The following is a 55,610-nucleotide window of genomic DNA, read 5'->3' on the forward strand; positions in this document are numbered from 1 at the left end:
CGCAAACAGTGGCCCACCTAACATTAGTGCGCAGACTATAGCATTAAAACAGCGTATCGCTACTTTACAGTCAGTCGCCGACACCCAACAGCCCCATATCCAAGACAACGATCTTAGCGTCGCCAACTCAACGCTTTCCTCGACACTTACCTCTATGGCGACCGATCTTTCTGGTGTCATGAAAGCCAAGAATGTCAAAACAAACGAAAAATCAGCAACGGGAGCAACCGAAAAAACCTACGCGGCATCACTGCAGAAAAAACTCGACGATTCGTATCAGCGCGGAACGCTCGATCGTACGTATGCGCCCCAAATGACCTATGAGCTCACTGTGCTACGCACCAAACTCAAACTCCTCCGCTCATCGAGTGGTGGCAGCAAAACAGTAACGTCGTTTTGCGATACATCACTTACCAATGTCGATGCAATCTTAAAAGCCTACGCCCGAAGCACAACACCTAGCAAATAGTACCTTACTCGGTCACAAGTCGATGGCTTAGACGTGCTAAGTCTTTAATTTCGTCACTGCTCAACTGCCCGCTACAGATTATAGTGATCCAGTGCTTTTTGTTCAGGTGGTAGCCTGGTAGCACCGTTTCATAGCGTTCGCGGAGCGTTTGCGCGAGCAGAGGATCACATTTTAAGCTAACACGGAGCGGACTGCTACCGTCAGCGATCAACGCAAACATTTTTTCTTCTTGGCCGGGCACATCCTTATGACCAACTTTGTACACGCTTGTGCCTTCGCCAAACGGAAAATCAAGCCAGGCACCGGGCAGGCTTAGCAAATAAATTTCAAGTTCTTTATGCGTCATCACGTATCATTATATCGTATAGCAAAAATGCCGTGCACTCCCCCTTTATGGTGTAAGAGTGCACGGCAGTGTTCCTATGGCATGTACCAGCTCGGCGGCGTGGGCGACTGACTGCCCTGGCGAGCGAGTGTGTCCCGCCACGGGTAGGCATGAGTACGCCAGTATTCTACCAGCGCTCCTCGCTCCCAGCCGCAATCGGCTGCCGATGCCATCCAGGGCAGTGGCGGGTGCTCGTCACCCGGGTAGGCGCGCACCACCACTGGGTTCTGGACGGTCCCTACCAGGTGTACCGTGAACCAAGAGGTTTTGGGAACCCAGCGCCGCTTCACGAAGGGCGAGAGCCCGCGCGACTTGGCGTGATGACCAGCGTGCTCGGCCCAGATGCGCTGCTCACGTGCGCGAGCTTCCACCACCGGCAAGTACAGCCGGTAGTCCATGGCCTCCGTGTCGAGCCGTACTGTCTCGACGATGTGCTGGTCGCCGTCCCACGGCTCAACGCCCTCCAGGACTTCCTGGACCAAAAGCGGCCAGCGGCCACCCGGCGCGAACAGCGGCGCAATATCGGCAAAGGGTGCCAACCCTACCGGCGCATTGCCAAGTTCCCACGGTGTCACACGAACCTCATTGAAGCGCGACATTGGTCGCCTCTTTCTCTTGTTGGAATAGGAACATTCTCGGTACCATTGTGCTGGCACAAAGTCTAACTTACATTATACAATAAATTCTTTATAAATCAATACTTACCTTTACCAAGATAGTAGTGCAGCTCCTCTATGCTGCCCCGTATATCTTCGAGTGCCCGATGCGCCTCGGGTTTAGCGAACTTTTTACCATATTTGCCTTCCATCACCACTTTCCAGGCACTGACATCGAGCATGCGGTAGTGCAGCCGCTTCGCAAACTTCGGCCACCACTGGTCTATAAACTTTCGGTCTTGGTGAATTGAATTGCCTGCTAGTAGCACTGGCCCTTCGCCACAGTGTTCATCGATAAATGCCAGTAGTTCTCGTTCCACAGCGGCTTTCGTTTTAGTGGTAGCTCTATTCTGGGTCATTAACTGCTCGCGCGAGGCTGGCGCTTCCTCATACCAAAATTTTTTGTTCAAATCAAACCGCGCCTGGACATGCTTAGAACACCAATGCACCGCACCTTCATAGGTCGCAACTTCTTTGAAATCCCAATCTGTCACCACAGCTGCGATTTCAAGCGGGTAGTCATTCACCGGGTCAAGCCCCGTCATTTCCATGTCCACCCATAGAATACGTGTCGGTTTAAAAGCAGTCTTCGTCATGGCACCAGTATAGCACCTCTCGCTATCTGTCTGCGAAACAGGTATAGTAGCTCCATGCTACGACCCGATATTTCCCAGCATCTAACGAATTTACTCGAGGCGTCCGACCATCTTAATGCTGTTGTCACGATCAGTGGACCAACAGCAGCCGGCAAGTCACTGCTCGCGCAAATGATTCACGATGATTTCGGGTGCAGCGTTGTTATCCATACTGACGATTACTACCGCAGCGATGAAACCATGCCTCCAGAAGTGTATGTTGGTGACGAAATTAACTACGACCACCCCCATGCCATTCAGCTCGGCCGCCTCGCTGGCGACTTAACATCCCTCACCGCTGGTTTGCCAGTGATTAAACCAACCTACGATATGAAGAAGGGTCAGCCTGGTGCCGCCGAAATAGTAGCGCCGCGCGAGCTCATTATCGTCGAAGGCTTAGTTGCTAACCACCCCACCATCCGCGCGCTCAGCAACTATGCCATCCTTGTCACTGCTCCCAAAGATATACGACTCGCACGACGCATTGAGCGCGATCTAAAACGCTACCGACGCCCAGCAAAACAAACGAAAGCTATTTTCAACGAGTTTACCCAGCCATCGTACTTTGCCTATCATGTTGCCAACGATGCGACGGCCAACCTTGTTGTTGACTCAAGTGAAGCGTAATCTCGCCTACAACACAATCAGCGCAGCATCGCGACGGCTTATTGCAAACAAATAGTAGTAACCACTCTTACCGTCTACGTGCGACCCGATGGGATTTAATCGACAGACGCTAAAGTCAGGATGGCTTTCCTGCCACCGGCGTAATATCAGCCACAGCTCATCCATGAGCGCATAGTAGCGATTACCCCACCCCGATGCAATCTCGGGCAATTCCTCATCGCCATTCGGTACGCGTTTATGCCAGAATGCTTCAAGCGGCAACGGCAAGCGAAAATTAATGACAACACTGTCATTGGGCGCAGTAGCGAGATCCAGCTCTTCGCCGCCAAGTGATTCCTCAAATTCACTCGGAGAATTGAGCGTCACGCGTGGTTCATGCCAAGCGCGTTTCACTAGCGAGGCGCCAATGTTCTTTGGAACTGGGTCTGGGTAATTCCGCTCCCCAAGCTTATCCAAAAAGCGCGCCGCGTAACCGACACGTAACTCGTCGGCCAACTCCTGGGCAGCACCAATCAATTCACTATCGTGTATCTCTCGCTCAAGCCGGTTCTTTCCTGTGCGATGATAGGTCGTATGGACGTCACCATCAACCCCGCTCGCATAAAGGATACGCGACTGGGGATGATGAAAAGGTAATTCTGTTGAAGGACGCTGTTTCATGTAATCTGTTCAATATATTAGCATAAAAGGAATAAAAAATCAAGAGGCCGCATAGCATTGCGGCCTCTGTGGGTAAACGATCTGAAACTTAGTCTTTTTTCTTGTCAGCGCGATCGAGTTTGAGTAAGTGGACGATAGCGTACACGACAAAAGCAACTGCCAGCAGACTGATGAGTGAGCTGACAAATGCGCCCCAAGTAAAGGTACCCATGCGATCACCCACCTTCACGGTGAATTCAGCAGCTTTTAGGCCCTCCTGTGAGCCAATCATCAGCTGGACAAGCGGATCAATGAATGCACCAACAAGCTGCTTCACTGTATCGCCAGCCGCAGTACCGATTGCTAGACCAACAGCCAACCCCACGACACCCTGCTCACGAATGAAGGTCATAAACCCGCCTGCGTGGCCTTTTACATTTGCCTTTACCATGATAATAACTCTCCCGTTATTGCTTAGTGATAGCTCGTATTATAAGAGCATACCGTAGCTAGTGACAAGCCCTACATACGCTCTGGCACGCTGATGCCGAGAATTCCAAGCCCATGTGCGAACACGTGGCTCACTTTTTCTAGCAAATCAAGCCGTGCCGACTTTTCTGCTTCACCAACTTCTTGAGTTGCGATCGGCGTCTGTTCGTAGTACCGGTTCATTTCGCGTGCCAGATTGTACAAATACGCAGCCACCCTATGCGGTTCAAGCTGCTCGGCAGCTATGCGTACAACTTGCGGGTAATCAAGAAGTTGAGCAACAATTGCCTTCTCGGGCTCATAGTCATATACGCCCATCGGCGTACGCTCAGGGTTGTCGCGTAACAATTTGTTTACTCGAACCGCAGCGTATTGTACGTAGGGACCGCTCTTTCCGCTGAGCGCGAAAATTGTGTGCCAGTCGAACAATATGTTAGTCCGACGATCGGCCACGAAGTCCGTGTACTTAACCGCACCAAGCGCGATCTTCTTGATATCATCAGCACCAACCTCACGATCAGCCGTTACCTCGCGCGCCTTTTGCTCAGCGACATCGAGCAGTTCTTCCATCAGCACCACACCTTTGCGGCTGCTCATTTTTTGGCGCACGCCGTCGTCGCCCATTTGATCAATCACCCCAAACCACAGATGGTACAGGTCAGTGGTAATACCGAGCTTTTTGGCCATCGCAAATAACTGTGAAAAATAAAATTGTTGTTCAGCGCCTACGCAATATACTACCTTGTCTGGGTGCCATTCGTTCTCGCGAAATAGTATCGTTGCCAAGTCAGTTGTGGCATAGAGCGCAGCACCATTGGACTTTTGTACTAGTAGCGGCACTTCAAAACCAGCATCTTCGAGTGGCACGATCACCGAACCGTCACTGTTTTGCGTCGCTACACCAGACGCTATCAGCTGCTCAACCGCTGCTTTACCCTTTGGCACAAAAAACGATTCACCATATTCGTAGTCAGTCGATAGCTCAAGCCGTTCCATCACGGCATGGATATGCTGCATCGAAATTGTTTTAAAGCGGTTGCTATACTGACGCGCTTCTGGGTCATCACGCTCGAGTCTGAGTAGCCATTCCTGAACCTCATCGGCCATCGCACGCCCACCTTGTTCGGCTTCTTCCTTGAGCGCGTTTTTTGTTTGTATGTACATTCTTCCAAGCTCGTACACACCATCTCTCTCTAGTGCTTCGTCACTGCTAAACCGCTGGAACCCCACTACCCATATGCCAAACGGCGCACCCGCATCACCAATATGGTTGTCGGTTATTACCCGCCATCCTGTTACCTCGAGTAATCGCTTAGCTGCCCACCCTTGATTACCTGGTCGCAGATGTCCGACACTATAGGGTTTGGCAACATTGGGGCTAGGAAACTCAACAACCGCCAGCCTACCCTCACCATCCTTAGAGCTGCCGTACTGGGCTGACCATTGGCTGGCGAGCGAGTCATACAGCTGGCGAGCCGAAACCCGCAAGTTGATAAATCCTGGTCCAGCGATTGTCACCTCATTGCACGTACCCGCCTGTGCTAGTGCTGCCCCTAGTTGCTCAGCGATCTCGCGCGGTGACTTGCCAAGCCTCCCAGCAATCTGTAACGCGATATTCGTCGCGTAGTCACCAAACTGCAAATCAGGACGCTCTAAACGAACAGTAGCCTCAATGCCATAGAGTTCTGTGATTGTGCGTTCGATCTGCTGCGCGAGTTGCTCCATACACCCCAGTATACACGACCTTAGCGAGGTGGTGACGCTACTTGGGCTATACGCGTCTATTGATCGATATCGTTATGATCGACAGGTGTCCCCTCGGCTTGCGGTGGCAGTGCGCCCTCACGCTGCATCATATCCCGCTGCATAGCGAGCCGATATCTTTGTAGCTGTTGTTGACGCATCTTGGTTTCCTCGTTCACGCGCCTTCCCTCTGGCGTATTCACGTCATCACAGCGCTTGATCAAATCGGCAACATCGTTCGACTTGTTAATACCCAAGACTTTCTCAAGCCGACTCAGTACTTCGATTGACCTTGCAACTTCTCCCGCCACAACCAACTGCTTAATACGCGAGGCGTCGGCTGGCATATCGCCGTTTGAACAATACACATAACCGCTCTCTTGCTTATATCCCGCTTCAGATAGTGCCTCCATAAGAACCGTAGAACTAGGTGCAACAGAGTACCGTCCCACATGGTCTACATATGTAGTTATGCCGTTATTTGTATTGAATGTACCTACCCTGCCCACGCGTTCACGTACAATCTGTACCTCAAATTGATGCTCAATACCGTAAACTTTGGTTTCGACACTAGGGCTATCACCTGTGAACACGCCGCAGTCGTCAATACGCACGCCAGCCATTATCGCAAGCTCTGGGGGTAGATCAATACGACCCAGATTCTTTTCGATCGCAACTTTGGCGCAGTCTACCATACTTGCAGTCACCTCACCAAGAGGCATAGCCTCGATTTCAGCCGTTACTAATTCAGCACCATGTAACTTCTCGTTACTCGAGACCGGTACCTCACTGTTATTCCAATCTCCCTGGGGTGTATCTTGTTGATGATCAAATACCTCTATATCTGCCATACGCGCTCCACTTTATGCTTATACTTATAATTGTATACTAGTGGGCCGAGCGTTGAAATAGACTATTCACTGTCGCCGATGTATTCGGACTGTCGATAAACTGATGCCGGGGTTGCGCCGCGCACGTGCTCGAGCACATATTGCAGCGCACTTGCATCGTCCATGGTAAATTCTTCGGTTGCTTCTGTGTTAATTTTTTCTTCTGCCATGATTTCATTATAGCATAATCATTACTAAATGTCAATCTTGCTTGACTTGCTCAGCTTGTACCCTTATAGTCTAGGCCATGCAAAAACCAGTTACTGTCAAGGCATATGGGTTTATACCGCTCACTAGGCAAACATACAGTATCATGCAAATAATTGTCTTGTTCGGAGCAGCCCCGCTACTTCTTGCCATATGTGCGCTTAACTACTACTTCTCGAACGACCAAAATCTATGGATGTGGTTAGGGCTGCTAACCGTTACGGCCATCGTCGGAGAAATTGTTGAAACCGCTGTCATGCTGCGTAAGTTTAAGCAAAAAGAGCGACAGCTAGTGTCTACACGCAGCGATCAACCCGACAAATAGTGGGTGCGCGCGAGTCGGACGGCTACGAAATTCCGGGTGTGCTTGAGTCGCAATAAAATAGTCGTTTTCGGGCGCTTCCACATATTCAACCAGCTTGCCATCTGGCGACATACCACTGAACACCAGGCCCCCGCGTTCAATTGCAGCTGCAAAGTGCTGGTTCACTTCGTAGCGGTGGCGATGCCGCTCAACGATATCCTGCTCTTTGTAGAGCCGATACGCCAATGAGTCGATTGTCAGGTGCGCCGGGTAGTCACCAAGACGTAGTGTACCGCCGGTGCTTTCTTTGCCCTGCTGGCCATCCATGATATACACCACATCATCCGTAGTATCTGGAGCAAATTCGGTACTGTTGGCGTGCTCGAGTCCGGCCTTACGTGCAGCGGCGATGACCGCTACCTGGAGCCCTAAGCAAATACCAAGATACGGCACGTTATGATCGAGTGCATAACGTGCCGCAGCGATTTTGCCCTCTATCCCACGCTTACCAAATCCACCCGGTACGAGCAAACCGTCAACTGTCGCAAAATCTGTCTCGCTGGCCGTTTCGGCATTGATCCATTTAACTACCAGCTCGACATCCTCGCGCCAAGCGGCACTTTTAAGCGCTTCGAGTACGCTAATATACGTGTCTTCATTATCAAGATACTTCGCCACCATGCCGATGGTGACCTTTTTGTTTTTCACAGCCTTCTGCCGTGTCACGAGGTCAGTCCATTTACTGAGGTCTGGCTTGTTATAGTTAGCGGTAAATTTATCAAGGATTGGCATCAAGCTGCTCGATGCAATCTTCTCAGGGATACGAAACACGCTGTCGACATTGGGCATCATCAGTACTGCTCGCTCATCGACACCACCAAACATGGCAATTTTCCGCGCAATAGATTCTGGCGCAGGCTCATCAGTGCGCACAATCACGACATCGGGCACGATACCAAACCCACGTAGATCATTCAGCGCGTTCTGTGCCGGTTTACTCTTGAACTCTTTACTGGTGCCGATGTACGGGACGTACACGACATGTACATAAAGTGCGTTTTCACGCCCCACTCGGCGCCCAAACTCACGTATCGCTTCGACAAAACTAAGGCCTTCATAGTCGCCCACCGTACCGCCAATCTCCACAAAGTGCACATCGCTTTCCTTGCTTGCTTCGACAATGGCAGACTGGATTGCACCCGTGAGGTGCGGCACCAGCTGAATGGTCTTGCCACCAAACTTTCCCGCTCGCTCATCAGCGATTAGGTTGCTCATCAGTCGGCCCTGCAAGGTGGCATTTTTTTGAGTTAGTTCAATGTCAAGAAAGCGCTCGTAGTGGCCAAGGTCAAGATCAGTCTCAGCGCCATCTTTCGTCACAAAGCACTCTCCGTGCTCAGCAGGATTAAGTAAACCCGCATCTACATTGAGATACGGGTCACATTTTTGAATTGAAACGGCGGCACCTTTAGCCTGCAACACTGCGCCGATGCTGGCCGCAGTTATGCCCTTTCCTACCCCGGAAAGAACTCCCCCCGTCACGAAAATATATTTTGTCTGTTTGCCCATCGATGATTGCTCTTCCATGGGATTTCATTATAGCATGACGCCGCTACGACACACTATATCTAGCGTAGGGTGTTGTTCATTCTACTCTACTGGTGGACAAAGGTCTTTAAAGCTGCGTACCTACCGTCGGTTGTGGGCACACTTACTGCTCGTTATTATTGCCCGCGAGCCAACAAAAATCAACTACCCAAGTCTGCTATACTAACGATATGAAGGCAAAGTATACTGTCGGTATCGTGGCTGCGGTCGCAGCAATTGGCGCAGCGATCATTCTCATCCAGCAGAGGCCAGCACAAGCTCCTCACAAGGTTCTCTCGCCATCGACGAACACCACTGTCACGCCTATAGCTACCACGACGCCCGCTCCCGGACGCTACACCGACTACTCACCAGAGGCAATGAGTGCGCCGAATTACACCGAGACCATCCTTTTCTTCCACGCACCTTGGTGTCCAGAGTGCCGCGCCTACAATAGCGTACTAACAACTACGCCGCCGCCGACAGGCGTCCAGATTCTCAAAGTTGACCATGACAGTTCTACTGATCTGCGCAAACAATATGGTGTTGTTGTACAAACAACGTTTGTCAGAATTACACCTGCCGGGGAAAAGATCTCCGTCTGGCCGGCATATGGGAAAGAAAAATCTATCCAGGCGATTTTGGATAATACATAGATGGTACTGTTTCTTGCCGCGCTGCTTGCGGGTGTGTTCTCTGCGCTTTCCCCCTGCGTCCTGCCGCTTATCCCCATGATGCTCGGTACGCAGACACAAGGCGGGGTGCGCCGCAGCCTCCGTGTGCTCGCCGGGCTTGGCTTGTCGGTCATTGTATTTAGTATTCTCCTCAAGTCCACGACGCTGTTTATCGATATCCCCCGTGAAGTCTGGCAGTTCATAGGTGGCGTGATAATTGGGTTATTTGGGGCATCACTGCTGTGGCCGAACGCGTGGGAGCAGCTAGTCCTCAAAACTGGGTTCGCCACTAAAGCCCAACAACTCATGTCGACCTCCTCCTCTGGGGCCGGCAATACCAAAGATTACCTGCTCGGCGCCAGTCTTGGTCCGCTTTTCAACGTCTGCAGCCCTACCTACGCGCTAATTGTGGCGACAATTTTGCCCGTCGAACCACTCCACGGGCTACTCCTGCTCGTTATTTACACTCTCGGACTAACCGCCACTCTTTACGCAGTTGCCGTCGGCGGCAGCCAGATTACCCATAGGCTCGGCTGGACACTCAACCCGCATGGCGCCTTCCGGCGCATAGTCGGCGCCCTACTCCTAGTAATCGGTATCGCCATCATATTCGGCTACGATAAACTATTCCAGACTGCGCTCGTATCGAGCGGCTTCTTCGACTGGCAGATCCTCGTCGAATCATTCCTCGCACGCTAGCCCTATACGACTGTCAGCCAGATCAATACCAGGTTGAGCAGCACTACCAGCGCGGTAATCGCACCGAGTATCATCGACACAAGGCGTGAGTTTGCCTGGTCGCCCATGACACTGCGCCTCGCCGAAACGATCGTCAGCGGCACCAATGCGAATGGCACCCCAAAACTCAGCGCAACCTGCGAAATAATCAGCAAGAACAGTGGGTCAAAACTAACTACGAGCAAAAATAACGCCGGTATCATGGTGATCAAGCGTCGTGCCCACAGTGGCACAGGCACCCGTATGAGGTCTTGCATCACCACACTCCCCGCCTGGCTACCAACCGCGGTGCTCGCAAGACCCGATACCAACAACCCGACAGCGAATAGCACCGCAACCAGCGGCCCAAGCCGCTCGCCAAGCGCAGTAAATATATCACCAAAGCTATCTGCACCGGTTCCACCAAGCACCGCCGCCGCTAAAAGTAACATAGATATGTTGACCGTACCAGCAATCGCCATCGCCAAACCCACATCTATCTTGGTTGCGTGTAGATACCGGCGTAGCTCCCGGGGCTTCACTTTGCCATGTCGATCACGCGCTAGCGCCGAATGCAGGTACACGACATGCGGCATGATAGTAGCACCGATCATTGCTGTCGCGAGCAACAGGGTTTCTTGTCCATCAAAGCGTGGCACCAGCCCACCGAGTGCGCCACCAAGGTCAGGCGGATGCTGTAATAGTCCCGCAAAGAATCCAATGGGGATAATGACCAGTAGTGCAACGATCACTCGCTCAAAATACGGTTGGCCTTTATGACTATAAACGTACAATAGCGCCATCGATACGATGCCGACGATAAGCCCGCCGAGCGGCAGCGGCAGCCCAAACAACAGATGGAGCGCTACCGCGCCACCAACAACTTCAGCGATATCGGTCGCAACTGCCACCAGTTCCGCCTGCGCCCAGTACAGCCGCCTGCCCCACCGCGGCAGCCGCTCGGCCACTAGCTCGGGCAGCGACTTGCCAGTGACAAGCCCTACCTTCGCGCTCGTATACTGCGCCAGCGCCGCCATAAGGTTGGCGAGCACCAGCACCCATAGCAGCAAAAACCCATATTTTGCGCCTGCGCCAAAATTGGCCGCAAAATTACCTGGGTCGACATAGGCCACCGCCGCCACAAACGCCGGGCCGAGTAGCCGTAGTATCCTTCGCCACTGTCGCCGCAATCTCATACCCCTATTCTACACGCATCGACCCCTATTAGGTAGTTGACTTTTTATAGCGTTTATGCTACGATAAAATAAATCAACCCAATTACAAAACAAACACTATGCCCACACCTGCTAGCATCGATCATACGCCCAAACAAAGTCTGAAGGACAAAATCAAGAAGCTGTTGGGCATGACTGCGTTATCTTTCCCTATTGAAACCCCCCCTGCCCCGACTGAAGCGACAGATACGCACACTCCTCCCATGGCTATAGAACAGCAGACGCCCGAGGCCGAAGAAAGGCGTACAGCAATTATCGCTCAAAACGACGCAGAAGCAACCTATGCGCCGCGCCGCGGTGCTAGCATTACTACCTATACTATAAGTGGTATACACGATTTCGACACGTCATCTTACCGTATCGATATTCTGCCTAGTAATGCAAAGCCAACTCCTGAGCAAATTGCCCTAGCCATGGAGCGTGAACATGTGGTCAAACATATACCGAAACTTCGCGAGCAGGCGCAAGATGAAAGTAGGACAAACCGCATCAGCTTTACGTTTTGGAACGAAACATACACAATGACTGAGGGCGAGGCACTGCGGCACACCGTTGATATGTTGCGCTACATTGTGGCCCATGGTCGAGGCTCTTACGAGCGCCGCAAGGCAAAGAGTTTCTTAGACGACATGTCATTTGTTGGACGGAAAGAATACCAAGAAGCTGCCCGTGGCATTGCCGCCTATTGGAGGAAACTCCTTGATGATGACCCCACATTAACACTTTATATCGTGGGAGATGGCATAAGTAACAATTATGCGGCAGTTAAAAGTGACCAATACCTCTTTAATACAATACTTGGTAACTTTAGTGACAGCCAGCTGGCAGAATATGCCGATCGCCTCGTTCAATATACCGATGAAACTAGAAGCGCTATAAAATCTGGCGACAACTACCGGGTAATTTTGCTTGACGATTGGATCATCAGCGGAAGCCAAATGAATGATGCTGCGCATTATATTATGAATCGTGTACCGCAGTGTGACGCCAGCCGTATTGAAATCCACAACGTCATCGCTACTCCGCAACGTGTTGCCATTGGGCTCCAGCCAGGGAATTACGAGTGGCGCGAGGGGCTACGCCCGATTGTTCGGTCATACTACCTGGCAAACGAGGTTGACACAGTGTATGCATCACGGAGTGGCGCGCATATATCTGGCGCACACTCAACTGTGGATTTTGACTTCCAAGACCCGCTCGATGATCTCATACAAAACACGTGGCTAAATAACTGTGACCGCAAACTCGAAGCACAGCGTTCACTGGCATTTCTCACCAAAGTCGTACGCGTTTACTACGACCCACACTTCCGCCTCAACAACATCAAGCGACTCCAAGCCATAAAAGCAGCAAATGTCTCTACGGGCAAATTACCCGCATATGAAGTTGTGTAGCTCGTACGAAGCTATTGACTTTCTATTATTTCTATGCTATAATGAAAAGGTCGATGTGTTGGGTAAGCGATCGATGTTTGGATCTGACGGAGACATTGTCTCTCCAGGGTCAGACCATTCCCAACGTAGCTCGGACGGGCAAGCCTGTACTGAGCGCTAAGGTCATTACCCTGCTGCCGCGTTCCTATCTCTGTGAAACTACTTGTCATATGCAGAGAGAACGCCCAGTGAACCGACCGACAAGTCGCCTCACCAGGTACGGGCGGTCGCCGCAAAGCGACAACAGACCTTGGCGTATTGCTGGTATCTGCCCGTGGGGGGCAGAAGGCCAGAAACGTCCATCCCCCGCAAGGGGCCAGTGCAGCCTTGCACCGGCCCCATTTTCTTTTTCTTCGATAGACATGGAAAAGGCGTACCGCTCCTGGTGGGAAACGGTACGCCATAGCAAGGGTCAGTGATAGTCGCGAGCTCGCACCGGGCCAGTGCCCGGCGTCCAGGCATGCCCGTTGAACTGGCGGTACGTCCCGGCGCGGAAGCCGTTGAACAGCCACCAGACCACTGGCACAGCCACTGCCGCAGCGGTAGCGGCGAACAGCAGGCTGTGCGTGAAGTACCACACCGCCGTTGCAATCACCGTGATGGTGAGCACCCTGTAGATCGGGCGACGAAAGAAGTTATACACGCGGGCATTCCACCGATAAGCCCGCATGCGCTTTTTGTAGTCATTTTTCACACCCTTGGCACCCCGTCCGTCACGGGTGTGAAAAAAGTCGAACTGACCTGGTTGCGACATAGCGCCTCCTTGAAAGAACATCCCAAACCCAATGTTCGGGAAGACTATTTGAAATTATATCATTTTTATGAGAATATACAATACTCTACTGCAACTGCTTCCCAAATACTTTGGGCACTGGGTCACCAAAGCGTACTTCGGGTACGTCAATCACCCCGCGTACTGTCATACGGGGGAACATGCGCTGGTAAATCACATCGGCACCGCCGAACACCACCGCGGCCCAATCAAAGCCAAGTAGGCCAGCGGTTTTTTTGACAGCTGCTTCTGATTCGCCCTCGATCTCGATATACGGGTTCATCCACGGCCACTCGTCGATCACCACTTCACACTCCCCTAGCTGCCAGGTTTCACGTTTGCTCTCTTGGTAAGTCTGCACCATAAGTCCGCAAGCTTTTAGAATTTCGAGCGCGGTATCAAAACCACTCACAGGTACTTCGTGCTCGCTCGCGCTGTGCGCTTGGTCGCCATGAAACTGCTTGTAGGTAAGCGTCACTTTATCGCCTTCGTCGCGCAGGCGCACAAAAGCATCATCGCGTGCCATCTGCTCGGTTTCTATGAGTACGCGGCGCATGAGGCGCATAGGTGCGGTGCACGAGGCGCCTGCCCTAGTCAGTCGCGCACGAACATCGTCTATGTCTATATCCATAAATTTCGCTTCAATTTCTGGCTTCATACTACCTAAGTATAAGCTACTCTTCAAAACTAGTGGGAAAGTCATTGAGACTACGATAGACAATCGGCCGGCCAGCTTTCTTGGCGTTGTCGATGCCATACCGCATGCCGCGGCTAATACCGCGGTCCATATACACCACGGTACGCTCGGCAAACATACCGATTGCCAGGCCAGCCTCAATCCCAATATGCCGTTCAATCGGCACCGTGTCATCAAGCATCTGCGTGTACAGCAAATGGCTAGCAAACGGCGCCTCGTGGTGACGCATGAGCGCGTCGCGCATCGCCGCCATCGCGTAGTCGTGGTTGGCCCGTAAGCCCTCTTCAGTATCGGCCGCAAACGGGCTTTCTAGTAGTACAAATGTTGGTGGCCGTTCCTGCTGCGCGCTCATTATTCTCCCCTGTGACGTCCACCCAAACCTATTTGTTTTGTATTGTACCACAATAAAATATGGCCGTGTGCGCTCCTTGCGGATACACACACGGCCGGGGGCACCCTACAGATCGTTGACGTTCGTCACCTCACCGCGGGGCAGTGAGATGACGTCACCATTGGCTCGTACGGTGACCATCCCTGGTAGCTGCTCGGCCTGTGCCTCGTTCATGACGCGAATGCGGAACACCCGGCCCACCATGAATGGCGGCGGGTCGTAGGCTTCCACCATCTGCACCTCGAAAGGCCGACTGGCGATGAGCGCGTCGAGTTCGGCGATGCGCGGATCGTCGTCGCCACACTCGGCGAGTGCCTCCAACCGCGCGGCGATGTCCGGGTCGAGCACCTCGAGCCCGCCCATCAGCCACAGGGTGTAGCTGGCAGTGACCAGGACGTAGTCGTCAACACGCGACAGACCGAAGTGGTCGTCCAGAGCGATGAGGGCTGCGAGCGTTGTCGCTGGCTCCTCGTCGAACCTGTTGGTGCCGACCTGTTCAGCCGCCGCACCCAGCGCGTCGACAAGCCCGTGGCCGAACACTAGGTCATTGGTTGATGCCATTGAAATACACCTGCCTTCTGAATTGTAGGGGGTACTAAAGCAGTATTATGACAAATTTACACGTATATGTCAACCTATAGCTGCAACGCGACGCGATACGCAGCCTCTTCAAGCAGCATCTCACGAGTTATTCTACCGTCAGTCACGAGTGGGTACGGGTCTTTCAGCTCACTGCCGTAGCGCTGCTGCATCATGACGCCAAAATCTGGATACACGGCTGGTACAAGCTCGGCAATTTCAGGTGGAAACTCCACGTCAACATCGAGCCCCATTTTGCGTACACCGCCCATCTGCTCGATAATCACGATCGAAAGCCCTCGAAATCCGAGCGCCTCGTGGAGCGTATCATTGCCACTCTCGATCGTCGCTAAATACTCACCTGCTGTAGCGCCAGCAATCTCATGTAGTTGAGCGTGGCGATTCAGTGCGCCACGGATTGTTTCATCGAGGCTGAGCGGCTGCTCATTAACTCCGCTTTTCGTTGTATAGCCCACAACATCAACTGAATGTCCGGCCCGCTCCATGGCATGCTGCAGCGCACCAAGCTTGATTGGGCTCTGGCTACTCACATGTAGGCGACGGTGATGACGCTCGGCCATCTCGCTATTTGTCGTCGTTTTCGGTTGGTTCTTCTTCGGTGCCGTCGGTCGTCGCTTTGAGCTTGGCTTCGGCGTTACCCGCGTTTACTTCGTAGCTGGTGTTGGTACTTTCGAAAAAGTTGACGAGTTCGTAGGTGTCATTCGCGGTTGCCATCCACTTAGCGGGATTGCTCACATTGTAGTGCGGCTCGAAACCCAACTCTTCCAGGCGTCGATCGGTCAGGTATTTTACGTACTGATTAATATAGTCGGCATTGAGGCCTAGAATACCGTTTGGTAGTAGCGCCTTGTTGTATTCTTCTTCCATAGCCACGCCGTCAAGAATCATTTGCTTAATCTCTTCGGCAAATGCTGGGTCCTGTAGGTCCTCGTTTTCTTCAATAACCGTAAGAATGAGATTGATGCCAAATTTGAGGTGTAGACTCTCGTCACGCACAATCCAGTCAATCAGACTACCAAAGTTTCGAAGCAGATTTCGTTGTCGGAACGACAATGCAACCATAAAGCCAGAGTAGAACCAAATACCTTCAAGGATGATATTGTAGGCGATGAGGTTGCGGATGAAGTCTTTTTTGCCCTCTGTTGTCGTGATATCCATCGTGTCTTCGGTCATACGCTTGATATATTTGGTCTCAAACTCTTCTTTGATGGCCATCACCTTTTCATCAACATGAGCGCTATAAGCTTTTTCGCGGTCAATTGGAAAGGTATCAAGTACGTACTCAAAGGCCATACAGTGGTTGGCCTCTTCCCACATTTGCTTTGCAAGGTATAGGTGACACTCGGCGGCATTGACGTAGGGGTAGACGCCAAATGCTAGTGCTTTGTTGACCAGCAGCTCGTTAGGGTTGAAATAGCTCATGAGGAACGTCACCGCGTGGCGCTCTTCTTCGGTCATCTTTTCCCAGTCTGCAAGGTCTTGTGCCAACTGAATCTCGTTGGGGAACCACGTGTTGGCAACCGCTTGGTCATACAAATCCATCGCCCATTGGTAGTGGATTGGCTTGAGTAACAAGCCGTCTTGGATACCAGCGCCTAGTATCTTTCCCATAGTATTCCTCCTTTATCAATTCGTATTAGTATCTCGATAGTACTATTATGTCATATTTATGGGACCCTTGGTAGTATGGTCCGCGTTTGCTAGCAAGCATGCTCGAGCGCATCCCCTGCCTCGGCATACCGGACATAGTGGAAGCCGAGGCGACGAAAGGCTTCTTTCAGTACCTCTTCGGTCGTTGGTTGGTCTTCCGGTGTTGCCACGATGTGCGTACCGTAGTCAGCGAAGGTATGGCCAGGATACTGCACTGCAAGCAGTGCCCGTTGTTCAGGAGTCATCCCTACACTCCCCCTACTGGCAACCGTCGCACATGGTCAGGTCGGCTGGATCGATCGGTGCTGCAACCTCGCCACGTGCAGTTGCCGCTTCATTGGCAGCTGTTTGAGCCTGCTCCATAGCATCGCTGATTGCCTGCAGTTTTTCTTCGAGTGTCATGGTGTCATTGATGATAGTAGATGCGTTCATATCCCCTCCTATACGCTTTGTTTCTTTGCGAAGCCAAACCCAGCCTTGCGGGCGCCGCCAGCGGCCAATGCTTCTGCTTTATTAACTTTTGTGGTACTCTGCTCCGCCTGATGACGTGGTTTCATATGTAGGTAATACGTGGTTTTGAGCCCGCGTAGCCACCCCTCCATATAGACCGTTTCCATGTCATCAATGCTGCGTGATTCAAGATACATATTGCGGCTGATTGCTTGGTCAACCCACTTCTGTGCCCGAGCCGCCACTTCGATAAAGGCAAACGGGCTAAGCTGGAAGCAAGTCTTGTAAACATCTTTCAAATGCTGGGGAATTTGCTCGATATTCGTCAGGTCGCCCTGCTCCACCAGCAAACGCTCTTTCACGTCATCCCATATGCCGAGTGCTTTTAGGTCGCGCACAAGGTTGGTGTTCACTTCAAGGAATTTACCATTCAGCGTGCTGCGGCTAAATATCTGGCCAAACTGTGGGTCAATCCCCGGAGTAGTGCCGGCCACGTGAGCGATATTGGCCGTTGGCGCAATCGCCATCAGCGTGGCGTTGCGCATACCCTTAGTCGTCTTCTTGCGTAGCAATTCCCAATCAAGGCGTTTTTTGCGCGTGAGCTTTACCTTCACTTTGCGGTCTTTTTCGTGCTTGTCGAGGCTATCGACAGGCAGTTCGCCCTTGCTCCAGCCGCTGCCTTTAAAGTCTGGGTAGGCACCGCGGGTTTTTGCAAGATTAGCCGACTCATCAATCGCATAGTAGCTAATGTATTCTGCCATCTGATCCATCAGGTCGTAGGCTTCTTCGGATTCATAGCTGTAGCCCATCTTTTCGACGACATCGGTGAAGCCCATAATGCCAAGGCCAAGGGCCCGTGTGGTCTTAATGCTATGAATCGCTTCTGGAATAGGCGTATCGGTAACATCGCACAGGTTATCGAGTTGGCGTATCGCACTGCGTGCCGCGAGTTCTAGCCGTTTCCAGTCCCACTCTTTTTTCTCCACGTCCAAAAACGCACTTAGGTTGATGCTCACAAGGTTGCACACCGATATATTGTCTTTGTCATTGGGCAGCGTAATCTCGGTACACAGGTTTGACGAGTGAATAGTGCTGACATTGTTGTTGAGTGCTCGCACGTTGATACTATCTTTCCAGGTAATCCACGGATGGCTACTCGCCTGCAGGCGAATGAGGATTTGCCGCCACTGCTGCCGCGCCGGTACTTTGTCGAACACGCGCAGCTTGCCCGCTTCGGCCAGTTTCACATACTCACTGTAGCGTGCACTAAAGGCTGCACCGTAGAGTTCGCTCAGGTCAGCTGTTTCAGCAGGATCAAACATATACCAGTCCTGCTCTTTTTGCACTCGTTTCATGAACTCGTCGCTGATATACACGGCGATGTTGGCAAATCTTGTGCGGTAGTACGGGTCACCGTTGTTTTCGCGCAAATCCATAAATGCCGGGAAATTAAGATGCCAGTTTTCCATGTAGATCGCGGCTGCGCCGGCTTTTTTGCCTTTGCGACTGACCGCAAACAGCGCGGTATCGATCATTTTCATGAACGGTAGCGGACCGGTACTCACCGTATTGGTGGTTTTGACCGGGCTACCAGCCGCACGGAGCTTGTTCATACTAATACCAATCCCACCGGTACCCTTGGCAATCCACATGGTGTCGCGAATGCTTTTAGCGATACTCTCCATATCGTCTTCGACATCAATTACAAAGCAGTTAGAAAGCTGCGGGAAGCTGCCGCCCGCGTTAACCCGCGTGCTGCCGCCAGGCAGGTAGTCTAGATTGCTCATGTGCTTGTAAAAATCGAGCGCTGCTTTGGTAGGGTTTTTCTCGTTGAAACTGAGCCCCATCGCAATCCGCATATGAGTAAACTGCGGCGTTTCGAGTGGTTCACCGTTTTGCTTACGCAGCGCATAGCGGTTTTTGTTGGTGATGACGCCGAGGTACTTGCTCAGCTTGTCTTTTTCGGGGTCGAGCGCGTCGCCAAGTGCTTTCAGGTCAAACAGCTTGCTGTCGGCCATCCGCTTGTCAAGCAAGCCATCCTTCACCGCCTGCTTAATATAGCGAGGAAAATGACTGGCGTGCAGCTTTTTCAGCTCAGCATCGTCGGTATAGTCGCCCAGAATATTCTTATAAATGTTTTTCAGCAGCAAACGCGCAGCAATGGTATCAAAGTCTGGGTCGTCTTTTACGTTTTGCAGCGCAGTGTGAATCACCGCTTCGTCGAGCTCTTCGCTCGTAATTCCGTCAAATAATGTCAGTTGCAACTCTGTCGCTACCTGCACTACTTTTTGTATTTGATCAGGCAAACCCTCGCTTGCTCGTACAAGCGCCAGGTTTATCTTGTTGGCGTCAAATGGTTCGCGGGTGCCATCGCGTTTCACCACTTGGATGTTTGTCATATGCCCTGTCCTTTATGTTATGTTAGTACCCTCGCTCGATAGCCACGTCCACCTCCCTCAAAGTGTCCTAGCACACCACAAGAATAGCTACCACTAGTGTGGTGAGCTAGCTCTACGATAATCTTGCGGTGGTGTCTATTTTGCTGAACTACTACATATGTAGTGTCTGTATAGAATAATATGCGCTATATATGGAGATTTCAAGTATTTTGGCTATGTTTTTTTCGCAACGCCTTACGCCAACACCTTATAGTGTCTATGGTAATTTTTACTACGCTATATGTAGCGTCTATGTCACTGAAAGAAATAACATATTTATACTTCACTGAGAATAGTATTGACTAACACTGAAAAAAATGTTAATATAAATTTTAGCACCCCGCCTGGGGAGTTCCTTCTACCAAGGAGTCCGCATGTTTCGTGTCGTTATCAACATCCTCATCAAAGCGACCGTCATCTTCGGCCTCAACACGTGGGGCTGGGTCCACTTCCGGTTCAACGGCGCGGAACTTACCACTCCCGGAGGCTACATTCTGTACGCGCTTGGGTTCGGTCTCATCTTCGCTCTTGTCGGAGCGGTGGTGCGGCTGGTCATGGGCTTCCTCACTGCCGGCATCGGTCTGGTGACCGCTGGCATCGGCGCCCTTCTGCTACTGCCCGTGCTGATGTTCGGTCTCAACGCCCTCACCCTGTGGATCTTCAGTGGCTGGCTCCCCTCTTGGGTGACCCTCGCCGGCTTCTGGCCGACAGTCGGCGCTGGCCTTCTGCTCGGACTGATGATCCCCGCCACCAAGCAGGGTTCCAGCAGCTCGCGCTACTGAACTCCCCGCACCGCCCCAGCCCGCACCCGCGGGCTGGGGCCTACTTTTTATGTGGTGGTACACTAGGGTATATGGACGACATTATTACAATCAAAAACTTCGCTATGCGATTTGGGGACACCGAGGTGATCAAAGACCTCAGTTTTACTGTCAAGCGCGGCGAAACGTTTGGGCTGCTTGGTAGCAACGGCAGCGGCAAGACAACCACTATCAGGGCGCTTCTAGGAATTTATATCCCCACAGCTGGCGAACTACTTATTGATGGCGCACCTTACTCGGTGAGCGAAGGGGTAAAGCTTGGCTATCTGCCGGAAGAGCGCGGACTATACAAGAAGGAGTCGGTTATCGACACAATGGTTTATTTTGGGCAACTCAAAGGCCTAAAGCGCGACGAAGCCAGACGCCAATCGATGGACTTCTTACAGCGCGTCAAACTAGAAGATAAGGCAAAGATACGTCTCGACAAACTGAGCGGTGGTCAGCAGCAAAAGATCCAGCTCGGCATCACCGTGCTCGGAAACCCTGAACTACTCATTCTCGACGAACCGACCAAAGGCTTCGACCCCGTCAACCGCCGGTTGCTTATGAGCATTATCGAAGATCATCAGAGAAAGGGCGCAACCGTCGTGATGATCACTCACCAGATGGAAGAGGTTGAACAGCTCTGTGATCGTATCTTACTACTCAAAGATGGAGTCGCCCGCGCCTATGGCACGGTGAGCGATGTCAAGAAGAAATTTGGTGGCAAATCACTTGACGACATATTTGTGCGAGTGTACGGCGACGAAAATGAGGAGGAGGTATAGTGATGCACAATCTACTCACCGTTATGCGGTTCGAAATAACACGAACTCTTAAGAAAAAATCATTCTGGGTTATGGCGCTCGGCTTCCCTGTCATGATCGCAGCTGTATTTGGCATTGTATTCATGTCAAATGTCTCAACTGAACAAGCCGCGAAAGACCTCGAGAAACAAAAATTTAGCCTGCAAATTACCGATACTTCCGGCCTCATCAAACCTGAGCTGGCTACTGCGTTCGGTGCAAAAATTGTCGACTCCAAAGGTGCTGCGATCGCAGCAGTCAAATCTGGCTCGCTTGACGCCTACTTTTACTACCCAGCTGACCTGTCAAAAAGTGAGATCGAGGTATATGCCAGAGATGTGGGTATTTTTGACAACGGCCGGTATTCGGGTGTCGCCAAGGCCCTACTCACGGCATCTGTCGAAAACTCAGTTGACGCCAACACGCGCGCCATTGTCAAAGATGCGACAAAGGGCAAAGTCACGACCTACCGCGACGGGGCAGAGTTCGACCCCGCCAAGCAGATGGTCCTCCCGGGCATATTTCTCGTACTGTTTTATCTGCTGATTGCATTCTTTGGCAACCAAATGCTAACCAGTACAACTGAGGAGAAAGAAAATCGCGTCATCGAAATGCTACTCACAACGGTGCAGGCACGCACACTGATCATTGGCAAGATCTATTCGCTGATCATTCTCGCAGTAGTACAAGGACTCATAATCCTTGTACCCGCCCTCACTGGTTATTTTGTATTCCGCGATAAGCTCCAGCTCCCCGACCTTGACCTTTCGTCGCTACCGGTTGACCCAGGCAGAATCGCCATCGGCGCCGTGATATTTATCGCGAGTTTCTTGCTCTTTACGGGGCTGATGGTGGCCATCGGTGCCGCCGTCCCTACCGCCAAAGAAGCTGGCGGCTTCATTGGCCTTATCATGATGCTGATTTTTGGACCGCTCTACGCTGTTTCTCTCTTCATTTCTGCTCCCGACAGCCCATTCGTACGTTTTCTCACACTCTTCCCATTCACCGCACCAATACCAATGCTGCTACGCAATGCGGTCGGCAACCTGGAGCCATGGGAGATTACAGTAGGAATTATGCTACTTGTTATCAGCGCGGCACTTACCATGTCAATCGCGGTACGGATATTTCGCTACGGCGCACTCGAGTATAGTCGCAAACTCAGCCTCCGTGAGATATTTAGTCGATCATAGATGTGCACACCGTCTCGTTAGCTGCATTAAAATCCCCCACGCGCGCGTGGCACATGGGGGTAGTGGGGCTAATCTGCCCACTTGATGGACTTGTCCTTAGCCGCTTCTCGCAGCCGATCTGAGATTTCTCGGGCGCGCCGCTCCGTAGCAGCCCTGTCCTCCACCCGCTGCTGCTCATCAAATTCCTTGGGTGACACACCACGAGAAAGGGCATCGTTCTTTGCCCTCATTCGTTCCGCAAACGCTTCAAGCGCGGCTTCTTTGTCGCCGCTATCGGTCGCATAAATCCCGTACCGACGGCGACCGGTCTCCCACGCCGACTCCTTGTCGGTGACAACCGACACCACCAGAAACGTCAGTGTTCTGATGAGCACGTACGCAGCGATCAGGAACACCACCAACCCAACAGGCCAGCTATGGAAGTAATCTCCAACTGCGCGCCCAGCAGCGACGCTCATGCCAAGGCATGCGCACAAGCCGATGAAATAAAGAAAAAGAACCATTGTACCCTGTCTCCTCTGTATCGACGGATAATCAAAGATGATGATAACCTATTTGTTATAATTTGTCAATGATAATGGCACGTCAGATGCTACAGACACGCCTGTATGTTTATGGTATAGTGTGCAACACACTTTCCCACAATCGAAAGGAACGGGAATGCACCTCACCAAAAACACCGTCGGGCGGCGCGTGCGCGCCTGGGTCATGGTAATCATGAGCCTTGCGCTCATTTTCAGTGGCGTCGAGATTGCCGTCGCCTCATCCGCCTCCGCCGTCACGACCACGCAGACTGTGGTTACCAAGTCGGCCAAGAAGGTCGTCAAGAAGAAGGCGAAGAAGAAGAAGAAGAAGGCGAAGAAGAAGACTGCAAAAAAGGCGACGCCCACATACGCGCCCATCGCTGGCATCGATACCAGGTGCCAGGTGCCGGGCATCGCACTGTGTGCGAGCAAGGCCGCGAACAAGTTGTTCGTTGTCGTCAACGGTCAGGTGGCCGGCGCCCTCGATACGCGCTTTGGCCGCCCCGGCATGAACACACCAAACGGCCTGTTCCATGTATACATGAAGAACGCCAACGCGTACTCGTACAAGTACGGCGCGCGCATGCCGTTCTCACTGTTTTTCCTCCGCGGCTACGCGATCCACTTCAGTGACGAATTCACGCAGTGGGGATGGTCCAGTCCGACCGGCGGCAGCCACGGCTGCGTCAACCTGCGCGACTGGGCAGGGGCGCAGTGGGTCTACAACAGCTCGCCCATCGGTACGCGCGTCGTCGTCTACTGACGCAATCACCGCCGCGCCCGTTCATTCGGGCCGGCGGTTTTAAATTACTCATGAATTTCATCATATCGACAGATAAGCATAGTTGACAAAATGGTTATGATTTGCTATAATAATATAAATGCTTCAAACAGAAAAACGCGTCGTTGTCGTTCACAACCCACTCAGTACTCGGGCCGCAAAGATACAGGCTGGCGTGTTTAATCAGCTCGATGCGGCCGGGGTGCACTATGAGCCATTCCTAACGAAATATCCTGATACAGAGGCCAACATCGATGATATGCGCAACACATTCCAAGATGGAGATATCATTCTTTCGGCAGGTGGTGATGGCACTGCGATGCAAATTTCAAATGCCGTACTGCGCGAAGGCCATACCAACACTCTGATTGGACCGCTAGGCTACGGCAATTTCCGTGACCTCGGCAAGGAGCAAAATCCTCTGCAACTGCTTGACTCGTCAGCACATGTTGTTGACGCTCATCCGATGACAATCGAGACGAATGGCCGCTACTTGCGCGATGCACCAGGCTATATGACACTTGGCTTCACAGCCATGGCAGCAAGTAGATTTGGTGCCTCAGCTTCACGCGAGCGAATGCGCAACCTACCCGAATGGACTAAGCTCGCAGCGAGTATTGGGCAGCTCGGTATGGACTATTTCGAGCTACGCGACCGCCTGCTGCCGGCCTTTCACACCAGTCAATCGCCCCTCGTGCAAAATGCCGTGACCGACATCCTAGCCATCAATAGCCGACAGGTTGGCCGTATTATTCGCTCTTCTACCGACTACCCCGCTGGTAGTACGTTTGGCTTCCGAACCAATAACGTTTCATCGATTATGCCAAATATTCCCTTTGGTCTCCGTGCACTCGCCGGGCGCGCACCCGCCCACCCCACCAATCACCTCACGGTCTATTTTGAGCAACCGTCGGTAGTTCCCTTCCAGACAGAGGGTGAATACGACGAGCTCCATGATGTTACCGAGCTATTTGTCTACAAAGACCCCGCAAAGGTGCTGCATCTCCTACGACCGGGCACTAGTCGTAGGCAAGAAAAATAGAGGCCAGATGGTCTCTATTTTTCTATGGCGGAGAGGATGGGATTTGAACCCACGGTACGAGTTGCCTCGCACACACGCTTTCCAAGCGTGCTCTTTCAACCACTCAGACACCTCTCCAATAGGCTTATTATAGCTCAATCGACAGTGTTAGATAAAAGTTGTATTTTTCACCTCACAATGTATGCCATTCCGCTTGCAGTGCACCTACCCCCTGCAACATACTAGGGACAGATGGCACAACCCGACTTGGCAACACCGGTCATTGAACTACGGGCTCTTACCAAACGGTATGGGCTAGGTGATGCATGCTTCAACGCACTTGACGAAGTCAGCCTCAAAATCGAGAAGGGCGAGTTTATCGCCATTATGGGGCCTAGTGGCTGCGGTAAAACCACGCTACTCAACGTGCTGGGCTTACTTGATAGTGCAGACGAGGGCGAATACCTACTTGACGGCAACGCCATCGATCGCCTGGGCAGTGCCAAACACGCCCGCGTCCGTAGCAACCAGATTGGCATGGTGTTCCAAAGCTTTAACCTGATTAATCGCTTGACGGTCCTTGAAAATGTGGCCCTCCCTCTCACCTACAAGGGCCTTGCGCGAACAAAACGACTAGAACGTGCCAGTGAGGTACTGAAGCAGTTCCATCTGCAAGAACGCGAGTACTACATGCCCTGGCAACTGAGCGGTGGTCAAATGCAGCGTGTTGCTATCGCGCGGGCGCTGGTCAACGAGCCAAGCATTATTCTCGCCGACGAACCAACGGGTAACCTCGACAGTCGTAGTAGCCATGTCATTATGGAAGAGCTGAGCGAGCTTCACAAAAAAGGCAATACTATCATCATGGTTACGCATAACCCTGGGCTTACTAGCTACGCTAGTCGAGTGATTAATATGCTCGATGGCCGTATTGCCAGCGATACTCGTATCAAAGTTGATACAAAAGACGCCTATACCGTCACCAAAATCCCGCTCAACCGTCGCACCAATTTGGCAAAGGCAACGCGCGCCAAGCAGTCTGCCGAGAAAGCAAAGAGCCCCGCCGTAAAGCGCACAACGAAAATAGCGACCACCCCGAAGCCAAAAACGGCAAAGAAAAAACGTGCCACCCACAGCAAGAAGGACAGTAAAACGTCATGATATTCGTTGATCACATCGAAAACGCCTATCACTCGCTAAGGCGTAACCGAGCACGCAGTGTTCTCACAACCCTCGGAATCGCCATAGGTATCGCCAGCATCACCTGTATCCTTGCCTTGAGCAGCGGTGTGTCGCGAATGATTAACCAACAGATCGAAGCCTATAGTGGTAACCTCGTTGTTGTGCGTCCAGGACTACAAACCCGCGACCCCAATGCCCTCACTAACCCCGTGGCCCAGCAATCGTTTAGCACGAGTAGCCTTACTGAAGCGGATGCAGGCGCTATAGCGGAGCTCCCTGGCATAGATACGGCTGTACCAGTGATGACTGTTGACGGCACATTAAAATCACAAACCGAAACCATCGAAAATGGTGTTGTTGTTGCTACAACATCTGGTTTTACCAAGGTTGCCAACATCACTATGAAGAGCGGCCAATTCCTCGATGAATCGACCGATGCCAACACTGCAGTGGTCGGCGAGCAGCTTGCGATCGACCTCTTCGGCACAGAACGTCCAATCAGTAGTACATTCACAATCCGCGGCTTACAGTTCACAGTGATCGGTGTGATTAAAAAATCGCAAAACCCCATCAATTACAACAATGTCGACCTCAACAATGCTGCGGTTGTCAGCCTTGCTCAGGGCAAGCAATTTCACCAATCCCGCGCTCAGATCCAGCAAATCAATGTGCTCGCTAAATCCGGCAGCAATATGCAGCAAATTGCCACTAGTGTGTCTAGTCGCCTCCTCCAAGCACATGGCGGCGAAAAAGATTTTTCCATCGCCGTCGGTCAAGATATCGGCAAGCCGACCAACCAGTTATTTGTGGCGCTCACCCAGGTAATGACCGCCATCGCCGCTATTTCACTGTTCGTCGGCGGCATTGGCATTATGAATATCATGCTGGTTGGCGTGGCCGAACGGACACGCGAAATTGGCATCCGTAAAGCTGTCGGCGCCAGCAATGCTAGTATCGTTTCACAGTTCCTGATTGAATCGTTGATGATGAGTCTCATCGGTGGACTGATTGGCTATTTCACTGGCTACGTACTCGCCTTCATTATCAGTACTCAGCTGTATTTTGCCCCTGCATTTACGTGGCAGGTTGCCGCAATTGCGCTGGTAATGGCGCTATGCGTCGGCCTTATATTCGGTATCTTCCCCGCCCTTAAAGCTGCTCGCAAAGATACGATTGAATCCCTGAGGCAATACCACTAGTACTCACGCGGCCCTAGCGAAATTCAGCTCACTCTATCGCTGAGCTATATTACCAAGACACAAACGGTGGGGGTCTTAGCTCAATTCTTTTTTGAACTTCTCAATCAAATCAACCTGTGTTGGGTCGACGCCATTTAAAATACCGACGTAAATACTAACGAAGTCTGCTAGCACACACCCCCAAAGAATCTGCTTCATCACCGTATCGCCAGCAAGCGACACTTCGTTGGCTTTAGGCCGCCGACCGCTGAGCAGTTTGTCGCTCAGGGCGAAACGCTTTAAAATCTGCGGGTGTTCAAACTCACTCACTAGGTCAAACACGACAAATGGCTTTTCTACCGGATGGCTGGTCCAGCCCAAAAATTCATTGTGGTTAAACTCGGGGTAATAGTTCCAAAACGCCACATTTTTGGCATTTTCATTCCAACTAATCTTCCACTTATACGCCACCGGTGCCATTAGGTTGCCAGCGTAGAACACAGGTGTTTTGCCAACAGCCGTCAGCGCCAGTTGCTTGGCATAGTTGTGTGTTGTCGGCATTTCTTTGGTCCATCCGTCGCTTTCGTGGTGCAGCCAGTCGGCAGCACTGTCCAGCTCGTCATATACATCGTGCGTAACCAAGCCATAAGCAATGAGGATCTTTAGCAGCACGCGCAAATTGTAGATCATTCCCATGCGCGGCTGGGTATCATGGGGTATTTTACCATACATAATACGGTGGGCAGCAGCCATTTCCTGCAAGGTACCGCCTGTCGAAATCACGGCGAGCTGCGGATTATGCCGATGCTCAATTGCTTCGGTGAAGCAACTGATTGTTTCTTCCGTATTGCCACTATGGCTACTCGCAATCACCAGTGTGTTGTGCTGCACGTACTTTGGAAGCGTATAGCTTTTTACGACATCAAACGGCACTTTTAATCTGTCACCGAGGAACGCTTTCACAACATCGGCTGCGAGCGCCGAACCGCCCATTCCTGCCACAACAACATCTTTTATTTCACGTCCGTCATGCTCAGCGTCTACTAGTTCGCAGTTGTAACTGACCTGCTCGTACAGCCGGGCTGCTACACCCAAAGCATCCTCGGGGTCCCGTTGTTTTAACACATTCACATCATCAAGCATCACCCACTCCTTGCGTATTCTTCTCTTCCTATGATACAGTATAGCTAAGCATAAGTATATTTTAATTTACAGGGGTGGGCATGGACATTCAACCGCAATCAACTCAACCGATCAGTGATGATCAAGAACTCGCGAAGGTTTTGGCCGGCGTGACTGCTGAAGGCGATGATGAAGAAACAACAGGTGCAGCAATGAGTGATATCGTCGCGCCAGTTGCTGCTGGTCCGCCCCCTGCTGCTACGCCTGTAGTTGACAGCTCTACTCTTCCTGCAGAGCCCCAGCTTCCGCCCGTATCAGCCCCTCTGCCAGCTCCTTCGCTCCCCACAGTAGGTGGCGATGACCTCGGTAGCGTCAAGTCAGATGCAATTAATGAGCTACGCCCACTTGTAGACAAGCTCAATCTTGCGCCCGAAGAAAAGTTCGACACCTACCTCCTGCTCATCCGTTCTACCGACGACAAATCACTGGTTGCGCCAGCACACGAAGCCGCCAAGCAAATCACCGATGAAGCCCGCAAAGCTCAGGCGCTGCTCGATATCATCAAAGAAATCGATTTTTTGTCCAACCCGCAGCAACAGCAATAGTCACCCCTTTATAGCAAAACATCCGCAACCCCCGCGGATGTTTTGCTTTATAGCTCAATTTGTGGTATCGTATAAAAAGGTATCCGCCCCCTACAGAAAGGCTGCTCATGGGCAAGCAACTTCGCATCGACACCCGTGGTCTCAAGCTGAAGAAGCTAGTGACACGATTGCTCAGGGGAGAAGTAGTACGGCTGCGTGTGCACGAGCGTAATAGCTGGCGCCACCGCAAAGTCACGCTTGCTGTCACCGAGGGCCGACCACGACTGGGTATGGTTCACCAGAGTTATCCGGTGACTATCGGCCGCGAGCAACGGCCCGGCCACCTGGAAGTGTGCATGGACCACAGCTGGGCTTACCTGACCTTCGACGACTAATTAGTCGTCAACTACCCCACGGTTCATTCCGTGGGGCGTTTCATAGCCATCACCTCTTGACTTTTTATTCCATTTATGCTTAACTAGAATCAAATGACCACTACTGTCATCGAAACAATTTCAAAAACAAAAAACGAATCTACTCCAGATCTAAGCTTCGAATTGTCCGAAGAGGCACTAGAGACCTTACGCCAGTTGCTGCGTTCGAACAGAAGTATGTTTGACGAACGTTTGGACGATATCACTTCCTCCTATCTTATGAAATACAACCCTGAGTTCGCCCTTAACATACAGCGAATGCGAATGGCCCGAGAGGAAAGTGCACAACTGGCAATCAAACATAGCCAGGAGCAGCTTGTCGCCGATACGCGCGCACGTATTGCCGAAAAATACGATTTGCCGACACTCAGCGAGTTCGAAGAATCAAAACAGAGAGTGTTACATGTGCTCAATGAAACTGGATGTCAGTCTGCACTTGAGGCACCGGTGCTAACTAAACTTGGCATTATCGTAAGCCAAAATAACAACCGCTGGCATCATTATCCCTATGGCAGTTTCCCTCGTACTGTCGACGAGGCTTGGTGCCGCTATCTCCGTGCTGCCGATGAACATGAAAAGTATGCGAGCCTATTAAAAAAAGGCCGAGGCGAGGGGCTGACAGCGCTTGTTATGGAAAAAGACCAGTCTCGTCGTTCTGCACATAATGCCGTTGCTACGCAGCTCTGCGACCTGCTTGGGTTAACCAATCTTCAGGATGCTCGGGAACTCGCAACCTCAATGCGCGATCACGCTCCTATCGCCCATGGTGCAAACGATACTAAACCTAACTCCCTTGCTCCTGGAATGACAATCGCACGTGCTATGCACCATCATCTCCTAGCTGATTATGATTCGCTCCCCGATCCGGAGCGGCCTCGTCATTTTTAATCTATAATCCTAAAACGCATATGAATGAAACAAAAACACTTCCATCCGCAAAAACCGAACAAGTACAGAGCACTCCCTACCTCGATGCATCGCGCACGATTGCGGAGTTAGTTGCGAGCGACATGTTTCAGCGCCTCAGGCTTAGGGGCATGTCGGTCGAGGCAACACTGTTCACCGCTGCATCAGCCCGGGCAAATCAGCTTGACCGTCAAGGCGATGCAACGACGCGCAAAGAAGCAGACTCACTGCGCATTGTAAGCCAACTCGGTGAGTTTACGCACGGGCTCGAGGCAATCCGCCATCACCACCATGTAGAACCCCTCACGAAGCGCGCACTGGAAGCCGCAAAACTGCGCACCGTGAAATTTAACCACGCGGTTCAAGACATGCTCATGCACGACCCAACAATTGAATTTGATGAGCTTGTTGGTTTCCTCAGCACTATGCATGGAGTACTTAATCGTCAGCGCTGGGGCGATGACCACGCTGGCTGGGCGAGTGAAGCCAATTGGTTTCATCATCAGCTCGAAATCACCATTCACGGTATGCAGCAAGAGATTTTTGGCGAACAGATCGCCCTTAGTCTCCCTGGGGTGACGGTTGAGCGGATAACCGACCCACACGAAGACCTGCGCGGCATTGACCGCTGGATCACAATGGACGATGTGCGCTTCCCTGTTGATTTTAAGGCTAGCTATGCCACCGCTCGCCATGCCCGCAGCAAAGCACGCCACCCAGAACAAGTAGTTTATACCGGTGTTGAAGGCCCACGCTTTCGCAAAGCCTTGCGGCTCGACACTAAAGATATCGCTCTACGCAGCGAGCAAATGAAGCGGAACCTCGAACTCGCCAAGCAAGCGTATATACGCCGGCAGCAACCGCTCGGGCATATTGCCACACTTGGATCGTAGCGCTATTGACTTTTTATACTATTTGTGCTTAAATGATTACATAGCAGTACGCAAAATAAAAAGGAACGCAAGAAATGCCAGAAACCCTATCACCACAGCCAGGTGAGCCAACGCCAATCTACGACCAGCTAGCGGCAGCGTCATTACATCCACAAGCGGCCCACGAGCTGCAAGAAAGAAGCGCAATGACCGCTGAGGCCGATGCGTTTGCTGCACAGATTGCAGCTGAAGTTGCTACCACAGGCAGCCTAGATGTTGCTACACCTACCGCCGACCCACGACCAACCGTAGCTGAGCAAGTAGCAGCACTTGATGCCGACGCTAGTGACAAAGTACCCGATGTTAGTGCTATGTCCGATGAAGAACTAAGAAAAGCGCTAGGAATGCAGTAATGGGAAAACCGCGTGGATATGACGTGCCGCCGCCGGCCGAGCCAAAGACGAAAATTGTAACTTCAGTTGAGGGCCGAGTGCTTGAATCTATCCCAAAGCGTTCTCGACGCGCAGCCGCTAAGGCCGCTGCCGCAGCACTCGACCAAAAGCCGTGGGACATAGCTCATCAATCCCCTGAAGCATTACGTCATCAAGCACATATGGCAGCTAATTCACGCGACCATAGTAAACCAACGCGTGCCTTAGAAAAACGTAGAGCAATCAGCGATTATTAGCACGCCTCTCGGGGGCGTTTTTGTATGCCCCCAGTCATAGTACAATAGAGTACGACATGAACATGCGGTTTGCGACGGAAGCAGAAATACAGCAGTGGGACACGATTGTCCCTGAGAACCCTGATGGCGGCAATGTGCTGCAGGGGTTCGTGTTTACCGACCTCAAGCGCGCGAGCGGCTGGACGATCCGCCATATTGTGTGCGACACAGCGGCGATGACAGCTATGGAGAAGCGAATCCCCTTGCTCGGTAAGGTGTGGTATGTCCCCAAAGGGCCAGGCGTCACGTCGGCGAAGGAACTACAGACAATTGTCGACGAGCTCCGACCATTTGCGAAGAAGCACGGGGCATTCACAGTGAAGATCGAGCCAGAGCTGCCGCTCGGCACCGACCTGTCGCCGCTAGGGCTTATAGCCACTCGGCCAATCCAATACAACTGCTCAACTGTGGTCGTTGACCTGCACGACGGCCTAGAAACCATCATGAAGAACTTGCCGCAAAAAGGCCGCCACGCCATAAAGCGTGCCGAGCGCGACGGTGTAGTAGTAAAAATGGTCGAAAGCACCCCTGAAAACTGCGATATAATGTACGAACTCTTTACGGAAACGGCCACTGGGGCTGGCTTTGTGATCCGCTCTCGCCAGTACTACCACGATTTTTACCAGCGCTACAGCGAGGCTGGGCAAGGCCAACTATTCTTCGCCTATTTTGACGGCAAGCTCATCGCCGGCGCCTACGCGCTGGTGTATGGCCAAAAAAGCACCTACAAAGACGGCGCCAGTGTCCGCGAAAAAGTGACCTACGGCGGTAGCCACTACTTACAATGGAAAGTTATCGAGTGGGCAAAATCGCGCGGTAGCGTAGTACACGACTTGTGCGGCACGCCGCCCGCGGCCGACATCGCCGACCCCAAGCACCCGTTTTACGGCCTCGGCCGCTTCAAAACCAGCTTTAATAAGCATGTCACCGACTACGTAGGTGCCTACGAACTACCGATCAGCGTCTGGAAAACCAAGCTGTGGGTAGTCTATGTCGAAAGGCTTGTCCGTCGCCTCCACTTCAAGCGTCACCACGAATCCTATTACTAAACGAAAGGCCTTTTTACCTAGTGATTAACCGCAAAGTTCTCATGTCCGATGCCCGCCATTTCAGCAACGAGCAGCCCATCAACCCCTATTACCATATTGAGTCGGTTGACCTGGCCGTCGCTCAGCAAGAGCACGACCATATTCGTGACATGATGCAGCAAGCCGGCATAGAGGTGGTGCAGGTGGCAGCACCAGCCGACAGCCAAGACGGTGTGTATACCGCCAACTGGGCGCTGGTACGCGGCAACAAAGCCGTACTGGCACGGCTACCAAATGCACGTAAGGCCGAGGAGCCCCACGCAAGGTACATGCTCGCTACACTTGGTATTGAAACATTCGAAGTACCCGACGGGCTCAAGTTTAGCGGCCAAGGCGATGCCCTTCCCTGCGGTGACTTACTATTCTGCGGTAGCACCTACCGTAGTGACGAAGCAGCGCTACTCTTTGCGGCCGAAACGCTAGGGTTCCGTCGTATTCAGCTGCGCACTGTCCCGCAGCAAGATGCCTTAGGAAATGATGTCATAAATACATCGTCTGGCTGGCCCGATAGCTTTTACTACGACATAGACCTGGCACTTTCGGTGCTGCGTGGCCCCGAAAATGGCCAGAAGGGCCTGATCGCCTACTGCCCGACAGCCTTTACGCCGGAAAGTCAGCGTATTCTCGAAGATCTAACAGAGGTAGATAAAATTATCGTCAGCGAGCATGAAGCCAAAGACGCCTTTGCCTGCAACCTTGTTTCTACCGGCAGCACGGTGATTATGAGTGCCCACGCCCCGCAGTTTGCCGCCGAACTACGCGCCCGCGGCTTCGCGCTACTTCACCCCGAAATTTGCGAACTCGTCAAAGGTGGCGGCTACATCCGCTGCACTACGTTGACGCTTGACTAGCGCGAATGGCAGTGCGCACTTCGGCCGCCTCGTCCCAGGGGTGTTCACCATCAGCTCGTTCAATCACTTTTTCGTGGCCCTTGCCCAGGAACACGACGGTATCGTCGGCAGTCTTTACCCTGCTCACGGCAAATTGAATCGCCTCACTGCGATCAAGGAGCTTGAACATCGTTTCAAATTCGACCTTACCGCTACGCCGTGCGCCCTCAGCGATCTGTTCTAGTATCGTTTCGCCGTCAACATCACGATCATCTTCTTCGGTGAGCACTACTTCGTCGGCGTATCTGCCGGCGATCTCACCCTGAATCGCCCGCTTACTTTCATCGCGCCGTCCTGCAGAGCCGAACAGAACGACAAGTTTACCAACAGTGTTATGTCGTAAATCTGACAACAACTTTTCAAACGAATCGGGCGTATGGGCAAAATCGATGACGGCTGCATACGGTTGGCCCTCGTCGATGGTATTCATACGACCGTCAACACTTTTCAGCGCCGCAATTCCCTGCTCTATCTGCTGTTTGCTAAGTCCAAGCTCTATACCAACCGCAACTGCCGCCAAGCTGTTATAAACATTAAACTCGCCTGGAATGTTACAGACAATGTCGTAAGTAACACCTTTGTAACTCACTTGGTAGGCGCTGTCCTGCGCTGTCATGTGAACGTGGTGTGGTACTAGCTCACCTTGGTGCAGGCCATAGCCTAGCGAGCGGGGTACGGCAGCCCGCCAGCGCGCAGCACTCGGATCATCGGCATTGTAAATACCAAACTTCCGGCCATGCTTGGCTGCAATACGGAACAGGCGCAACTTCGCCGCGAGGTAGCGCTCAAAGCTGCCATGGTAGTCGAGGTGTTCATGCGTGATATTCGTCATGACCCCTATTTCATACGGGATACCCCACACGCGGTACTGCGCCAGGGCATGACTGGTGGTTTCGAGTACCAGCCACTCGGCACCCTGCTGGCGGAACTCTGCAATACGCTTTTGGAGCAGTGGGGCCCCAGCCGTGGTCATATGCACCTGCGAAGCAACAATATCGTTGCCCACCCCAGAAGAGACAGTTGTCATAAGCGCAGTCGGGTAGTCAGCATCCACTAACATACGGTGAATCATGCTACTCGTTGTCGTTTTGCCATTGGTGCCAGTGACCCCAATAACATGCAGGCCGCGCGCCGGAAAGCCGCGGTACGCAGCCGCTGCGGCGGCTTCGAGTCGGTGATACTGCGGTTCGGCAGCGCGAAAAGCGGCACGAGGAATAGCCTTTTTGAGCAGCCGCTTCACCCTACTCACGACTACCGCCGATCACTCCCGCTATACGGGCGCTGCCTTCGTCGTCGTAGTCGGCATAGCGTCGTCCGACGAGCAGTACCAAATCGTCTTTTTTGGCACCACGCACCACAATGAACGCTGCTTCTTCGTGGTCGCGGGCAGCATCAGGATCGGCGCTATCGCCAACAACCACCACTCTGTCGGCCACTTTGCGTAGCGAGTCCAGTACCGTTGGCTGGGCAGCTGTATCGAGCGCTACGAGCAAACGACGCTTGGCGAGCTGCTTAGCGTTGTCAATGAGTCGCAGCAAGCTATCGTCAGCACCGCCCTGGTCAACAGCGATCAAAAACGGAGCGTTGTGGCGCAAATAGTCAAAGTTCCCTGCGATTCGCTCTACCCGGGCGATGCCGTCGGCAAACTTGGCGACATCGACACCCAGTACATACACCGCCGCCAGCGCCGTGGCAACATTGAGCCCATTCGCCTCACCAACAAGGTAAGACGCGACGTCGAGCTTGGTGTGCATATCGATGACGAGCGACACTTCCGTACCCTTGCGGTACAGTGCTTGCGACACAACACGCATATCGGCCTTTTCGTCAGTACCGAATGTAATGAGATTGTGGTGTTCAACACCAGCAGGGGGCGTGAGGCCATGGGGCAGCACTGCGTAGCGCACCCCAAGAGCGGTAACAGCTGCAAGCTCGGGTGAATCAGTAGTCGCGACAGCCATTTCTACGGTAAGAGTCGGCAAAGCGTAACTAGCGACAAGTGCCGCGTGCACTTCCATTACTACATAGTCGTAGCCCTGACGAGACGCATCTGCCAGGCGGCGGTGCAGCAAGAAGGGATCTGTTTCGAAGCTGTGGTCGGCATCAGCCGCCGCCATCACCTCGACTACCTTCGCTCCGCTCTCACGCAAAAGTTCCGCGATCAATCGTACAACAGTTGATTTGCCGTGGTTGCCCGTAACAAGGATCAGCTTCGCAGTATTTGATTTACTACCATAGCGAAGCGATGCGATTTTAACGCGCAGTTTTTTGTAACTGTTTGGCTTGCTCCCCCGCTTCATCATGCTTCTATTTTAGCACTAGAACCAGACTATGGAGACTAGTAGCTGCTACCACTACCGCTGGCGGCCGCGATAATCATCATAAGCAAGAAGAAACCAAACGAAAGTATTCCTAGCCCCGCCCAAACAAACGCGATAATCGCCATAATCTTAGCTGTATTTGCTTTACTTGTGGCATCGGGCACATTACCGGCACTTAGCGCCGAGCTTGCCATTGACGAGAAGACGACGGCTAAGATACCAAAGATACTGATACCGCTCAAGATAAGCGAAACGACGCTCATTGTCATGTGGCTATTGACTGGTTGTACACCAGGCGCTACCGGCTGAGCGGGTACGGGTGTTGGCACGGGCGGTACTGGTTGTTGTTCGTTCATTACATCTCCTATGAATTACTTGCTGAGTCTATAGTAGCAGATTTGCTTGTGCTAGCGAATATCGTTGGCACATGGTATGGTAACAGTAGTGAAAATTCTGGGAATTGAGAGTAGTTGTGACGAAACCGCAGCAGCGGTGGTTGAGGATGGGTTCTGCCTACTCAGTAATGTTGTCGTGTCGCAAATCGATATTCACAAGGCCTATGGGGGAGTAGTGCCAGAAGTCGCTGCACGCAGTCACATTGAAGCAATTGGGCCAGTGATTGATAAAGCTCTAGCCGATGCCGACTGTACCTGGAACGACATCGATGCCATTGCCGTCACCTACGCCCCAGGGCTGATTGGATCTTTACTGATCGGCACCCTGGCGGCACGTACCTTGGCGATAACAAAGCACAAACCACTCTACGCCATTCATCATGTAGAGGCCCATGTGTACGCCAATTTCATCACCAGTGCGCCTGGTCAACAATTGGCCCTCCCCGCCAAGCAACCCGCATTCCCCTGCCTAGCGCTCATCGTAAGTGGTGGCCACACCCAGTTAGTGCTCTTCCGTGATCATGGCGACTATAGCCTTCTTGGCCAAACGCAAGACGACGCTGTTGGAGAAGCATTCGACAAGGTCGCAAAAATTCTCGGCCTCTCCTACCCTGGTGGTCCATCAGTGGCTGCGGCTGCCGAGAATGGCGACCCTCATGCCTATGTATTTCCCAGGGCCAAACTTAAGGGCGAGTTTGATTTTTCGTTCTCAGGCCTCAAAACGGCCGTTCTAAGAGCCGTTCAGCGCGAAGCAGGCGTGGACATCACTTTTCCCTCACACGAGCTTGCAGAGCTTCTCACGAGCAAACAGCGGCATGATTTTGCTGCGAGCTTCCAGTACACGGCGGTCGCAACGCTTGTCGATAAGGCATTGGCGGCTTACGAAGCCTATCTACCCGCTTCAGTGGTGATTGCCGGTGGTGTGGCCGCTAGCCAAGAGCTGCGTCGGCAGCTCAGCGATCGTCTGCCGATTGCTATCGAATACGCACCGATGAACCTGTGCACCGACAACGCGGCAATGATCGCCACACTTGGCTATTTTGTCGCGCAGAAATGTGCCGCCACTGATCCCTATTCACTTGAGGTACAGCCCAGCCTTTCTATGTCTCAATCGGTTTGGCGACGCAGCTACTAGGCATTACACGCGCCGCTGTCATAGTGGATGTCGGAGATCCTATACCTTCCATCGTTTGCACCTAGTGGGCCATTGAGTTTAAACCATCGCCCCTCCGGGCCACCTGGCAGCCAGCGCCAGTATTGCCACCACACGGTTCCATCAAATGCTTGTTGGGTATCGAGCCTCATCCAGTAACAGCGCGGAACCCAGACCGCATCAACATCGTGATAAGTAGGCCACCCTGTCCAAGGCGCAGAAAATGTTCCCTTTGACCAACTCCCCTCGTATAGTATCCAGCGGTCGCTAGATGGCATGCGACTCCAGCCAGATACATAAGGAGTACTGTTGTAGTAACCCCATCCAGTGCCGGGATAGTTTGTCCCGTAGTAAGTATTGAGTAAGTTGCCGTTATAGTAGTAGAGCTTTCCCCCTAGCGCGTTGACTTTGTAGCTTGCACTTGCTTGTGGAGCGGATGGTGATAGGACGGCGCCGAGACAAGCAACCAGAAAGCCCGACAGCAACAGCCCCTTCCATGACCAAATATTGATAGATTGTGTCTTTCTCATACTCCCTCCACCTAGTGTATTAGACGACGCTATGTGCGTTCTGTGGCTAGCTTAAAACTACCTCGCTATTTATGCAATACCACTTACAATAGATCTTCTGGTCTGTTATATAATTAGTGTTGTTATTTGCGCAACGACTTAACACGCCGTACGAATTTTTTAGCGGTCGGCAGGCCCTTCGACCAGACCCAGTACAGGGGTGAGAGCGGGTAATCATAGGTACCGACTAGCTTGTCCTCATGGCTAGCAAAGCCCTGCTTGAAACTACTTACCCCGTCGTTTAGTAGGCCGTTCATGTCATAGCGGGCAAGCCCCCACTCTTTGCAAGTAGTAATAGCGTGCCACTTCAGGCCATAGTTAGCTCGTAGTTCTTGTCCCTCTTGGTTCATGCCACCATAAAGCTCAAATGCAGTGCGGCTGCTGATCGCCAACCACACAAACGCTATAGGTTTTTCACCTTTAAATGCCGCAAATATTACCGATGAATCACCAAGATAACGATGAACGTCATAATAATACTTGTCGGTATGAAGGTCGAAGCCGGCGCGTTCAGCAGTGTCGTGATAGATTGCGAGGCATTGGGCAATTTCTTCATCTGTTTTAACCTTCCGAAACACCAGCGCTTCCCTACTCGATTTGCGGATATATTGTCTGGTTTTTTTGCTCATAGCCGTTTCAAGATCAGCCAGTGAACTAGCGAGGTCGAGAATAATTGTACGCGGCAAAAGAATCGTGTTCGTCGTAGGGTGCCATGGGTGGTAGACATCCATCTCACTGTCGTCTGGTTCGATCGATAGCACAGTTCCCGGCAAGTGCTGCTTCGAGTACGCAACGAGCGCCTGGAGTACTTCCCTTTCTTTACCAACCCGCCACACCGGCCCTCGTGGTACATAGTCAAGGCGACGAAATGGCCCAGGCAGACGGCGCACAAGTATCTGTGCCGCACCTTGCACATGATCCTCGTCATCAACAAATAGCACACGGTGCGCCAGCCAGTTGTTTGCCGCTTTTAGCTCACCCCACCCCCATAGTTGCAGCGGGTGACCGCCCATATCATGAACAATTTCATCCCACAGTTCTCTCTCTTCACACACCTTCCCTATCGTCATGCTGCATATTATACACCTAATAGCCATAGGCAAATTTGCATAATTTCGCATGAAGTGTGCTATACTAAAGTAGAACATAAACACGTGGAAAAAATGGCGGTCTTATAGAGGTGTCAGGTATTGACAAATTTTAGAAATGTTTTCACGTGAAAACTTTCTCATTGATACCTATTGTTTTTATTTGCCTTTTTTCGCGTGAAACTAAATAGAACACTACGAGGTTGCATGAAGCTATCTAAAGCCTATACCCCAAATGACTACGAGCCGACAATTTACGCTCTATGGGAGCAGGCTGCGGTATTTGCGCCGAGCGGCAAGGGAGATCCCTATGCCGTCGTCATGCCACCGCCCAACGCCAACGGCAATCTGCACATCGGACACGCCTTAGGGACAGCTGTTCAGGATATTTTAGTCCGCTACCATCGGGCCAGGGGCTACGACGCCGTTTTCGTCCCAGGAGCCGATCATGCTGGATTTGAGACCTGGGTTGTGTACGAAAAAGAACTTGAGGCACTAGGGAGGTCGCGTTTTGAATACTCACGCGACCAACTTTACTCACAAGTATGGGATTTTGTTGACAAACATCGTGGCAATGTGGAGTTACAGCTACGGGCCCTTGGGGCAGGGGTGAGCTGGAACGATTTGGTGTTTACTCTCGACGCCAAAGTAATAGACACCGTTTACAATACGTTCAAGCGCATGTGGGATGACGGACTGGTATACAGGGGTGAGAAAATTGTCAGTTACTGTACCAAGCACCATACGAGCTTCGCGGATATTGAAGTTCAGCACAAAGACGAGAAATCGAAGCTGTGGAAAATTGCCTATCCAACTCTCGACAAAATCGGCGAGATTGTGGTTGCAACCACACGTCCCGAAACCATGCTGGGTGATGTTGCTGTCGCCGTTCACCCCGATGACGAGCGTTACAAGCACCTAGTGAGCACAAAAGTACAGCTACCTATCACTAATAAAGAAATTCCGGTTATCGCGGATAGCTACGTCGACCCCGCATATGGCACTGGCGCCGTGAAGATTACCCCTGCCCATGACCCCAATGACTATGAAATGGCCCAGCGGCATAATTTACCAGCGGTGCAGGTGATAGGTTTTGACGGTAAAATGACCAACGTCCCACAGCAGTATCTTGGCAAAACACCGGAAGAAGCTCGCAAGAGCATTCTCGCAGCATTAGAAGCCGAGGAACTACGTCGTGGCGAGGATGATATCGTGCATGCTGTGGCACATTGCTACAAGTGTGGTACGGTTATCGAACCACTTCTCAAAGAACAATGGTTTCTTAAAATGGAAACGTTAGCCGCACGTGCAATTGCAGCGATCGAGGCCGGTGAGGTTAGCTTTACGCCAAGCAACAAAGGAAGTGTGGTCATCAACTACCTCAAACAGCTGCGCGACTGGAACCTAAGCCGACAAATCCCGTGGGGGATACCGATTCCAGCGTTTCAGAGTACTACAAACCCCGATGATTGGATATTTGATCGGCGTGTCGATGAAAAACAAATTGTTGTCAATGGCACAACATATATCAGAGAAGAAGATACCTTTGACACCTGGTTTAGTAGTGGCCAGTGGCCGTTTATCACCACCGATTTCCTAACTGGCGGTCGCCTGGCAAAATTCTACCCCAACGCTGTTATGGAAACGGCGGGGGACATTTTGTTCGCCTGGGTGGCACGTATGATTATGCTTGGCCTCTATGTTACTGATACTGTGCCGTTCCGTCACGTCTATTTACATGGTCTGGTACTTGACGAGCGGGGCGTGAAGATGAGCAAAAGTAAGGGTAATGTTATCAACCCCATGGAAATCGTTAGTGAATATGGCAGCGATGCACTGCGCTTTGGTATTGTATCGGCCCGTAGCGCAGCCCAACCGCAAGCGTTTAGTGCTGGCAAGGTGGTTGCCGGGCGCAACCTCTGTAATAAGTTGTGGAATGTTGCACGGTTCATCGAAGCTAGCAGCGGTGAAGTGGTCGTAAAACCCCACCCTGAACCCCGTAGCCTTGCCGACCACTGGATTATCCATCGCCTTAACCTCGCCACCGAGCAGTTGCAGGCTCAGCTCGATGATTATCGATTTGCCGAAGCGGCCGAAACAGTCTACCACCTGATTTGGGATGATATCGCCGACTGGTATATTGAGGTCAGCAAAGTCGAAGCAAATGTCAGCATGAGCGCCTACGTGCTCGATACTGCTCTTAAACTGTCACATCCATTCATGCCGTTTGTTACCGAGACAATCTGGCAATCCCTCGATTGGCACGATGATCTACTCGCCGCGCAGCCGTGGCCACCGGTGACCGACTGTAATGAGCTTGCCGCCGCTGAATTTGGCCGGCTAAAGCGCCTCGTAACAGAGATACGCTATGTCACAAGCGAGCTACCTGGCAACATTAAATATTCAGTAATCTATGGTGACGATGCACTTGTCGCTGATAATGCCGAGCTAATACGCCGCTTAGCGAAATTGCAGTCCGTCGTTTATACCGATACACCGCGTGGACTGCGCCTTGCCGCCAGCGGTCGTGATGCCTGGCTCGACATCGATGCCGAGACACTATATGAACACCAAACAAACCTCGAACGTCGGCTGGCAGAAGCTAACCGCGAGGCTGACATGCTAACAACTCGACTGGCCAATGAACACTACGTTGCGAAGGCTCCTGCTAACCTAGTAGAAGAGACCAAACAGCAACTTACCAGCAAAAAAGCACTTATAGAGCGCCTTGAAGCCGAGCTGACAGTTATCGGTTCTAGTGACTAGTCAACAATCGGCAAATTTGCATTGTCGAAAGCGTGACGACCACCAAACTCAATCTGTTTGAGCACGTATTTGTGGTGCGCCTCACGACGGGGAGGCACTGTAGGACTCTGGTATGTAAAGCTGCTCATGAGGGAATTTCGCGCAGCATTGTGATCGGGGTGAGTGTGTGTATCTGATTCAATGACAGTACGAAATCGCTGGACCAGTTCATCGGTGGTACTAACCGCATCAAAAGGACGATGGAGAGCAGTTGTCGCAGCACGGTCGACGCGCCCGTCGTGCATAAACACCCCAAAGGCCGTCAGGAGGCTGACAGAGGTCATGACTTTATGTGCAATGGTGGTGAGTGTTTCCATATGTTTGTTTTGTTGGGTAACACTACCAAATGTAGCATAAACTTTTTGAATTGTCAATGTGATGTCATTTCATAGGTGGTGATAGGGGTGAGCGGTAGCTATACACTGTGCCCTATACAGCTGCTCAACAACTACCAGCCTCACTAGTTGATGAGGCAGCACCAGCGATGAAAGTGACAAGACTAAGTCAGCACGAGCCCGCAGCTCTTTATCAACTCCATAAGCACCCCCGATAACGAAAACAAGCTGTTTGCCGCGCACAAAATAATCTACGACCACATCGGACAGGGTAGAGGAGTCGAGCTGAGTGCCGCGTTCGTCAAGCAAAATAACCGTGTCGGTAGGCGCAAGGCGCTTACGTATGGTGTGAGACTCGTTGTCGCGGGCTCTAGTGCCTTCTTCAGCACTGTGTGGTAAAAGTACCCACTCGACATTCCACGGCGCTCTGAGACGCTTAGAGTAGCGTTCGATACCCTCCGCAACCCACGACTCATGCTTTTTACCGATGGTAATGATTTTAATCATCGAACCGTAGGATAGTCGCTAATTCAGCTAACTCATCTTGAGTCGGCGTGGGACTGTTGGCGTGCTTCCCCATGTATTCCCCATAGTTAAATGGCAGTACATGCACATGGGCATGCGGAACGTCAACACCCTTAACTGAAATGCCAATTCGATCTGTTTTTAGCTTCGCCTGATGGTTATTTGCTACTTTTTTTACGGCAGCCCATACCGCCTGATAGGTTTTATCGTCGAGGTGATTAAACTGATCAACCTGGACTTTTGGTACGACTAGCGTGTGGCCAATGACATTGGGTGAGATGTCCAGAAACGCGAGAATATCGGCGTTCTCGTACACTTTATGGCAGGGGATCTCACCCTTGATAATTTTCGTGAAAATTGAGTCTTTCATAAATCTTAGTATACTCCATGCTCTTTTTGCATTTTTGCATATTCGTGGTACAGTAATAGTAATTGCATGACATCCACCACTGAGGAGGTGACCCTGTGCTCGCAACGTTCTTTTCATCACTGTCGAGTAGTGGTGCGGTACAAGGCATCACTGGCCTCGTGGGCCTCGTTGCCTCGGCAGCACTGTACAAATTGTTCATCGACTTCATTCAGCCCTGGGAGCAGGGCATCCGCACACGGAACAACAAGCCCGACATGCGTCACCTTCCTATGGGATGGGCACGCAAGTCTACACTCTGGGCTTCGCTACTACTGCTCCTTGCCTTACTCGGCCTGGGGTTGTTCACTGAAATCCTCAGTGGTTGGTTGTTCCTGGCTGGCCTGATCACACTGGTCACTCTGCTTGTCCTGACGCTCACTTCCTGGCCTCGCGGCGAGAACTGGGCACATAGTGAGCCTGGGATTGTATGGAAGGTGCCGGGGTGGTTCAACTGGACCCACATCTCGTTGAAGCGTGAGATCAGGACCCCCGTCATGGAGAACGCCTCTGACGCAACCGGCCTGCCGGTCTACCTTCAGCTGGCCTACCAGTGGTCGCGCACCCCAGATCACCCAGGGGCGCAGTGGTTGTCCTGGAACGGCATCGAGAACCTCGAAGCCACCATGGACGCACTGGTTATGAGTGTCGCCCAGGCGGAACTCAAAGCAGTCGCCGGTGCCGCTGCTATGAGCCCGGCACAACAAGCGGCGTTTGTGGAGCGCATCCTTGTGGCGTGTGTCGACGAGTTCTCGGCCCACATGGGCACGATACTGTACTACGTGTCGGTCGCCGTGTTGGGCCTACCACCCCAGGTGGCTGGCTCGCGCATCATCGCCGAGGCGCTGTCGGCGCTGACGCCAGATGAGGCGGCAGAACAACGCGAAGTTCTGCGCGCTGCTGTTGTGGCACTTGATGCCACGCAGTCGAGCACATAGCTCGCTCGCCCTCCCTTGTCCGCTTGCGGATGGGGGAGGGCATTTTCATGCGCAGCCTGCTACAATTAGTGATGAGTAAGGAGAGGTGTCTGAGTGGTTGAAGGTGCCGCTCTCGAAAAGCGGTGTGCGGTTTTCCCGTACCGGGAGTTCGAATCTCCCCCTCTCCGCCAAAGTAATAGGATCCAGCACGGCGCTGGATCCTATTACTTTGGCGACCGAACTAGGTATCTTGAGACCGTAGCGACAAGCGACTAATCAATACGGTAGAAGTGCGTACGGATTAATGTTTTGTAAGGATCCCATATTTGCTTGGCTTTTTTATGAGTGAGCGTCGACATTTTGACCAAAATCACGAGCAGCATTGTGAGACCAGTACATAGAAGAGCGGCAAGCACGCGGTAAACCGCTCCGTCACCCGCATCGAGTAACATGACAAATGACAGTGTGACTGTGAAGAGTACCAACATAATCATCCATTCATTGCTAAAGACTCGGTTTGTCATTTGCATCGCAAAGTTTGTGCGGTTAAGTTCATTTGCAACAAGCTTTTCAAGAAATTGCCTTATCAAATCTTGATGCTCGCCTCGGTAGTCCACACAATAGCTAATGAGCTTTTCGTACCTTTCCTCGCCTTCACCTGCTTTACATTGTTTCGCAGATGCATTGACGTACTCATATAGCAACCTTTTTAGGTCAGCACGAATAGGGTCGGGGAACGACTTCAGTGTCAACATCATTGCGAATACCGCATTTGCCTCTTGGCGAACAATTTTATGGAGTTCTTCAATACGCAGTTTTTGTGAAGAAAGGATCGGGGCAATATAAAAGCCATAGAGAAAGGAGTTCACTGAAAAAAGTGTTAGTGCAGCACTGTCAAATTTCATCCTTGGCGCGAGAAAAACCACCGCGAAGAAAATGAGAAAAAAACCTAAAAAATAATGGGTAAGACGAATCTTAGTAAGCAAAAGTTGTTTCATAGTAATTAACACTATACCCGATAAACAAGAGTTCTATCAATACATAGTAACCACGGGTATAATAACCAACATACTACCCACGCATTTCTCAAACGAGAATAATCACGGGTGAACCCCTGATTTCTTCTTTTAATCCCACCGGTTACGCGTCACACATTCGGCATACTTAATCAGTGCGTTACCAAAGAAAATAGAGGTAACAATGACCTCTATTTTCTCTGGTACACCCGGTACGATTCGAACGTGCGACCTTTGGCTCCGCAAGCCAACGCTCTATCCAGCTGAGCTACGGGTGCATATGCTGGTAATTGTTACTGTACTGCATGTCGATACAGCTGGATAGAGCGTTTGGCGTGTCGTGTTCGCTGAAGGCTCTCCAGGCTGAGCCACGGGGCATATGCTGGTGGCGGTGTAGTGCATGCAACTGACAAATCATAGCACGTATCAGAGGTGAAGGCAAGCCCTACAACCTAAGTCGGGCGAGTAAGTTGTCAATCATATCTGGCTTAACCTCTTTCATAGGAAGGCGAGTTGCAAGCATATCTACGAGCGATTCGCCAACTTCTTCCGGAAAATAAATCGTGTGGCCAATCTGAAAACGACGGCGAGGCGTAAAGACAATCGCATGCTTATCGTCCTTACTCAGTACTCCAAATGATTTAAATTGATCGTAGGGAAATAGTTTATCGTCGACATGTAACCCCTTGCGGCTCAGCGTATAGTCATGAATTACCGCTGGACGTTTGACATACACCACGAGAGCGACTGCCATGATGGGAATAAGCACCATAAACGTGATCGATTTCATCAGGAAAAAGGCGATAGCCATCAGCGCCACTACGACTACACCTAGTCCTATAAACCATGGTCGCGATTGTTCTTGCTGTACGTATTCAGCCGCCTGCCAGCGCAGTACTGATGCGTCATCTTCATTTATCTCGTCAGTATCATCCACTATCATAACTTCGGGGTTGCTGGCATCTTCATCCGCTACAGACATATCGACTGGTTCGACTACCGTATCGTCTGGTGGCTGAGCCTCCAATTCAGTTGGAGCCGGTGGAACGGTGGTTTCGATGGGGGACGCCTGATACGGAGCCGCCGCGGGTGCCTGCGGTGGTTGCTGCCATGTTTGCTGTTCGTCCTGGGACTGTGGTTGCATACGATTAGTATAACATGAGCAATAAGCCTATGTTCAACCACTGTACCACACTGTTGTTTTGTGCTACAATACTGCGAGCCCATACATCTGTTAAGCATATAGCCTTAACTCTACGGAGGAGTACCCAAGTGGCTGAAGGGGACGGTTTGCTAAATCGTTAGTATGGGGAGACCTGTAGCGGGAGTTCGAATCTCCCCTCCTCCGCCAACTAAAATAGGGGTCTTTCGACCTCTATTTTAGTTGATGTAAGGCGCAGCACTATCTCTCGCCGATCCCGTAACAATGTTCACATTTTCACCCTAATACCAGTGTGAAGCGTGGTAAAACGGTGTATACTGAAGCGTAGAACCGTACAGATACAATAAGCGGAGAGATTTACAAATGAAACGATCCATAAAATTATTTACAAGCTATGTCGTAGCCGCTTTTAGCGTACTCGCACTTGATGTTGCACAGGCTCACGCCGTGGGCACTATATCCGATGGTGCCGGCTCGGCGCGCGGTAAAGATCAGCCCATCGATCTCTTTGGTGATGTCGGCGTGTTTTCAAAAATCAGTAGTGTTCTGTTGTTTATCGTCGGCGCTATCGCGGTAATTATGATTGTGATCGGCGGCCTTCGCTACGTGGTGTCGGGTGGCGATGCCAGTCAGGTCCAATCTGCAAAAAACACTATCCTCTATGCGCTTGTCGGTGTAATTGTGGCTATTTTGGCCTACGCAGCCGTCAATTTTGTTATTGGTAGTTTTGTACCAACTACAAGCACCGGCTCAAGCTCCTACGGCGCATCAACGCGGTAGTTGTCTTTCTAACAACATATATCCGTTATCCTTTACCCGTGTCTGCCAGCCATCGTCAATCAGGTGTTTGGTTATGCTGCCCTTTTCGGCGCCAAGAAAGCAGCTGATACGGAAGGCGTTAAACTGTTCTTTTCGGTACTGTTCATCTTTAATAATACGCTCATACTCCGCAAAATAGTCTTTGCCATTTAGCCGCCAACTGGGCATGCGTCCATCAATAAATACTTTTTGGTTTGGGGCACGCCATATGAGGTAGCCGCCATCATTGTAATCGTTAAACAAGTTGCCAGTACAGGGGCGAGTAACAAGCGACTGGGCAGCCACCCGGGGATATGCTGACTCGGGGTCAAGCCGAATGTGTTGAAGCCCGTCATAGGCAAGAGTGGTGACAGCTAGGGCTACCACTGTAATACCGAGGCCAGCAATCCGTTTGTCATCGAGCAACTTCCAGAACGAGCTGGACCTCCCCATAGACTGCAAAATAACCGGTAGGCTTGCAAGGGCAAACAGCGGAATATGCCGGGATGCGCTCAGTACAAGCAGTAGTGTGACTGTGTCGAAATGAACAAATGCCCGCCAGCTACTTTGCTTGCCTGCTACAGCGCGAGCGACTACCCATAGCCCCACCAGTATTCCCAGCCCTATTTCGAGCTGGAACGACTCCCATTCCCCGATACGGCTATGGAGCGCTGTGTCGCCTGCGGTGCGAAATACTTCGGTATAGAGTTCGGTGCCATAAGGGTTGATTAATGTCACCATGCAAGCAACGAGCAGCAATAAAAATGTATGCCAGCTTTGATGTTTTAGCCAACAAAACCCAAGATACACGAGTCCGACAATAAATGAACCGTGCATGTTTGCCCATAGCAGCATGAGCGGAAGTGCCCACACCCAGCGTACTTTTTTTGATTGTCGCATCACAACCATAAGCAGCGCAAGCAGAAATACTGTCCAGGCAGCTGCTCGTACACCGGCGAACGGTAGTGCTACCAAGGCCGCCAACACCAATAGCGTTTTGTATCGATAAGGCGCAGCTACTAACCAAAATGCAGCCGCCCATAGGACCGCATACACGACAGAGAGCCCGGTATAGCCAGTAAAGTTATAGATAAGGAAGTTGGCAACATCGGCTAGCCATTCGTGGTGGATCCAGGGGAAACCCGCTGCGGTGTAGGTGAAAATATCTGTTTTTGGTATGCCATGTTCGAAGATATATCGACCGGAGGTAATGTGCCAGCCGAAGTCCGGGTCGATGGTAAATCGAGATTTGAGGAAAAATAACAAAAAGAGAAGGAGAAAGACGACTCGACCGTCGAGCCGGGCAAGCCAATAGAAAAATTGCTTTGGTGAGCGCCTCATTTTATTTACTATACACGGCCAAGCAAAACGACCCAGCTTGAAGAGGGTGGGGTCGCCTGTGTGTGGGCGAGATGTCGCTATCACTCCTCCGCTTGTTTGAAAAATGAGCAAGCTCCTTTTTCGGCACTGCGCTCCGCCGAACTCGCGGTTGTCCGCCAAGTGGCGGACCCGCGAGCACGTATCTGCGCCTATTCCGCCAGACAAAGCGACCCCTTTCGGGGTCGCTTTGTCTGGCGGAGAGGGCGAGATTCGAACTCGCGGTGAGTTGCCCCACGACGGTTTTCAAGACCGTTACCATCAACCACTCGGTCACCTCTCCATGGTAACTCCGAAATTATACCAGTAGTGGGGTCATTTTTCCAGAGGTTGGCGGGCGAGAACAACTAGCCAAACGTCTGTCGCGCCCGCTTCGCGCAGTTTCCGTGCCGCGTACTGTGCCGTTGCGCCAGTTGTAAGCACGTCGTCCACTAGTAGATATGTCTTTGGTACACACGCCTGGGAATTAAATGCTTGTTTTGCCTGTTCAATGCGCAGTTTACGTGAAGCGCCTTGCTGCCGCGCTGATGTTCGGCGAGATAATACGGCTCGGTAGGTTAATCCACGACGCTTTGCGAACTCCTGTGCAAGCAGCGCTGTATGGTCATAGCCACGTTGACGGATATGAGCGCTCACCGTCGCAACCGGTGTCACAATACAATCGGCAGGCAGAACTGGCAGGGTCTGGTCGAGTAACTCGGCCATAACTCGATATGCTTCCTTACTCCTGTTGAACTTGTAGGCATGGATAACTGCTTCCAGCGCCGCCCGCTTTTCGCCGAGGCACCATGCCCTTGAATAGGCGACACGATGGGACGAACAGACACCATATCTCCACCCTTCCACACCCCCACACAGTACGCAGGCACTAAATCCATCACTTTCGATGTCATATTTACAATATTCACACAAAATAGCTCCAATGCTGCCGCAAGAGCGACAGTAGTGGGGAGCAAGCATGTCCGAAAGCCGTCGAAGCATTGTATTTTTTACGTTCGCAAGCATTGTTTTATTGATTATACCGCAACCGTTAGCTATAATGTATCCAGACTAATTGTCAACATGCCAATGAGAAAGTGGAGGATATCATGGCCCGTAAACAGAATGACGATCTGTTGATCGAAGACGAACTCGCTGCTGCGTTTCTAAACGATGACAGTATGGCAGACGATCAAACATCTGCACCACAACCACAAGTAGCTGACGATGCGAACTGGGGCGAAGCTGAAGACGACTTCCCAGGTCAGTTAGCGGTAGACGTATACGAAACCGATGACCAATTGGTTGTCAAGGCTCGTACTGCCGGCGTGAACAAAGAAGACCTCGATGTCAGCATCAGCGACGGTATTCTAACCATCAGCGGCACGCTCAGCAGCGGTGACGACTCGGTCGCTACCAACTGGCACATCCAGGAATGCTACTGGGGCGAATTTAGCCGCACACTTGCGCTACCCGTACCAGTAAAGGAAGACGAAGTAGCGGCTGTCCTAAAGGACGGCGTACTCACCATCAACTTTAGCAAAATTAGGCAAGAACAAGCCAAGAAGATCCCTATTCAGTAGGGATTATCTGTACTAAACAGTCAATACCGTCTTTAGGGGCGGTATTTTCGTAAGAAGTATGGAAGATCCAAGACGCATAAAAATATACCGGCGCTTAAAGCGCCGGTATATGGTTTGAGTCAGTCGACACTATACCGCGTTGTCTTTGTTTGCAAAGCTACTTATGACAAAGTTGACGGCTGCGTAAGCAAGGATCGCAACAACAAGCCCAATGATTGCGTAAAGAATTGTGTTCTTCGCAGAGGTGACTGCTGAGCTATCGCCTTGCGATACGGTGTAGCGAATACCACCGATGATCAGCATAACAACCGAGACCGCGCCGATAATGAACAATAAGACATTGGTGACAGTTTGGAAGATACCACCAGTGCCAAAGAGGCTATCTGGCTGGTCCTCACTTTTTGCGCATGATGCCGATTGGCTAAGGCTGAGGTTGGCGGCATTACAGTCGACAGCAGCGACCGCAACTGCAGACGAAACCGTCACACAAAGGCCAAGCATCACGAGCGGTGCAGTCACAGCTGACCGAATCCGCATCTTGAGAGTACTATTCATTTTTTGGTTCCTTTCCTAATTACTGGAATTACTCTTGACTCTATATATACCAGATAACACGCCGGTTGTTAACTGTTATTTAGTAAAATTGTCTACCACAAAGTTAACAATGGCGTAGGCCATAATAGCGACGACCAGTCCAATGACAGCATAGAGTATGGTATTTTTCGCCCCTGTAACCGCGCTCGTGTCGCCGTTTGATACAGTATAGCGAATGCCGCCGATAACAATCATAACGACAGCAATGGCGCCAAGAATAGTGAGAAGTACATTAACTATTGTTTTCACAAATGAACTAACGGATTTTGTATTGCCTCCTGGATTTGTCGCATTGACCGATTCTTTGAGACAATTTGCCGGAGTGTCGCAGGCCGCATAGGCAGGCACTGCCACAAGACTAATTCCTAGCGCCATCAGTAGGGCAGTAAAGATAGGTTTGATGTTTCGCATAGTTTCTCCTTATCCAAAAAATTTGGTTACTAATAGCACGACCGCTTGGCCGATAAGCGCAACAACGAGACCAATAACCGCATAGAGTATCGTGTCCTTTGCTGATTTTGTCCCACTTGAATCGCCGCCCGATACCGCATACTTGATGCCGCCGATAACAATCATTAATACCGATACAAGACCCAGTATACCAGTTGCTACACGTATGGCTTGCCAAACACCGCTTGCCCCATTGGCATAATCGAGCTTATTGTCTTTGACCACATTACAGCTTGAGTCAGTACAGTTCTTAAACAAATCAATGGCCGCAACGGGAGGGGCAATAACAAGACCGGTCACACTCATTGTGGCAAGAACCAGGGCAGTGCACAGTCGCTTCATATTAAAACCCCCCTAGAACTATATTTGTAATGGTGAATGCACTAAGAATAACAATCAGTCCTACTGCGGCGCCAATCACTGCATTACGGGCACGAGTTACTTGCTGAGGATTGCCGTTCGAAGTAACAAACAAATAACCCGCCACTAAAATAACGATGATGGCAATAACCCCGCCCCAGAAGTAAACTGGCATCAAAATATTTTTTATAATGCCAGTGTCAGACTTCGGCCCCGTAAAAGAGACGTCATTTGTATTTAAAAGTGCTGCAAATTGATAAAGATAAGGTTTCATGCTATTTAATTACTCCTGCGACAGCGTTAACGATAGAAGCGGCAAGCAGAGAGATTACCATGCCGATGAGCGCGTTTGTAATTGTTTTCTTGGCACTCGACATTCCTTCTGGTGAGCCAGCAGCCGTAATGTATCCGAATCCACCCTTTATAATGAAAAATATTGTGACGTATGCCACGACGACCAGTAGTGCCTGAATAACATTGAGTGCAATTTTTAGAATTAGCTGACCAATGTCAGGCTTGCCATTGCTCTCAGGTGCTTTGAAATTGCACGATCCGTCCTGCATGCCTTTATACCACGCTGGAATCATAAACACCGTATCAGTACATGCCGCTCGAGCGGGAGTCGATAACACAGTGGCAGTACCAACTGAGGTAAAGGCCATCCCAAGTATAATGATGACACTCGCGAATACATTCCGAATCATCCTATTACTCCCCCCGGCACCAACCAGTTAAGTGCAAGTACCATGAGGGAATAGGCGATAATTCCGATAACAGTGTCGGTAATAAGCTTTTTCGACTTGGTAACCTGTTCTTGGCCGCCACCAGCACTTGAATACAATATTCCTGCGTACACCAGTGTGCCAACTGCGGCGATCCCTATACCCACACTCAGAAGTTGCAATACCCACTTGAGAATCATGAAAATCCCCGTTGATTTGGCGTCAGTAGATGTGCTTGATGATGTCGAACATATCCAATCAGGTAAAATAGCACATTTGCCCTTTGCTTTGTCGTCGGGGACCGAGCCGTTTGCTGTCGTGGTTGTTGCCGGAGTTGTTGTGGGAGTTGTTTCGGCAGCTACCGACACGGGAATCGTGGTCGTTGAGACGATGGCAAATGCTGCAATAGAGACAGTGGTAATAATTATTTTTTTTATCATCATACTTCTTCTTCTAGTACATAGTGTAGCGGTAATGGCTAGTATATGCAAAGCTATTGTACCAACAGATGTAAAAAATACCTTATGTCCATTGACTTTTTTAGCCAAAAATGGTAGTATTGAAACGATATGTGGGAACTGCGCAAACAGCTTCCGCACGGTAGAATATCCGTGCGGCGTGTTTCTCTGTTCGCCAGCCTATTGGTGCTGGCATTTTTCACGCAACTCACGCTATTTTCAAACACGGCGCTAGCGGCTGATGTCACACGGACTGGTGACTCAGTTGCGTATGGTGGTAACACTTATGGGCTCGCAATAAATGCCGACATTCCTGCCGGACTACCCGCTGGCACTTCTGGGTACGTTTACCGTGACAGCGGGACTGGAACTGCCTCGTTTATCTTGACTAGTGGTGATGCTGCAAAAGCGACCACTGGTCAATATGTCGTTTATCCGCTCAATCCCGATGGCTCATTGGCCGGCGCACCAAGGGCACCTCCTGTAAGTGTTTCAATTGCCGATACTGCACCAAATTCGCTCGCAAGCACCACCAAAGGGGCATCGAGCTGTGACGGCTCTCTTACTGGCGGAGCTGGTTGGATTATTTGTCCAGTCACTAACTTCTTGGCGAATCGTATGGATGACCTCTATAAGATCCTGACTAGCTTCCTTGAGGTTCGCCCCGTCCAGTCCAACCCGAACAGCTCACTTTACCGCATGTGGGCAATCGTTCGTGATATTGCCAATATCTGCTTTGTGATTGTGTTCCTCGTCATCGTCTACTCGCAAGTCACCAGCATGGGAATTAGCAACTACAATCTCAAGCGTATGCTGCCGCGACTTATTATTGGTGCAATTCTTGTGAATACCTCATTTTGGATTGTTGCACTAGGCGTTGATCTCTCAAACATTCTTGGCTACTCTGTTTACGATCTCATGATGGGGGTCCAGCGTAGTCTGGCGGGTGCAGGGCAATACAATACCACAGTACCAACCTGGCAGGTTATTACTGCGTATGTTCTCTCGGGTGGCGGGGCGGCTGTCGGCCTTACTGCTGCGGTGATTGGTGCTGGCGGTTTTGGTGCCGCGCTAACACTACTCATTCCCACCATTTTGATGGTATTCCTCGGTGCGCTCGCGGCCGTAGCTATATTGGCGGCACGACAGGCACTCATTACCGTCTGTATCATCATCGCCCCGCTAGCATTTGTGGCCTATGTACTCCCAAGCACCGAAAAGTGGTTCGGGAAATGGAAAGATCTTCTGACCACCATGCTAGTCATGTTCCCTATGTTTTCACTTATATTTGCCGGTGCTCAGCTAGCCGGCCTTGCCATTATTCAAAACGCCACCTCAATCGTGCAAGTAATTATCGGCATGGCGGTACAGGTCGCCCCTGTCGTGGTGACACCGATGCTTATCAAGCTTAGTGGCTCACTACTTGGCAAAATTGCTGGTATTATCAACAACCCCAATCGCGGACTGATTGATCGCACGCGCAACTGGTCAAAAGACCGTGCTGCACTGCACGCTGCTCGCGTACGCGCAGGGCAAGAGCGTACTAGGGTATTCAACCGTAACCCCGTCAACCGCGCCGTCCGTAGCCGTGATATGGCTCGCCGTCGCCGCGAAGGATTAAAGAGTGCTTATGAAGCCCAAGCGGCCAATGACTTTACCGAGCGCGATAATCGTCGCTACCGCAACAGCGAGCAAAGTATCGAAGCCATGACTCGCCGCACCGCTGTACGTAAACAGCAGATCGAAAACAACTTTGGCCGCACTGCCGTGGCTCAGCGGCTTGAGTTTGATAAACGCATGACAGAAGCCGACAAGGTAGATGTCGAAAATACATTTAGCCGAACCCACCTAGGCCATAGCGCCGAGATGCGCACACGCCACGTACACGACCAAAAGAAAGTTATCGAGGCTGAGCACGAGAACGATTACCTTGTTAGCGCCAACGGCCGCACAAATCAGCTCGAAATTCGTCACCTTCAAGATCGTAAAAAGATTATCGACTCCGATCAGGGTTATGACTATGCAATCAGTCAGCGTGGTCGAGACAATGAACTTCATATAAGGGGTCAGGAAAATCGTGAATCTGGGCGCAAAGCCCGTGCAGACAGGCACTTTTCTGAACTGACTTCTGGTAATTCAACCGATGGCTACTATGGTGATTTTGCTACGAATGGCCACCTACAGGTCCAGGGGCAAGCGCTTTCCGCTAATCTTAAAGAGGTAAGCGTACAAGTGTCTCTCGACAATATGGCCAAACGCAACGCCGAGTTTGCGCTGCAAAGCGACATCGCAAAAACAATCGAGAGTAGTGCGACGCACCTCAATCTCGGCGGCATGACTGCTCGGGCATACGCATCGGGCGTCGCCGGCACACAGGGCGAAGCCTCAGCACTTGCAAGCGCCAGGTCGACTGCCCGTGAGCAATTTGGTAAATTCAGCGCCGAGTACGAAGAGCTGCGCAATCAGTACATGCCACCAATCGGTGATGTTAAAGAATTTTTGCGCGGCAACCAGAATCTCCAATTCAAAGACGAGAGCGGCAACGTGGTGCTCGAAGTTGACGGCAGCAACATGTATGCGGTCAATGCCATGGTCAAGCATATTACTAGTGTTGGTATTGTCGACGAAGTTGATGAGATGATTAAACTATCCGGTAAGGGTCAGCCCCTTCATGACTACCGCGAAACAATCGCCGATGTACTGGCCCAGAAGGGCTATGGCGGCCGCAGTATCTACGAAGGTGGGCAGGTTATTGAGCGAGTTCGACAGGGCGAAATATCATCAGAAACCGACCTGCTTGAGCA

The 55,610-nt window shown here is 51.4% G+C and carries 66 protein-coding genes and 5 tRNA genes (2 of these 71 cut by a window edge); 29 read left to right on the top strand and 42 right to left on the bottom strand.

Features of this window, described 5'->3' with window-relative positions:
- Positions 1-469 carry the 3' portion of a hypothetical protein gene (locus tag IPM09_04410; GenBank protein QQS21732.1) on the top strand. Its footprint begins 347 nt before the window's first position, so the window shows 469 of its 816 coding nt (coding positions 348-816); its start codon lies off the left edge, out of view; the stop codon is at positions 467-469.
- A 4-nt stretch (positions 470-473) separates the two neighbouring features.
- Here the strand turns inward: IPM09_04410 and IPM09_04415 are convergent, their stop codons facing one another.
- The 3 genes from IPM09_04415 to orn all read right to left on the bottom strand — a co-directional run bounded on the left by IPM09_04415 (position 474) and on the right by orn (position 2,106).
- Positions 474-815: an MmcQ/YjbR family DNA-binding protein gene (locus IPM09_04415; protein QQS21733.1), complete on the bottom strand. Its 342-nt coding sequence runs from the start codon at positions 813-815 to the stop codon at positions 474-476.
- 74 nt (positions 816-889) lie between these two features.
- Complete coding sequence (locus IPM09_04420; protein QQS21734.1) at positions 890-1,225, bottom strand: hypothetical protein; 336 nt, start codon at positions 1,223-1,225, stop codon at positions 890-892.
- Between the two features lie 323 nt (positions 1,226-1,548).
- A complete protein-coding gene (orn, locus tag IPM09_04425) occupies positions 1,549-2,106 on the bottom strand; it encodes an oligoribonuclease (GenBank protein ID QQS21735.1) in 558 nt (185 codons plus the stop codon).
- 54 nt (positions 2,107-2,160) lie between these two features.
- Between orn and IPM09_04430 the strand changes: the two genes are divergently transcribed.
- On the top strand, positions 2,161-2,772 hold the full coding sequence (locus IPM09_04430) for a hypothetical protein (protein QQS21736.1): 612 nt from the start codon (positions 2,161-2,163) through the stop codon (positions 2,770-2,772).
- Between the two features lie 6 nt (positions 2,773-2,778).
- Here IPM09_04430 and IPM09_04435 read toward each other — a convergent pair whose 3' ends face one another.
- The 5 genes from IPM09_04435 to IPM09_04455 form a co-directional block, all read right to left on the bottom strand.
- A complete protein-coding gene (locus IPM09_04435) occupies positions 2,779-3,432 on the bottom strand; it encodes a hypothetical protein (protein QQS21737.1) in 654 nt (217 codons plus the stop codon).
- An 88-nt stretch (positions 3,433-3,520) separates the two neighbouring features.
- Positions 3,521-3,862: an MscL family protein gene (locus IPM09_04440; GenBank protein QQS21738.1), complete on the bottom strand. Its 342-nt coding sequence runs from the start codon at positions 3,860-3,862 to the stop codon at positions 3,521-3,523.
- A 71-nt stretch (positions 3,863-3,933) separates the two neighbouring features.
- Positions 3,934-5,625 (bottom strand): arginine--tRNA ligase, encoded by a 1,692-nt coding sequence (gene argS, locus IPM09_04445; GenBank protein QQS21739.1) that lies wholly within the window; start codon positions 5,623-5,625, stop codon positions 3,934-3,936.
- A 56-nt stretch (positions 5,626-5,681) separates the two neighbouring features.
- The gene (locus tag IPM09_04450) at positions 5,682-6,494 is read right to left on the bottom strand and encodes a hypothetical protein (GenBank protein QQS21740.1); all 813 of its coding nucleotides are present in this window, start codon (positions 6,492-6,494) and stop codon (positions 5,682-5,684) included.
- Between the two features lie 62 nt (positions 6,495-6,556).
- Positions 6,557-6,703 (bottom strand): hypothetical protein, encoded by a 147-nt coding sequence (locus tag IPM09_04455; protein QQS21741.1) that lies wholly within the window; start codon positions 6,701-6,703, stop codon positions 6,557-6,559.
- A 77-nt stretch (positions 6,704-6,780) separates the two neighbouring features.
- Between IPM09_04455 and IPM09_04460 the strand changes: the two genes are divergently transcribed.
- Positions 6,781-7,065: a hypothetical protein gene (locus tag IPM09_04460; protein QQS21742.1), complete on the top strand. Its 285-nt coding sequence runs from the start codon at positions 6,781-6,783 to the stop codon at positions 7,063-7,065.
- Here IPM09_04460 and IPM09_04465 read toward each other — a convergent pair.
- On the bottom strand, positions 7,030-8,628 hold the full coding sequence (locus IPM09_04465) for a CTP synthase (protein QQS21743.1): 1,599 nt from the start codon (positions 8,626-8,628) through the stop codon (positions 7,030-7,032). The genes IPM09_04460 and IPM09_04465 overlap by 36 nt on opposite strands.
- A 191-nt stretch (positions 8,629-8,819) precedes the next feature.
- Between IPM09_04465 and IPM09_04470 the strand changes: the two genes are divergently transcribed.
- Both IPM09_04470 and IPM09_04475 read left to right on the top strand, forming a co-directional pair.
- The gene (locus IPM09_04470) at positions 8,820-9,284 is read left to right on the top strand and encodes a thioredoxin family protein (protein QQS21744.1); all 465 of its coding nucleotides are present in this window, start codon (positions 8,820-8,822) and stop codon (positions 9,282-9,284) included.
- Positions 9,285-10,001: a sulfite exporter TauE/SafE family protein gene (locus IPM09_04475; GenBank protein QQS21745.1), complete on the top strand. Its 717-nt coding sequence runs from the start codon at positions 9,285-9,287 to the stop codon at positions 9,999-10,001.
- 2 nt (positions 10,002-10,003) lie between these two features.
- Here the strand turns inward: IPM09_04475 and IPM09_04480 are convergent, their stop codons facing one another.
- Positions 10,004-11,215 (bottom strand): Nramp family divalent metal transporter, encoded by a 1,212-nt coding sequence (locus IPM09_04480; GenBank protein ID QQS21746.1) that lies wholly within the window; start codon positions 11,213-11,215, stop codon positions 10,004-10,006.
- 98 nt (positions 11,216-11,313) lie between these two features.
- Between IPM09_04480 and IPM09_04485 the strand changes: the two genes are divergently transcribed.
- Positions 11,314-12,648, top strand: coding sequence for a hypothetical protein (locus IPM09_04485; protein ID QQS21747.1), 1,335 nt, complete (start codon positions 11,314-11,316; stop codon positions 12,646-12,648).
- Positions 12,649-13,099: 451 nt separating this feature from the next.
- Here IPM09_04485 and IPM09_04490 read toward each other — a convergent pair whose 3' ends face one another.
- From IPM09_04490 to IPM09_04530, 9 genes are all read right to left on the bottom strand, one after another.
- Positions 13,100-13,441 carry a hypothetical protein gene (locus tag IPM09_04490; GenBank protein ID QQS21748.1) on the bottom strand — a complete coding sequence of 114 codons (342 nt, stop codon included), beginning with the start codon at positions 13,439-13,441 and terminating at the stop codon, positions 13,100-13,102.
- 85 nt (positions 13,442-13,526) lie between these two features.
- Positions 13,527-14,117 (bottom strand): CYTH domain-containing protein, encoded by a 591-nt coding sequence (locus tag IPM09_04495; GenBank protein QQS21749.1) that lies wholly within the window; start codon positions 14,115-14,117, stop codon positions 13,527-13,529.
- A 16-nt stretch (positions 14,118-14,133) separates the two neighbouring features.
- Complete coding sequence (locus IPM09_04500) at positions 14,134-14,508, bottom strand: hypothetical protein (protein ID QQS21750.1); 375 nt, start codon at positions 14,506-14,508, stop codon at positions 14,134-14,136.
- Between the two features lie 105 nt (positions 14,509-14,613).
- Complete coding sequence (locus IPM09_04505; protein QQS21751.1) at positions 14,614-15,108, bottom strand: hypothetical protein; 495 nt, start codon at positions 15,106-15,108, stop codon at positions 14,614-14,616.
- A gap of 74 nt (positions 15,109-15,182) precedes the next feature.
- On the bottom strand, positions 15,183-15,707 hold the full coding sequence (locus IPM09_04510; protein QQS21752.1) for a DUF84 family protein: 525 nt from the start codon (positions 15,705-15,707) through the stop codon (positions 15,183-15,185).
- 4 nt (positions 15,708-15,711) lie between these two features.
- A complete protein-coding gene (locus tag IPM09_04515; GenBank protein ID QQS21753.1) occupies positions 15,712-16,758 on the bottom strand; it encodes a ribonucleotide-diphosphate reductase subunit beta in 1,047 nt (348 codons plus the stop codon).
- An 89-nt stretch (positions 16,759-16,847) separates the two neighbouring features.
- The gene (locus tag IPM09_04520; GenBank protein ID QQS21754.1) at positions 16,848-17,042 is read right to left on the bottom strand and encodes a hypothetical protein; all 195 of its coding nucleotides are present in this window, start codon (positions 17,040-17,042) and stop codon (positions 16,848-16,850) included.
- Positions 17,043-17,055: 13 nt separating this feature from the next.
- Positions 17,056-17,229, bottom strand: a complete 174-nt coding sequence (locus tag IPM09_04525) for a hypothetical protein (protein ID QQS21755.1) — start codon at positions 17,227-17,229, stop codon at positions 17,056-17,058.
- A gap of 8 nt (positions 17,230-17,237) precedes the next feature.
- Entirely contained in the window at positions 17,238-19,646 is a 2,409-nt protein-coding gene (locus IPM09_04530; GenBank protein QQS21756.1) for a ribonucleoside-diphosphate reductase subunit alpha, read from the bottom strand.
- 413 nt (positions 19,647-20,059) lie between these two features.
- On the opposite strand from IPM09_04530, the gene IPM09_04535 reads away from it, so the two are divergent.
- From IPM09_04535 to IPM09_04545, 3 genes are all read left to right on the top strand, one after another.
- Positions 20,060-20,467, top strand: coding sequence for a phage holin family protein (locus IPM09_04535; protein QQS21757.1), 408 nt, complete (start codon positions 20,060-20,062; stop codon positions 20,465-20,467).
- 104 nt (positions 20,468-20,571) lie between these two features.
- Positions 20,572-21,273 carry an ATP-binding cassette domain-containing protein gene (locus IPM09_04540; protein QQS22472.1) on the top strand — a complete coding sequence of 234 codons (702 nt, stop codon included), beginning with the start codon at positions 20,572-20,574 and terminating at the stop codon, positions 21,271-21,273.
- A 2-nt stretch (positions 21,274-21,275) separates the two neighbouring features.
- Complete coding sequence (locus tag IPM09_04545) at positions 21,276-22,484, top strand: ABC transporter permease (protein QQS21758.1); 1,209 nt, start codon at positions 21,276-21,278, stop codon at positions 22,482-22,484.
- A 68-nt stretch (positions 22,485-22,552) separates the two neighbouring features.
- On the opposite strand, the gene IPM09_04550 is transcribed toward IPM09_04545, so the two are convergent.
- Entirely contained in the window at positions 22,553-22,987 is a 435-nt protein-coding gene (locus IPM09_04550) for a hypothetical protein (GenBank protein ID QQS21759.1), read from the bottom strand.
- Between the two features lie 157 nt (positions 22,988-23,144).
- Here IPM09_04550 and IPM09_04555 point away from each other — a divergent pair, with 157 nt between their 5' ends.
- Positions 23,145-23,771, top strand: coding sequence for a L,D-transpeptidase (locus tag IPM09_04555; protein ID QQS21760.1), 627 nt, complete (start codon positions 23,145-23,147; stop codon positions 23,769-23,771).
- Between the two features lie 118 nt (positions 23,772-23,889).
- Entirely contained in the window at positions 23,890-24,831 is a 942-nt protein-coding gene (locus IPM09_04560; protein ID QQS21761.1) for a hypothetical protein, read from the top strand.
- 25 nt (positions 24,832-24,856) lie between these two features.
- Here the strand turns inward: IPM09_04560 and IPM09_04565 are convergent.
- Positions 24,857-24,948, bottom strand: a tRNA-Ser gene (locus IPM09_04565).
- A gap of 114 nt (positions 24,949-25,062) precedes the next feature.
- Here IPM09_04565 and IPM09_04570 point away from each other — a divergent pair.
- Both IPM09_04570 and IPM09_04575 read left to right on the top strand, forming a co-directional pair.
- A complete protein-coding gene (locus IPM09_04570) occupies positions 25,063-25,971 on the top strand; it encodes an ABC transporter ATP-binding protein (protein ID QQS21762.1) in 909 nt (302 codons plus the stop codon).
- Positions 25,968-27,191, top strand: a complete 1,224-nt coding sequence (locus IPM09_04575) for an ABC transporter permease (GenBank protein ID QQS21763.1) — start codon at positions 25,968-25,970, stop codon at positions 27,189-27,191. The genes IPM09_04570 and IPM09_04575 overlap by 4 nt, the downstream gene beginning before the upstream one ends.
- Positions 27,192-27,266: 75 nt before the next feature.
- Here IPM09_04575 and IPM09_04580 read toward each other — a convergent pair whose 3' ends face one another.
- Complete coding sequence (locus IPM09_04580) at positions 27,267-28,313, bottom strand: bifunctional phosphoglucose/phosphomannose isomerase (GenBank protein QQS21764.1); 1,047 nt, start codon at positions 28,311-28,313, stop codon at positions 27,267-27,269.
- A gap of 80 nt (positions 28,314-28,393) precedes the next feature.
- Between IPM09_04580 and IPM09_04585 the strand changes: the two genes are divergently transcribed.
- The 8 genes from IPM09_04585 to IPM09_04620 all read left to right on the top strand — a co-directional run bounded on the left by IPM09_04585 (position 28,394) and on the right by IPM09_04620 (position 33,754).
- Entirely contained in the window at positions 28,394-28,897 is a 504-nt protein-coding gene (locus IPM09_04585; protein QQS21765.1) for a hypothetical protein, read from the top strand.
- A gap of 59 nt (positions 28,898-28,956) precedes the next feature.
- The gene (locus IPM09_04590) at positions 28,957-29,271 is read left to right on the top strand and encodes a hypothetical protein (GenBank protein ID QQS21766.1); all 315 of its coding nucleotides are present in this window, start codon (positions 28,957-28,959) and stop codon (positions 29,269-29,271) included.
- Between the two features lie 93 nt (positions 29,272-29,364).
- Positions 29,365-30,198 (top strand): hypothetical protein, encoded by an 834-nt coding sequence (locus tag IPM09_04595; protein ID QQS21767.1) that lies wholly within the window; start codon positions 29,365-29,367, stop codon positions 30,196-30,198.
- Positions 30,199-30,218: 20 nt separating this feature from the next.
- Positions 30,219-31,109, top strand: a complete 891-nt coding sequence (locus IPM09_04600; protein QQS21768.1) for a hypothetical protein — start codon at positions 30,219-30,221, stop codon at positions 31,107-31,109.
- Between the two features lie 74 nt (positions 31,110-31,183).
- The gene (locus tag IPM09_04605; protein ID QQS21769.1) at positions 31,184-31,501 is read left to right on the top strand and encodes a hypothetical protein; all 318 of its coding nucleotides are present in this window, start codon (positions 31,184-31,186) and stop codon (positions 31,499-31,501) included.
- Complete coding sequence (locus IPM09_04610; GenBank protein ID QQS21770.1) at positions 31,501-31,776, top strand: hypothetical protein; 276 nt, start codon at positions 31,501-31,503, stop codon at positions 31,774-31,776. The genes IPM09_04605 and IPM09_04610 overlap by 1 nt, the downstream gene beginning before the upstream one ends.
- 56 nt (positions 31,777-31,832) lie before the next feature.
- Positions 31,833-32,864, top strand: coding sequence for a peptidoglycan bridge formation glycyltransferase FemA/FemB family protein (locus IPM09_04615; GenBank protein ID QQS21771.1), 1,032 nt, complete (start codon positions 31,833-31,835; stop codon positions 32,862-32,864).
- A gap of 20 nt (positions 32,865-32,884) precedes the next feature.
- Entirely contained in the window at positions 32,885-33,754 is an 870-nt protein-coding gene (locus tag IPM09_04620; protein ID QQS21772.1) for an amidinotransferase, read from the top strand.
- Here IPM09_04620 and IPM09_04625 read toward each other — a convergent pair.
- The 3 genes from IPM09_04625 to IPM09_04635 are packed head-to-tail and all read right to left on the bottom strand — an operon-like array spanning position 33,735 to position 36,470.
- Positions 33,735-35,042 (bottom strand): UDP-N-acetylmuramoyl-L-alanyl-D-glutamate--2,6-diaminopimelate ligase, encoded by a 1,308-nt coding sequence (locus IPM09_04625; GenBank protein QQS21773.1) that lies wholly within the window; start codon positions 35,040-35,042, stop codon positions 33,735-33,737. The two genes, IPM09_04620 and IPM09_04625, sit on opposite strands and share 20 nt — an antisense overlap.
- The gene (locus tag IPM09_04630) at positions 35,035-36,096 is read right to left on the bottom strand and encodes a hypothetical protein (GenBank protein QQS21774.1); all 1,062 of its coding nucleotides are present in this window, start codon (positions 36,094-36,096) and stop codon (positions 35,035-35,037) included. Before IPM09_04630 ends, IPM09_04625 begins: the two co-directional genes overlap by 8 nt.
- Positions 36,097-36,131: 35 nt before the next feature.
- Complete coding sequence (locus tag IPM09_04635) at positions 36,132-36,470, bottom strand: CD225/dispanin family protein (GenBank protein ID QQS21775.1); 339 nt, start codon at positions 36,468-36,470, stop codon at positions 36,132-36,134.
- An 88-nt stretch (positions 36,471-36,558) separates the two neighbouring features.
- Here IPM09_04635 and tsaD point away from each other — a divergent pair, with 88 nt between their 5' ends.
- The gene (gene tsaD / locus IPM09_04640; protein QQS22473.1) at positions 36,559-37,644 is read left to right on the top strand and encodes a tRNA (adenosine(37)-N6)-threonylcarbamoyltransferase complex transferase subunit TsaD; all 1,086 of its coding nucleotides are present in this window, start codon (positions 36,559-36,561) and stop codon (positions 37,642-37,644) included.
- Here tsaD and IPM09_04645 read toward each other — a convergent pair.
- The gene (locus tag IPM09_04645; protein QQS21776.1) at positions 37,641-38,192 is read right to left on the bottom strand and encodes a hypothetical protein; all 552 of its coding nucleotides are present in this window, start codon (positions 38,190-38,192) and stop codon (positions 37,641-37,643) included. The genes tsaD and IPM09_04645 overlap by 4 nt on opposite strands.
- A 122-nt stretch (positions 38,193-38,314) precedes the next feature.
- Complete coding sequence (locus tag IPM09_04650) at positions 38,315-39,301, bottom strand: peptidoglycan bridge formation glycyltransferase FemA/FemB family protein (protein ID QQS21777.1); 987 nt, start codon at positions 39,299-39,301, stop codon at positions 38,315-38,317.
- Positions 39,302-39,526: 225 nt separating this feature from the next.
- On the opposite strand from IPM09_04650, the gene IPM09_04655 reads away from it, so the two are divergent.
- A complete protein-coding gene (locus tag IPM09_04655) occupies positions 39,527-42,085 on the top strand; it encodes a valine--tRNA ligase (GenBank protein ID QQS21778.1) in 2,559 nt (852 codons plus the stop codon).
- On the opposite strand, the gene IPM09_04660 is transcribed toward IPM09_04655, so the two are convergent.
- From IPM09_04660 to IPM09_04670, 3 genes are all read right to left on the bottom strand, one after another.
- Positions 42,082-42,441 (bottom strand): hypothetical protein, encoded by a 360-nt coding sequence (locus IPM09_04660; protein ID QQS21779.1) that lies wholly within the window; start codon positions 42,439-42,441, stop codon positions 42,082-42,084. The two genes, IPM09_04655 and IPM09_04660, sit on opposite strands and share 4 nt — an antisense overlap.
- 69 nt (positions 42,442-42,510) lie before the next feature.
- Entirely contained in the window at positions 42,511-42,966 is a 456-nt protein-coding gene (locus IPM09_04665; protein ID QQS21780.1) for a 23S rRNA (pseudouridine(1915)-N(3))-methyltransferase RlmH, read from the bottom strand.
- Positions 42,959-43,354 (bottom strand): HIT domain-containing protein, encoded by a 396-nt coding sequence (locus tag IPM09_04670; GenBank protein QQS21781.1) that lies wholly within the window; start codon positions 43,352-43,354, stop codon positions 42,959-42,961. Before IPM09_04670 ends, IPM09_04665 begins: the two co-directional genes overlap by 8 nt.
- Before the next feature lie 626 nt (positions 43,355-43,980).
- Between IPM09_04670 and IPM09_04675 the strand changes: the two genes are divergently transcribed.
- Positions 43,981-44,328: a hypothetical protein gene (locus IPM09_04675; protein ID QQS21782.1), complete on the top strand. Its 348-nt coding sequence runs from the start codon at positions 43,981-43,983 to the stop codon at positions 44,326-44,328.
- Between the two features lie 79 nt (positions 44,329-44,407).
- Positions 44,408-44,498: transfer RNA gene (locus tag IPM09_04680), tRNA-Ser, on the top strand.
- 81 nt (positions 44,499-44,579) lie between these two features.
- Here IPM09_04680 and IPM09_04685 read toward each other — a convergent pair.
- The 3 genes from IPM09_04685 to IPM09_04695 form a co-directional block, all read right to left on the bottom strand.
- Positions 44,580-45,305 (bottom strand): hypothetical protein, encoded by a 726-nt coding sequence (locus IPM09_04685; protein QQS21783.1) that lies wholly within the window; start codon positions 45,303-45,305, stop codon positions 44,580-44,582.
- Between the two features lie 219 nt (positions 45,306-45,524).
- A tRNA-Arg gene (locus IPM09_04690) sits at positions 45,525-45,601 on the bottom strand.
- A 167-nt stretch (positions 45,602-45,768) separates the two neighbouring features.
- Positions 45,769-46,467, bottom strand: coding sequence for a hypothetical protein (locus tag IPM09_04695; protein QQS21784.1), 699 nt, complete (start codon positions 46,465-46,467; stop codon positions 45,769-45,771).
- A gap of 114 nt (positions 46,468-46,581) precedes the next feature.
- Here IPM09_04695 and IPM09_04700 point away from each other — a divergent pair.
- Positions 46,582-46,674: transfer RNA gene (locus IPM09_04700), tRNA-Ser, on the top strand.
- A gap of 174 nt (positions 46,675-46,848) precedes the next feature.
- Complete coding sequence (locus IPM09_04705; GenBank protein QQS21785.1) at positions 46,849-47,265, top strand: hypothetical protein; 417 nt, start codon at positions 46,849-46,851, stop codon at positions 47,263-47,265.
- On the opposite strand, the gene IPM09_04710 is transcribed toward IPM09_04705, so the two are convergent.
- From IPM09_04710 to IPM09_04720, 3 genes are all read right to left on the bottom strand, one after another.
- Entirely contained in the window at positions 47,254-48,624 is a 1,371-nt protein-coding gene (locus IPM09_04710) for a hypothetical protein (protein ID QQS21786.1), read from the bottom strand. The genes IPM09_04705 and IPM09_04710 overlap by 12 nt on opposite strands.
- 231 nt (positions 48,625-48,855) lie before the next feature.
- Positions 48,856-48,943, bottom strand: a tRNA-Ser gene (locus IPM09_04715).
- A 32-nt stretch (positions 48,944-48,975) separates the two neighbouring features.
- The gene (locus tag IPM09_04720) at positions 48,976-49,665 is read right to left on the bottom strand and encodes a ComF family protein (protein QQS21787.1); all 690 of its coding nucleotides are present in this window, start codon (positions 49,663-49,665) and stop codon (positions 48,976-48,978) included.
- A gap of 83 nt (positions 49,666-49,748) precedes the next feature.
- Between IPM09_04720 and IPM09_04725 the strand changes: the two genes are divergently transcribed.
- Positions 49,749-50,222, top strand: coding sequence for an Hsp20/alpha crystallin family protein (locus IPM09_04725; GenBank protein ID QQS21788.1), 474 nt, complete (start codon positions 49,749-49,751; stop codon positions 50,220-50,222).
- Positions 50,223-50,351: 129 nt separating this feature from the next.
- Here the strand turns inward: IPM09_04725 and IPM09_04730 are convergent, their stop codons facing one another.
- The 6 genes from IPM09_04730 to IPM09_04755 form a co-directional block, all read right to left on the bottom strand.
- The gene (locus tag IPM09_04730; GenBank protein QQS22474.1) at positions 50,352-50,723 is read right to left on the bottom strand and encodes a hypothetical protein; all 372 of its coding nucleotides are present in this window, start codon (positions 50,721-50,723) and stop codon (positions 50,352-50,354) included.
- Positions 50,724-50,852: 129 nt separating this feature from the next.
- Entirely contained in the window at positions 50,853-51,227 is a 375-nt protein-coding gene (locus IPM09_04735) for a hypothetical protein (GenBank protein QQS21789.1), read from the bottom strand.
- Positions 51,228-51,236: 9 nt separating this feature from the next.
- Positions 51,237-51,608 (bottom strand): hypothetical protein, encoded by a 372-nt coding sequence (locus IPM09_04740; protein ID QQS21790.1) that lies wholly within the window; start codon positions 51,606-51,608, stop codon positions 51,237-51,239.
- A 1-nt stretch (position 51,609) separates the two neighbouring features.
- On the bottom strand, positions 51,610-51,900 hold the full coding sequence (locus tag IPM09_04745) for a hypothetical protein (protein QQS21791.1): 291 nt from the start codon (positions 51,898-51,900) through the stop codon (positions 51,610-51,612).
- A gap of 1 nt (position 51,901) precedes the next feature.
- On the bottom strand, positions 51,902-52,330 hold the full coding sequence (locus IPM09_04750; protein QQS21792.1) for a hypothetical protein: 429 nt from the start codon (positions 52,328-52,330) through the stop codon (positions 51,902-51,904).
- Positions 52,327-52,788 carry a hypothetical protein gene (locus IPM09_04755; protein ID QQS21793.1) on the bottom strand — a complete coding sequence of 154 codons (462 nt, stop codon included), beginning with the start codon at positions 52,786-52,788 and terminating at the stop codon, positions 52,327-52,329. Before IPM09_04755 ends, IPM09_04750 begins: the two co-directional genes overlap by 4 nt.
- Before the next feature lie 129 nt (positions 52,789-52,917).
- Between IPM09_04755 and IPM09_04760 the strand changes: the two genes are divergently transcribed.
- Positions 52,918-55,610 carry the 5' portion of an oligosaccharide repeat unit polymerase gene (locus IPM09_04760; protein ID QQS21794.1) on the top strand. The gene runs 358 nt beyond the window's last position, so the window shows 2,693 of its 3,051 coding nt (coding positions 1-2,693); its start codon is at positions 52,918-52,920; its stop codon lies beyond the right edge, outside the window.

This window comes from Candidatus Saccharibacteria bacterium (genome assembly GCA_016700015.1).
Taxonomy (GTDB): domain Bacteria; phylum Patescibacteriota; class Saccharimonadia; order Saccharimonadales; family Saccharimonadaceae; genus Saccharimonas.

Bases quoted from the DNA above. Each gene is read 5' to 3' on its own strand.
- IPM09_04600 (QQS21768.1), top strand. From the start codon at position 30,219: ATGAATGAAACAAAAACACTTCCATCCGCAAAAACCGAACAAGTACAG.
- IPM09_04735 (QQS21789.1), bottom strand. From the start codon at position 51,227: ATGCGAAACATCAAACCTATCTTTACTGCCCTACTGATGGCGCTAGGA.
- IPM09_04435 (QQS21737.1), bottom strand. From the start codon at position 3,432: ATGAAACAGCGTCCTTCAACAGAATTACCTTTTCATCATCCCCAGTCG.
- IPM09_04510 (QQS21752.1), bottom strand. From the start codon at position 15,707: ATGGCCGAGCGTCATCACCGTCGCCTACATGTGAGTAGCCAGAGCCCA.
- IPM09_04475 (QQS21745.1), top strand. From the start codon at position 9,285: ATGGTACTGTTTCTTGCCGCGCTGCTTGCGGGTGTGTTCTCTGCGCTT.
- IPM09_04635 (QQS21775.1), bottom strand. From the start codon at position 36,470: ATGAACGAACAACAACCAGTACCGCCCGTGCCAACACCCGTACCCGCT.
- IPM09_04500 (QQS21750.1), bottom strand. From the start codon at position 14,508: ATGAGCGCGCAGCAGGAACGGCCACCAACATTTGTACTACTAGAAAGC.
- IPM09_04750 (QQS21792.1), bottom strand. From the start codon at position 52,330: ATGATTCGGAATGTATTCGCGAGTGTCATCATTATACTTGGGATGGCC.
- IPM09_04610 (QQS21770.1), top strand. From the start codon at position 31,501: ATGGGAAAACCGCGTGGATATGACGTGCCGCCGCCGGCCGAGCCAAAG.
- IPM09_04490 (QQS21748.1), bottom strand. From the start codon at position 13,441: ATGTCGCAACCAGGTCAGTTCGACTTTTTTCACACCCGTGACGGACGG.
- IPM09_04505 (QQS21751.1), bottom strand. From the start codon at position 15,108: ATGGCATCAACCAATGACCTAGTGTTCGGCCACGGGCTTGTCGACGCG.
- IPM09_04450 (QQS21740.1), bottom strand. From the start codon at position 6,494: ATGGCAGATATAGAGGTATTTGATCATCAACAAGATACACCCCAGGGA.
- IPM09_04665 (QQS21780.1), bottom strand. From the start codon at position 42,966: ATGATTAAAATCATTACCATCGGTAAAAAGCATGAGTCGTGGGTTGCG.
- IPM09_04430 (QQS21736.1), top strand. From the start codon at position 2,161: ATGCTACGACCCGATATTTCCCAGCATCTAACGAATTTACTCGAGGCG.
- IPM09_04685 (QQS21783.1), bottom strand. From the start codon at position 45,305: ATGAAACAACTTTTGCTTACTAAGATTCGTCTTACCCATTATTTTTTA.
- IPM09_04745 (QQS21791.1), bottom strand. From the start codon at position 51,900: ATGAAACCTTATCTTTATCAATTTGCAGCACTTTTAAATACAAATGAC.
- IPM09_04645 (QQS21776.1), bottom strand. From the start codon at position 38,192: ATGAGAAAGACACAATCTATCAATATTTGGTCATGGAAGGGGCTGTTG.
- IPM09_04485 (QQS21747.1), top strand. From the start codon at position 11,314: ATGCCCACACCTGCTAGCATCGATCATACGCCCAAACAAAGTCTGAAG.
- IPM09_04545 (QQS21758.1), top strand. From the start codon at position 21,276: ATGCACAATCTACTCACCGTTATGCGGTTCGAAATAACACGAACTCTT.
- IPM09_04595 (QQS21767.1), top strand. From the start codon at position 29,365: ATGACCACTACTGTCATCGAAACAATTTCAAAAACAAAAAACGAATCT.
- argS (QQS21739.1), bottom strand. From the start codon at position 5,625: ATGGAGCAACTCGCGCAGCAGATCGAACGCACAATCACAGAACTCTAT.
- IPM09_04650 (QQS21777.1), bottom strand. From the start codon at position 39,301: ATGACGATAGGGAAGGTGTGTGAAGAGAGAGAACTGTGGGATGAAATT.
- IPM09_04535 (QQS21757.1), top strand. From the start codon at position 20,060: ATGTTTCGTGTCGTTATCAACATCCTCATCAAAGCGACCGTCATCTTC.
- IPM09_04725 (QQS21788.1), top strand. From the start codon at position 49,749: ATGGCCCGTAAACAGAATGACGATCTGTTGATCGAAGACGAACTCGCT.
- IPM09_04520 (QQS21754.1), bottom strand. From the start codon at position 17,042: ATGACTCCTGAACAACGGGCACTGCTTGCAGTGCAGTATCCTGGCCAT.
- IPM09_04710 (QQS21786.1), bottom strand. From the start codon at position 48,624: ATGAGGCGCTCACCAAAGCAATTTTTCTATTGGCTTGCCCGGCTCGAC.
- IPM09_04695 (QQS21784.1), bottom strand. From the start codon at position 46,467: ATGCAACCACAGTCCCAGGACGAACAGCAAACATGGCAGCAACCACCG.
- IPM09_04465 (QQS21743.1), bottom strand. From the start codon at position 8,628: ATGGAAGAGCAATCATCGATGGGCAAACAGACAAAATATATTTTCGTG.
- IPM09_04575 (QQS21763.1), top strand. From the start codon at position 25,968: ATGATATTCGTTGATCACATCGAAAACGCCTATCACTCGCTAAGGCGT.
- IPM09_04585 (QQS21765.1), top strand. From the start codon at position 28,394: ATGGACATTCAACCGCAATCAACTCAACCGATCAGTGATGATCAAGAA.
- IPM09_04630 (QQS21774.1), bottom strand. From the start codon at position 36,096: ATGATGAAGCGGGGGAGCAAGCCAAACAGTTACAAAAAACTGCGCGTT.
- IPM09_04455 (QQS21741.1), bottom strand. From the start codon at position 6,703: ATGGCAGAAGAAAAAATTAACACAGAAGCAACCGAAGAATTTACCATG.
- IPM09_04550 (QQS21759.1), bottom strand. From the start codon at position 22,987: ATGGTTCTTTTTCTTTATTTCATCGGCTTGTGCGCATGCCTTGGCATG.
- IPM09_04470 (QQS21744.1), top strand. From the start codon at position 8,820: ATGAAGGCAAAGTATACTGTCGGTATCGTGGCTGCGGTCGCAGCAATT.
- IPM09_04670 (QQS21781.1), bottom strand. From the start codon at position 43,354: ATGAAAGACTCAATTTTCACGAAAATTATCAAGGGTGAGATCCCCTGC.
- IPM09_04495 (QQS21749.1), bottom strand. From the start codon at position 14,117: ATGAAGCCAGAAATTGAAGCGAAATTTATGGATATAGACATAGACGAT.
- IPM09_04515 (QQS21753.1), bottom strand. From the start codon at position 16,758: ATGGGAAAGATACTAGGCGCTGGTATCCAAGACGGCTTGTTACTCAAG.
- IPM09_04540 (QQS22472.1), top strand. From the start codon at position 20,572: ATGCGATTTGGGGACACCGAGGTGATCAAAGACCTCAGTTTTACTGTC.
- IPM09_04530 (QQS21756.1), bottom strand. From the start codon at position 19,646: ATGACAAACATCCAAGTGGTGAAACGCGATGGCACCCGCGAACCATTT.
- IPM09_04460 (QQS21742.1), top strand. From the start codon at position 6,781: ATGCAAAAACCAGTTACTGTCAAGGCATATGGGTTTATACCGCTCACT.
- IPM09_04580 (QQS21764.1), bottom strand. From the start codon at position 28,313: ATGCTTGATGATGTGAATGTGTTAAAACAACGGGACCCCGAGGATGCT.
- IPM09_04655 (QQS21778.1), top strand. From the start codon at position 39,527: ATGAAGCTATCTAAAGCCTATACCCCAAATGACTACGAGCCGACAATT.
- IPM09_04480 (QQS21746.1), bottom strand. From the start codon at position 11,215: ATGAGATTGCGGCGACAGTGGCGAAGGATACTACGGCTACTCGGCCCG.
- IPM09_04615 (QQS21771.1), top strand. From the start codon at position 31,833: ATGAACATGCGGTTTGCGACGGAAGCAGAAATACAGCAGTGGGACACG.
- IPM09_04560 (QQS21761.1), top strand. From the start codon at position 23,890: ATGCTTCAAACAGAAAAACGCGTCGTTGTCGTTCACAACCCACTCAGT.
- IPM09_04415 (QQS21733.1), bottom strand. From the start codon at position 815: ATGACGCATAAAGAACTTGAAATTTATTTGCTAAGCCTGCCCGGTGCC.
- IPM09_04440 (QQS21738.1), bottom strand. From the start codon at position 3,862: ATGGTAAAGGCAAATGTAAAAGGCCACGCAGGCGGGTTTATGACCTTC.
- IPM09_04660 (QQS21779.1), bottom strand. From the start codon at position 42,441: ATGGAAACACTCACCACCATTGCACATAAAGTCATGACCTCTGTCAGC.
- IPM09_04555 (QQS21760.1), top strand. From the start codon at position 23,145: ATGCACCTCACCAAAAACACCGTCGGGCGGCGCGTGCGCGCCTGGGTC.
- IPM09_04755 (QQS21793.1), bottom strand. From the start codon at position 52,788: ATGATAAAAAAAATAATTATTACCACTGTCTCTATTGCAGCATTTGCC.
- IPM09_04570 (QQS21762.1), top strand. From the start codon at position 25,063: ATGGCACAACCCGACTTGGCAACACCGGTCATTGAACTACGGGCTCTT.
- IPM09_04705 (QQS21785.1), top strand. From the start codon at position 46,849: ATGAAACGATCCATAAAATTATTTACAAGCTATGTCGTAGCCGCTTTT.
- IPM09_04720 (QQS21787.1), bottom strand. From the start codon at position 49,665: ATGCTTGCGAACGTAAAAAATACAATGCTTCGACGGCTTTCGGACATG.
- IPM09_04740 (QQS21790.1), bottom strand. From the start codon at position 51,608: ATGAAGCGACTGTGCACTGCCCTGGTTCTTGCCACAATGAGTGTGACC.
- IPM09_04525 (QQS21755.1), bottom strand. From the start codon at position 17,229: ATGAACGCATCTACTATCATCAATGACACCATGACACTCGAAGAAAAA.
- IPM09_04730 (QQS22474.1), bottom strand. From the start codon at position 50,723: ATGCTTGGCCTTTGTGTGACGGTTTCGTCTGCAGTTGCGGTCGCTGCT.
- orn (QQS21735.1), bottom strand. From the start codon at position 2,106: ATGACGAAGACTGCTTTTAAACCGACACGTATTCTATGGGTGGACATG.
- IPM09_04605 (QQS21769.1), top strand. From the start codon at position 31,184: ATGCCAGAAACCCTATCACCACAGCCAGGTGAGCCAACGCCAATCTAC.